Source organism: Rhodanobacter sp. FW106-PBR-R2A-1-15 (assembly GCF_058789735.1).
Genome location: NZ_JBYTEM010000013.1, coordinates 1 through 55726 on the forward strand (window position 1 = coordinate 1; position 55726 = coordinate 55726).

At 69.1% G+C, this 55726-nt stretch carries 55 protein-coding genes (1 of these 55 cut by a window edge); 26 read left to right on the top strand and 29 right to left on the bottom strand.

Features of this window, described 5'->3' with window-relative positions; genetic code table 11:
• Positions 1-300: 300 nt before the first annotated feature.
• Both recQ and AC3WTD_RS08605 read right to left on the bottom strand, forming a co-directional pair.
• On the bottom strand, positions 301-2130 hold the full coding sequence (gene recQ, locus AC3WTD_RS08600) for a DNA helicase RecQ (protein WP_037089610.1): 1830 nt from the start codon (positions 2128-2130) through the stop codon (positions 301-303).
• 385 nt (positions 2131-2515) lie between these two features.
• On the bottom strand, positions 2516-2857 hold the full coding sequence (locus tag AC3WTD_RS08605) for an MGMT family protein (RefSeq protein ID WP_027492591.1): 342 nt from the start codon (positions 2855-2857) through the stop codon (positions 2516-2518).
• Positions 2858-2923: 66 nt separating this feature from the next.
• On the opposite strand from AC3WTD_RS08605, the gene AC3WTD_RS08610 reads away from it, so the two are divergent.
• Positions 2924-3328 carry a hypothetical protein gene (locus AC3WTD_RS08610; protein WP_027492592.1) on the top strand — a complete coding sequence of 135 codons (405 nt, stop codon included), beginning with the start codon at positions 2924-2926 and terminating at the stop codon, positions 3326-3328.
• Between the two features lie 146 nt (positions 3329-3474).
• On the opposite strand, the gene AC3WTD_RS08615 is transcribed toward AC3WTD_RS08610, so the two are convergent.
• Together AC3WTD_RS08615 and AC3WTD_RS08620 are read right to left on the bottom strand one after the other, a co-directional pair.
• Positions 3475-4587 (bottom strand): inorganic phosphate transporter, encoded by a 1113-nt coding sequence (locus tag AC3WTD_RS08615; RefSeq protein ID WP_027492593.1) that lies wholly within the window; start codon positions 4585-4587, stop codon positions 3475-3477.
• Positions 4588-4674: 87 nt separating this feature from the next.
• Positions 4675-5304 carry a DUF47 domain-containing protein gene (locus tag AC3WTD_RS08620; protein WP_492613541.1) on the bottom strand — a complete coding sequence of 210 codons (630 nt, stop codon included), beginning with the start codon at positions 5302-5304 and terminating at the stop codon, positions 4675-4677.
• 135 nt (positions 5305-5439) lie between these two features.
• Here AC3WTD_RS08620 and AC3WTD_RS08625 point away from each other — a divergent pair, with 135 nt between their 5' ends.
• The gene (locus AC3WTD_RS08625) at positions 5440-6762 is read left to right on the top strand and encodes a hemolysin family protein (RefSeq protein ID WP_027492595.1); all 1323 of its coding nucleotides are present in this window, start codon (positions 5440-5442) and stop codon (positions 6760-6762) included.
• A 287-nt stretch (positions 6763-7049) separates the two neighbouring features.
• Here AC3WTD_RS08625 and AC3WTD_RS08630 read toward each other — a convergent pair whose 3' ends face one another.
• Positions 7050-7805 carry an RNA methyltransferase gene (locus AC3WTD_RS08630; RefSeq protein ID WP_492613542.1) on the bottom strand — a complete coding sequence of 252 codons (756 nt, stop codon included), beginning with the start codon at positions 7803-7805 and terminating at the stop codon, positions 7050-7052.
• A gap of 114 nt (positions 7806-7919) precedes the next feature.
• Here AC3WTD_RS08630 and AC3WTD_RS08635 point away from each other — a divergent pair, with 114 nt between their 5' ends.
• Positions 7920-8723 (top strand): inositol monophosphatase family protein, encoded by an 804-nt coding sequence (locus tag AC3WTD_RS08635; RefSeq protein ID WP_027492597.1) that lies wholly within the window; start codon positions 7920-7922, stop codon positions 8721-8723.
• A 51-nt stretch (positions 8724-8774) separates the two neighbouring features.
• On the opposite strand, the gene hda is transcribed toward AC3WTD_RS08635, so the two are convergent.
• The 3 genes from hda to AC3WTD_RS08650 are packed head-to-tail and all read right to left on the bottom strand — an operon-like array spanning position 8775 to position 11624.
• Positions 8775-9473, bottom strand: coding sequence for a DnaA regulatory inactivator Hda (gene hda / locus AC3WTD_RS08640; protein ID WP_492613543.1), 699 nt, complete (start codon positions 9471-9473; stop codon positions 8775-8777).
• Positions 9470-10639 (bottom strand): AI-2E family transporter, encoded by a 1170-nt coding sequence (locus tag AC3WTD_RS08645; protein WP_027492599.1) that lies wholly within the window; start codon positions 10637-10639, stop codon positions 9470-9472. Before AC3WTD_RS08645 ends, hda begins: the two co-directional genes overlap by 4 nt.
• 4 nt (positions 10640-10643) lie before the next feature.
• Positions 10644-11624, bottom strand: coding sequence for a DUF8605 domain-containing protein (locus AC3WTD_RS08650; protein ID WP_027492600.1), 981 nt, complete (start codon positions 11622-11624; stop codon positions 10644-10646).
• Between the two features lie 149 nt (positions 11625-11773).
• Here AC3WTD_RS08650 and purM point away from each other — a divergent pair, with 149 nt between their 5' ends.
• From purM to AC3WTD_RS08665, 3 genes are all read left to right on the top strand, one after another.
• A complete protein-coding gene (gene purM, locus AC3WTD_RS08655; RefSeq protein WP_492613544.1) occupies positions 11774-12802 on the top strand; it encodes a phosphoribosylformylglycinamidine cyclo-ligase in 1029 nt (342 codons plus the stop codon).
• An 8-nt stretch (positions 12803-12810) separates the two neighbouring features.
• Complete coding sequence (gene purN / locus AC3WTD_RS08660; RefSeq protein WP_492613545.1) at positions 12811-13500, top strand: phosphoribosylglycinamide formyltransferase; 690 nt, start codon at positions 12811-12813, stop codon at positions 13498-13500.
• Positions 13501-13601: 101 nt separating this feature from the next.
• Positions 13602-14309, top strand: coding sequence for a DUF3108 domain-containing protein (locus AC3WTD_RS08665; RefSeq protein ID WP_492613546.1), 708 nt, complete (start codon positions 13602-13604; stop codon positions 14307-14309).
• A gap of 107 nt (positions 14310-14416) precedes the next feature.
• Here the strand turns inward: AC3WTD_RS08665 and murA are convergent, their stop codons facing one another.
• On the bottom strand, positions 14417-15676 hold the full coding sequence (gene murA / locus AC3WTD_RS08670; RefSeq protein ID WP_027492604.1) for a UDP-N-acetylglucosamine 1-carboxyvinyltransferase: 1260 nt from the start codon (positions 15674-15676) through the stop codon (positions 14417-14419).
• 91 nt (positions 15677-15767) lie between these two features.
• The gene (locus AC3WTD_RS08675; RefSeq protein WP_027492605.1) at positions 15768-16010 is read right to left on the bottom strand and encodes a BolA family protein; all 243 of its coding nucleotides are present in this window, start codon (positions 16008-16010) and stop codon (positions 15768-15770) included.
• Positions 16011-16217: 207 nt separating this feature from the next.
• Between AC3WTD_RS08675 and AC3WTD_RS08680 the strand changes: the two genes are divergently transcribed.
• From AC3WTD_RS08680 to ptsP, 12 genes are all read left to right on the top strand, one after another.
• Entirely contained in the window at positions 16218-17228 is a 1011-nt protein-coding gene (locus AC3WTD_RS08680) for a KpsF/GutQ family sugar-phosphate isomerase (protein WP_027492606.1), read from the top strand.
• A gap of 75 nt (positions 17229-17303) precedes the next feature.
• Positions 17304-17852 (top strand): KdsC family phosphatase, encoded by a 549-nt coding sequence (locus AC3WTD_RS08685; protein ID WP_027492607.1) that lies wholly within the window; start codon positions 17304-17306, stop codon positions 17850-17852.
• On the top strand, positions 17849-18445 hold the full coding sequence (gene lptC, locus AC3WTD_RS08690) for an LPS export ABC transporter periplasmic protein LptC (RefSeq protein ID WP_027492608.1): 597 nt from the start codon (positions 17849-17851) through the stop codon (positions 18443-18445). Before AC3WTD_RS08685 ends, lptC begins: the two co-directional genes overlap by 4 nt.
• On the top strand, positions 18408-18986 hold the full coding sequence (gene lptA, locus AC3WTD_RS08695; protein WP_492613547.1) for a lipopolysaccharide transport periplasmic protein LptA: 579 nt from the start codon (positions 18408-18410) through the stop codon (positions 18984-18986). Before lptC ends, lptA begins: the two co-directional genes overlap by 38 nt.
• Before the next feature lie 3 nt (positions 18987-18989).
• Positions 18990-19709 (top strand): LPS export ABC transporter ATP-binding protein, encoded by a 720-nt coding sequence (lptB, locus tag AC3WTD_RS08700; RefSeq protein WP_027492610.1) that lies wholly within the window; start codon positions 18990-18992, stop codon positions 19707-19709.
• Positions 19710-19809: 100 nt separating this feature from the next.
• Positions 19810-21267, top strand: a complete 1458-nt coding sequence (locus AC3WTD_RS08705; protein WP_027492611.1) for an RNA polymerase factor sigma-54 — start codon at positions 19810-19812, stop codon at positions 21265-21267.
• A gap of 144 nt (positions 21268-21411) precedes the next feature.
• On the top strand, positions 21412-21735 hold the full coding sequence (hpf, locus tag AC3WTD_RS08710) for a ribosome hibernation-promoting factor, HPF/YfiA family (RefSeq protein WP_008433976.1): 324 nt from the start codon (positions 21412-21414) through the stop codon (positions 21733-21735).
• 148 nt (positions 21736-21883) lie between these two features.
• Positions 21884-22849, top strand: a complete 966-nt coding sequence (gene hprK / locus AC3WTD_RS08715) for an HPr(Ser) kinase/phosphatase (RefSeq protein WP_027492612.1) — start codon at positions 21884-21886, stop codon at positions 22847-22849.
• A gap of 4 nt (positions 22850-22853) precedes the next feature.
• On the top strand, positions 22854-23759 hold the full coding sequence (gene rapZ, locus AC3WTD_RS08720) for an RNase adapter RapZ (RefSeq protein WP_027492613.1): 906 nt from the start codon (positions 22854-22856) through the stop codon (positions 23757-23759).
• Between the two features lie 43 nt (positions 23760-23802).
• Entirely contained in the window at positions 23803-24195 is a 393-nt protein-coding gene (locus AC3WTD_RS08725; protein WP_008433969.1) for a PTS sugar transporter subunit IIA, read from the top strand.
• Complete coding sequence (locus AC3WTD_RS08730) at positions 24188-24457, top strand: HPr family phosphocarrier protein (RefSeq protein ID WP_008433967.1); 270 nt, start codon at positions 24188-24190, stop codon at positions 24455-24457. Before AC3WTD_RS08725 ends, AC3WTD_RS08730 begins: the two co-directional genes overlap by 8 nt.
• A 172-nt stretch (positions 24458-24629) precedes the next feature.
• Positions 24630-26372: a phosphoenolpyruvate--protein phosphotransferase gene (ptsP, locus tag AC3WTD_RS08735; RefSeq protein ID WP_027492614.1), complete on the top strand. Its 1743-nt coding sequence runs from the start codon at positions 24630-24632 to the stop codon at positions 26370-26372.
• Positions 26373-26559: 187 nt separating this feature from the next.
• On the opposite strand, the gene AC3WTD_RS08740 is transcribed toward ptsP, so the two are convergent.
• Both AC3WTD_RS08740 and AC3WTD_RS08745 read right to left on the bottom strand, forming a co-directional pair.
• Positions 26560-26910: a LysR substrate-binding domain-containing protein gene (locus AC3WTD_RS08740; protein ID WP_221174198.1), complete on the bottom strand. Its 351-nt coding sequence runs from the start codon at positions 26908-26910 to the stop codon at positions 26560-26562.
• Entirely contained in the window at positions 26844-27098 is a 255-nt protein-coding gene (locus AC3WTD_RS08745) for a helix-turn-helix domain-containing protein (protein WP_221174199.1), read from the bottom strand. Before AC3WTD_RS08745 ends, AC3WTD_RS08740 begins: the two co-directional genes overlap by 67 nt.
• A gap of 104 nt (positions 27099-27202) precedes the next feature.
• Between AC3WTD_RS08745 and AC3WTD_RS08750 the strand changes: the two genes are divergently transcribed.
• The 3 genes from AC3WTD_RS08750 (at position 27203) to AC3WTD_RS08760 (ending at position 30081) form a co-directional block, all read left to right on the top strand.
• The gene (locus tag AC3WTD_RS08750) at positions 27203-28036 is read left to right on the top strand and encodes a DODA-type extradiol aromatic ring-opening family dioxygenase (RefSeq protein WP_221174200.1); all 834 of its coding nucleotides are present in this window, start codon (positions 27203-27205) and stop codon (positions 28034-28036) included.
• 278 nt (positions 28037-28314) lie between these two features.
• The gene (locus AC3WTD_RS08755) at positions 28315-29109 is read left to right on the top strand and encodes an SDR family NAD(P)-dependent oxidoreductase (RefSeq protein ID WP_027492618.1); all 795 of its coding nucleotides are present in this window, start codon (positions 28315-28317) and stop codon (positions 29107-29109) included.
• Positions 29110-29139: 30 nt separating this feature from the next.
• The gene (locus AC3WTD_RS08760) at positions 29140-30081 is read left to right on the top strand and encodes an aldo/keto reductase (RefSeq protein ID WP_027492619.1); all 942 of its coding nucleotides are present in this window, start codon (positions 29140-29142) and stop codon (positions 30079-30081) included.
• A 33-nt stretch (positions 30082-30114) separates the two neighbouring features.
• On the opposite strand, the gene AC3WTD_RS08765 is transcribed toward AC3WTD_RS08760, so the two are convergent.
• Positions 30115-30990 carry a LysR substrate-binding domain-containing protein gene (locus tag AC3WTD_RS08765; RefSeq protein ID WP_235642380.1) on the bottom strand — a complete coding sequence of 292 codons (876 nt, stop codon included), beginning with the start codon at positions 30988-30990 and terminating at the stop codon, positions 30115-30117.
• A 228-nt stretch (positions 30991-31218) separates the two neighbouring features.
• Here AC3WTD_RS08765 and AC3WTD_RS08770 point away from each other — a divergent pair, with 228 nt between their 5' ends.
• Positions 31219-32244: a YeiH family protein gene (locus tag AC3WTD_RS08770; RefSeq protein WP_027492620.1), complete on the top strand. Its 1026-nt coding sequence runs from the start codon at positions 31219-31221 to the stop codon at positions 32242-32244.
• A gap of 60 nt (positions 32245-32304) precedes the next feature.
• Here the strand turns inward: AC3WTD_RS08770 and AC3WTD_RS08775 are convergent, their stop codons facing one another.
• The 7 genes from AC3WTD_RS08775 to AC3WTD_RS08805 all read right to left on the bottom strand — a co-directional run bounded on the left by AC3WTD_RS08775 (position 32305) and on the right by AC3WTD_RS08805 (position 37876).
• Complete coding sequence (locus AC3WTD_RS08775; RefSeq protein WP_235642381.1) at positions 32305-32898, bottom strand: hypothetical protein; 594 nt, start codon at positions 32896-32898, stop codon at positions 32305-32307.
• 121 nt (positions 32899-33019) lie between these two features.
• On the bottom strand, positions 33020-33712 hold the full coding sequence (gene tsaB / locus AC3WTD_RS08780; protein ID WP_027492621.1) for a tRNA (adenosine(37)-N6)-threonylcarbamoyltransferase complex dimerization subunit type 1 TsaB: 693 nt from the start codon (positions 33710-33712) through the stop codon (positions 33020-33022).
• Entirely contained in the window at positions 33709-35073 is a 1365-nt protein-coding gene (gene creD, locus AC3WTD_RS08785) for a cell envelope integrity protein CreD (RefSeq protein ID WP_027492622.1), read from the bottom strand. The genes tsaB and creD overlap by 4 nt, the downstream gene beginning before the upstream one ends.
• A gap of 161 nt (positions 35074-35234) precedes the next feature.
• Entirely contained in the window at positions 35235-35939 is a 705-nt protein-coding gene (locus tag AC3WTD_RS08790; RefSeq protein ID WP_027492623.1) for an alpha/beta hydrolase, read from the bottom strand.
• Positions 35936-36745 (bottom strand): dioxygenase family protein, encoded by an 810-nt coding sequence (locus AC3WTD_RS08795; RefSeq protein ID WP_027492624.1) that lies wholly within the window; start codon positions 36743-36745, stop codon positions 35936-35938. The genes AC3WTD_RS08790 and AC3WTD_RS08795 overlap by 4 nt, the downstream gene beginning before the upstream one ends.
• 63 nt (positions 36746-36808) lie before the next feature.
• Positions 36809-37198 carry a DoxX family protein gene (locus AC3WTD_RS08800; RefSeq protein ID WP_027492625.1) on the bottom strand — a complete coding sequence of 130 codons (390 nt, stop codon included), beginning with the start codon at positions 37196-37198 and terminating at the stop codon, positions 36809-36811.
• 45 nt (positions 37199-37243) lie between these two features.
• On the bottom strand, positions 37244-37876 hold the full coding sequence (locus AC3WTD_RS08805; RefSeq protein WP_027492626.1) for an NADPH-dependent F420 reductase: 633 nt from the start codon (positions 37874-37876) through the stop codon (positions 37244-37246).
• A gap of 123 nt (positions 37877-37999) precedes the next feature.
• On the opposite strand from AC3WTD_RS08805, the gene AC3WTD_RS08810 reads away from it, so the two are divergent.
• On the top strand, positions 38000-38917 hold the full coding sequence (locus tag AC3WTD_RS08810) for a LysR family transcriptional regulator (protein WP_027492627.1): 918 nt from the start codon (positions 38000-38002) through the stop codon (positions 38915-38917).
• A 554-nt stretch (positions 38918-39471) separates the two neighbouring features.
• On the opposite strand, the gene AC3WTD_RS08815 is transcribed toward AC3WTD_RS08810, so the two are convergent.
• Positions 39472-40233, bottom strand: coding sequence for a class I SAM-dependent methyltransferase (locus tag AC3WTD_RS08815; protein ID WP_027492628.1), 762 nt, complete (start codon positions 40231-40233; stop codon positions 39472-39474).
• 190 nt (positions 40234-40423) lie between these two features.
• On the bottom strand, positions 40424-40693 hold the full coding sequence (locus AC3WTD_RS08820; RefSeq protein ID WP_027492629.1) for a metal/formaldehyde-sensitive transcriptional repressor: 270 nt from the start codon (positions 40691-40693) through the stop codon (positions 40424-40426).
• Positions 40694-40749: 56 nt separating this feature from the next.
• Between AC3WTD_RS08820 and dmeF the strand changes: the two genes are divergently transcribed.
• Complete coding sequence (gene dmeF, locus AC3WTD_RS08825; protein ID WP_492613548.1) at positions 40750-41694, top strand: CDF family Co(II)/Ni(II) efflux transporter DmeF; 945 nt, start codon at positions 40750-40752, stop codon at positions 41692-41694.
• A 104-nt stretch (positions 41695-41798) separates the two neighbouring features.
• Here dmeF and yoaA read toward each other — a convergent pair whose 3' ends face one another.
• A complete protein-coding gene (yoaA, locus tag AC3WTD_RS08830; RefSeq protein ID WP_492613549.1) occupies positions 41799-43745 on the bottom strand; it encodes a DNA repair helicase YoaA in 1947 nt (648 codons plus the stop codon).
• A 160-nt stretch (positions 43746-43905) separates the two neighbouring features.
• On the opposite strand from yoaA, the gene AC3WTD_RS08835 reads away from it, so the two are divergent.
• Entirely contained in the window at positions 43906-44295 is a 390-nt protein-coding gene (locus tag AC3WTD_RS08835) for an MAPEG family protein (RefSeq protein WP_492613550.1), read from the top strand.
• Between the two features lie 36 nt (positions 44296-44331).
• Here the strand turns inward: AC3WTD_RS08835 and AC3WTD_RS08840 are convergent, their stop codons facing one another.
• The 5 genes from AC3WTD_RS08840 to AC3WTD_RS08860 all read right to left on the bottom strand — a co-directional run bounded on the left by AC3WTD_RS08840 (position 44332) and on the right by AC3WTD_RS08860 (position 52166).
• Entirely contained in the window at positions 44332-44856 is a 525-nt protein-coding gene (locus tag AC3WTD_RS08840; RefSeq protein WP_492613551.1) for a tetratricopeptide repeat protein, read from the bottom strand.
• Between the two features lie 2 nt (positions 44857-44858).
• Positions 44859-47207 (bottom strand): penicillin-binding protein 1B, encoded by a 2349-nt coding sequence (gene mrcB / locus AC3WTD_RS08845; RefSeq protein ID WP_492613552.1) that lies wholly within the window; start codon positions 47205-47207, stop codon positions 44859-44861.
• Between the two features lie 184 nt (positions 47208-47391).
• Positions 47392-48231, bottom strand: coding sequence for an SDR family oxidoreductase (locus tag AC3WTD_RS08850; RefSeq protein ID WP_492613553.1), 840 nt, complete (start codon positions 48229-48231; stop codon positions 47392-47394).
• Between the two features lie 7 nt (positions 48232-48238).
• Positions 48239-49945 (bottom strand): hypothetical protein, encoded by a 1707-nt coding sequence (locus AC3WTD_RS08855; protein WP_492613554.1) that lies wholly within the window; start codon positions 49943-49945, stop codon positions 48239-48241.
• Positions 49946-50030: 85 nt separating this feature from the next.
• Positions 50031-52166 carry a RelA/SpoT family protein gene (locus tag AC3WTD_RS08860; RefSeq protein ID WP_027491471.1) on the bottom strand — a complete coding sequence of 712 codons (2136 nt, stop codon included), beginning with the start codon at positions 52164-52166 and terminating at the stop codon, positions 50031-50033.
• Positions 52167-52307: 141 nt separating this feature from the next.
• Between AC3WTD_RS08860 and AC3WTD_RS08865 the strand changes: the two genes are divergently transcribed.
• Positions 52308-52787: a hypothetical protein gene (locus AC3WTD_RS08865; protein ID WP_492613555.1), complete on the top strand. Its 480-nt coding sequence runs from the start codon at positions 52308-52310 to the stop codon at positions 52785-52787.
• A gap of 305 nt (positions 52788-53092) precedes the next feature.
• Here AC3WTD_RS08865 and hrpA read toward each other — a convergent pair whose 3' ends face one another.
• Positions 53093-55726 carry the 3' portion of an ATP-dependent RNA helicase HrpA gene (gene hrpA, locus AC3WTD_RS08870; protein WP_492613556.1) on the bottom strand. 1449 nt of this gene lie beyond the right edge of the window, so 2634 of the gene's 4083 nt are visible here — the last part of the coding sequence; its start codon lies beyond the right edge, outside the window; its stop codon occupies positions 53093-53095.

A 55726-nucleotide genomic window follows, 5' to 3' on the forward strand; every position in this document is an offset into this window, starting at 1 on the left:
GGATTCGGGATTCGGGATTCGGGATTCGGGATTCGGGATTCGGGATTCGGGATTCGGGATTCGGGATTCGGGATTCGCAAGAGCCTGCTCGTACCTTCACTCCTGTCTCCGGTGCCCCCTGCCCATATCAAGCCCCGGCTTTTCCCTTCTCCCTCCGGGAGAAGGTGCCCGGAGGGCGGATGAGGGTGCGGGCGGAGCGTGGGGCCCACGCAACCGCACTCCAGCTCCTCCCTGAAGGGAGGGAGTCGAACGGCGCAGGGGTTCGCGAACTGGCGCCGGGAGAAGATACGCTGCTGGTGCTCAGGCGGGCGCGTTGATCACCGCCAGGAAGTCGCGGCCGTAGCGCTTGAGCTTGGCCTCGCCCACGCCGCTGACCCCGGCCAGCTCGTCCTCGTTGGCCGGCATGGCGCGCAGCATCGCCAGCAAGGTGGCGTCGTGGAACACCACGTACGGCGGCACGCCCTGCTGCTTCGCCAGTTGCGTGCGCAAGGTGCGCAGCGCGTCCCACAAGTCCTGTTCGTAGGCCTCGATGCCGAGGCTGCCGCCGCCTTTACCGGATGTGACCAGCGTGCTGTCACGGCGGCGCCGGCTGGCGCGCTCGGGACGGGCATCCTCGCGCAGCCTCACCTGGCGGCCGCCGCTGAGCACGCTGCGGCTGGCGGCGGTGAGGCGCAGCGTGCCGTAGCCTTCGGCGTCGGCCTCCAGCAGGCCGGCGGCGAGCAGCTGGCGGAATACCGAGCGCCACTGCTTCTCGTCGAGATCGGCGCCGATACCGAAGGTGCTGAGCCGGTGGTGGTCGAGGGCGAGCACGCGCTCGGTTTCCTCGCCGCGCAGCACGTCGATGACGTGGCCGGAGCCGAAGCGCTGGCCGGTGCGGTACACCGCCGACAGCGCCTTCTGCGCCGGCACCGTGGCGTTCCAGGTCTTCGGCGGCGCGACGCAGTTGTCGCAATGGCCGCAAGCGCCGGGGTGGCTTTCGCCGAACGCGCCCAGTAGCAGCTGGCGGCGGCAGTCGGTGGCCTCGGCATACGCCAGCAGCGATTCCAGCTTCTGCCGCTCGACCCGCTTGCGCTCGTCGTCCGATTCGGACTGCGCGATCATCTGGCTCATGGTGACCACGTCGGACAGGCCGTAGATCATCCACGCTTCGGCCGGCAGCCCGTCGCGGCCGGCGCGGCCGGTCTCCTGGTAGTAGCCCTCGATGCTGCGCGGCAGGTCCAGGTGCGCCACGAAGCGCACGTCGGGCTTGTCGATGCCCATGCCGAACGCGACGGTGGCCACCATCACCACGCCGTCCTCGCGCAGGAAGCGCTGCTGGTTCTTCGCGCGGGTGGCCGCGTCCAGCCCGGCGTGGTACGGCAGCGCCTCGACGCCCGCCTCGGCCAGCCATGCGGCGGTGTCGTCCACCTTGCGCCGGCTGAGGCAGTACACGATGCCGGACTCGCCGCGGTGACCCTGCAGGAATTCGGCGAGCTGACGCTTCGCGTTGTGGCGCAGGCCGACCCGGTAGCCGATGTTCGGCCGGTCGAAGCTGGAGACGAAGCGCCGCGCCTCCTGCAGCGCCAGCCGCTCGACGATCTCCTCGCGCGTGCGCGGATCGGCGGTGGCGGTGAGCGCGATGCGTGGCACCTGCGGGAAACGCTGGTGCAGCACCACCAGCTCGCGGTACTCGGGGCGGAAGTCGTGGCCCCACTGCGACACGCAGTGCGCCTCGTCGATCGCGAACAGCGCCACCTCGATGCTTTCCAGCAGGCCCAGGAAACGCGACGTGAGCAGCCGCTCGGGCGCGACGTAGAGCAGGTTCAGCTCGCCGGCCAGCAGCTGGCGCTCCACCTCGCGCTGCGCTGCCGCGCCCAGGCTGGAGTTGAGATAGGCGGCGGCCACGCCGGCTTCGCGCAAGGCATCCACCTGGTCCTGCATCAGCGCGATCAGCGGCGACACCACGATGCCGGTGCCCTGGCGCAGCAGCGCGGGAATCTGGTAGCACAGCGACTTGCCGCCGCCGGTGGGCATCAGCACCAGCGCGTCGCCGCCCTCGGCAAGATGCTCGACCACGGCCTGCTGCTGGCCGCGGAAACTGGGATAACCGAAAATGCTTTGCAGCAGCTCGAGGGCTGAGAGCCTGTTCATGATCTCCAAGTGCCCCGCGTTGCCATCGAGTGGCCGCCAGGTGGTAGTGCGTGGCGCCGCGCCTGACTGGCCGTCAGGTCAAGCCGCGCGCTGCCGCCTGGCGGCCACTCGATGGCAACCCGAAGGGCCGGGTCTGTTTGCGCGCATGCCGGCGTCATCACTCGGTCGTGGACGGACGTCCACTCCTCGCTCCTCAAAGCCGAGTCCATCCATGGACTCTCCCCGCGTGCCCTCGTTCTTCCTTGGCCTGCGCGCAAACAGCTCCCGGCGCGGGGTACTTGGAGATCATGAGCAGGCTCTATGGCTTTCATCGGCTGCATGGTAACAAACCGGCCCGGCCCGGCCGCCGGAAATAGCTGCGACGACTCGTCGGCAGCACCGCCGTTCAGGCGTCCGGCATGCCCCACAGCGCGTGGTCGAGGTCGCCATCCAGGCCGAAGCGCGACAGCGGCACGCGGCCGTTCTTCACCTCCACGCCTTCGGCGCGCAGCCGGCGCGACTGCTCGCGAAAACCGCGGCTGCCCGGCGCCATCGCAATGTGCCCGCTGGAACGCAGCACGCGGTACCACGGCAATTCCATGCCGTCGGGCACCTCGCCCAGCAGCCGGCCGACCAGCCGCGCCCGCCCGGGCAGTCCGGCACGGGCGGCGATGGCGCCGTAGCTGGCGACGCGGCCGCGCGGGATCGCGGCAATGGCGGCATAGATGCGGGCGGCGGCCTCATTCATGGTTCACGCGACGCAAGCGGGTATCCGTGGCAGAGTAGCTTCCGGTCCTTGTCGAAGGAAGCCGCCATGCGCCACTTCGAAGCCGTGCGTTCCCACCTCGGCAGCCTGCACGAGCTGCGCCAGAACGATCCTTACCTGATCAGCTTCGATCTGAAACTGGCGCCGAACCGCTACCAGGGCATCTACCTGGCGGAACTGGAAGACGAAGCGGGGCTGCGCTATCTGCGCGTATCCACCCCGATCGGTCCGCTCGCCGGCACCGACCCGGTGCGCTGCCTGCGCTTCAACTGGCAGCAGCGCACCGGCTTTCTGGCGGTGACCGACTTGGACGGCGCGCCCTACCTGCACCTGTGCGAAAACCGCCCCTACGAGTTCCTCGACCGCACCGAACTGCAGCGCGTGGTGCGCGAGCTGGGCGTGCTCGGCGACCAGTTGGAGCGGCTGATCAGTGCCGGCGACGACACTCTGTAGGAGCCCGCTCGCGGCGAGCCGGGATTCGGGATTCGGGATTCGGGATTCGGGATTCGGGATTCGGGATTCGGGATTCGGGATTCGGGATTCGGGATTCGGTAGAGCATCGCCCCGCGAGCGGGTTCCGCAGGCGGATGGATGATGCCTCAGGACGCCATGCGGAACACCACCACCAGCCCGTAGGCCAGCAGCGCGGTGACCGGCAGGGTCAGGATCCACGCCCACACCATGCGCTCGACCACCGACCAGCGGATCGAGTTGAAACGCTTGGCCGCGCCCACGCCCATGATCGAGGCGGACACGTTGTGCGTGGTCGACACCGGAATGCCGAATGCCGAGGCAACCAGGATGACCGCCGCCGAGCTGGTCTCGGCGGCGAAGCCGTTGATCGGGTGCAGCTTGACCATCTTGTGGCCCAGCGTCTTGATGATGCGCCAGCCGCCACCGGCGGTGCCAGCGGCCATGGTCAGCGCGGAGACTACCTTCACCCACACCGGGATCTCGAAGCCGCCGGCCGGGTCGCCCTCGATGCGCAGGAAGCCCAGCCACGCCGGCAGGTGGTCGAACTGGTGCGCCGCAGTGGCGCCAGCCAGCGCCAGCGCGATGATGCCCATGCTCTTCTGCGCGTCGTTCATGCCGTGCGCCACGCCCATCGCGCTGGCTGAAACGACCTGCGCCTTGCCGAAGAAGAAATTGACGAACGGGGTGCGCCCGAAGCGGCGCAGCCAGCCTTGCCGCCGCGCGAACCAGGCCAGCAGCGCATACAGCGCGCCCATCAGGACGAAGCCGATGATGAAACCTGCCAGCGGGGAGAGCACCATCGGGATGATCACCTTGGGCACCACGCCGTGGCCCTTCAGCACGCTGCCCTCGACCCAGACCACCGCGTCGAAATTGTTGCCGGAAGCCGCCAGTGCCGCGCCCACCAGCGCACCGATCAGCGCATGGCTCGAACTGGACGGCAGGCCCAGCCACCAGGTGATCAGGTTCCACACGATCGCCGCCAGCAGCGCGCAGACCAGCAGCTGCGAGCCCATCTCGATCACCCCGGCGTTGATCAGCCCGGAAGCGATGGTGGCCGCCACCGCAGTGCCCATGAACGCGCCGGCCAGGTTGGTGCCCGCCGCCAGCAGCACCGCCTGGCCGGGCGACAGCACCTTGGTCGCCACCACCGTGGCGATCGAGTTGGCGGTGTCGTGGAAACCATTGATGTAGGTGAAGACCAGCGCAATCACCACCACCGCGATGACGATACTCATGCGCGGCCCCCGATCGGGCGGAACGACGTGCGCAACGCCGGCAGCGCGGCCGGACGGGACGGAAGGCGCGAGGTCACGGGCGTAACCTCAGGAGTTCTTCAGCACGATCGAATAGACGATGTTGCCGACGTCGCGACACTTGTCGATAGCCTTCTCGATCAGCTCGAACAGGTCCTTCGCCAGCATCGCCCGCATCGCGTCGCCGCCTTCCGTGTACAGCGTGCGGTACGGTGCCAGCAGCATGCGGTCGCCTTCCGATTCCAGCGCCTGCAGGCGGTCCTGCAGCTTCTTCACCGGGTCGATGCGCAGGCCGCGGCGCAGTTCGCCGATCATCTCGGCAACCACCTCGCTGGAACGCTGCAGCACCAGCGTGCGCTGGGCGAAATCCACTCCGGCCAGGCGATCGGCCACTATCTCGTAGCGCTCGGCGAACTTCTCGATGGTCTTGGGGATCTTGTACAGCGCCGAATTCAGCGCCTCGATGTCCTCGCGATCGAGCGCGGTGACGAAGGTGTTCACCAGCTCCTCGCTGATCTGCGCAGCCAGCGCCTTCTCGCGCGCCCGGGTGGCGGTGAAGGCCGCCATCACCGGCCCCTGGTCGGGCCGGGTCAGCAGTTCGTGCAGGGCGCCGGCGCTTTCGCAGACGGTGGCGGCGCTTTGTTCGAGCAGGCCGTAGAACTTGTCGCCTTTGCCGAAAATCGTCTGCAGTGAAAACATCCGGGCCATGCCTGAAGGGGTTGGATGACAGTAATATTACAGGACGCTCGTGTTGCCCCGCATCAATGCCCTCGTGAACGGCGGCCCACGCAACCCTTACACTGTGCCCATGCAGCCTCCCCCGACATCGCCGCGATGCTGACCGAAATCGCGCTCGTCCTCGTGCTCACCCTTTGCAACGGCTTCTTCGCGCTGTCGGAGATGGCACTGGTGGCCTCGCGCAAGAGCCGCCTCAAGCAGATGGCGCGGACCAGCCGCAAGGCCGCCGCCGCGCTGCGGCACGCCGAGGCGCCGGAGCGTTTCCTGTCCACCATCCAGGTCGGCATCACCGTGGTGACGCTGATCACCGGCGCGGTCGCCGGCGACGCGCTCGGCGGCCAGATCTCCACCCTGCTGCTGCAAAGCGCGCCACTGGCGTGGCTGGCGCCGTACGCACGGGGCGTCGGCATCGTGCTGGGCTTCGTGCTGATCTCCTACATCCAGATCGTGGTCGGCGAACTGGTGCCCAAGCGGTTGGCGCTGTCGGCGCCGGAAAAACTGGCCTCGTACGCGGCGATCCCGATGCTGCTGCTGTCGCGGCTGACCGCGCCTTTCGTGCTGCTGCTGAATGCGTCGAGCAACCTGCTGCTGCGCCTGCTGCGGGCCACCCCGCAAGGCGGCGTGGTCACCGAGGAGGAGATCCGCCTGCTGGTGGCCGAGAGCGCCGAGCAGGGCGTGCTCGACGCCGACGAGCACAACATGGTCAACCGCGTGCTGCGCCTGGGCGACCGCACGGTGGACAGCGTGATGACCCCGCGCATGCGCATCGCCTGGCTGGACATCGCGGCGCCCCGCGAGGAAAACATCGAGGTGCTGCGCGCGACCCCTTATTCGTGCTACCCGGTGTATCGCGGCGACGAGAGTAAGGTAGTCGGCGTGGTCGAGGTCAAACGCCTGCTGCACAGCTTCGCCGAGGGCACGCCAGAGCTGTTCGGCCACCTGGCCAAACCGCTGTTCGTGCCGGCCACCGCACGCGCGCTGGACCTGCTGGAGGAGTTCCGCGACGCCGAGACGCCGCTGGCGCTGGTGGTCGACGAGTACGGCGACATCGAAGGCGTGGTCACCGTCAACGACCTGCTGGCGGCGGTGGTCGGCGCCAGCCAGATCGGCCACGCCGGCAGCGGCGAGGACAGCCCGATCAAGCGGCGTGCCGACGGCAGCTGGCTGGTCGACGGCAGCCTCTCCACCGACGACCTGCGCGAGCTGCTGCAGATCGATGAACTGCCCGGCGAGGACGAGCACGAATACCGCACCGCCGCCGGCATGGTGATGACCGCGCTCGGCCACGTTCCGCAGACCGGCGAGATGTTCGCCTGGCGCGGCATCCGCTTCGAGGTGGTCGACCTGGACGGCGCCCGCATCGACAAGCTGCTGGTGACGCCGGCGCCGTCGCTGGAACTGTCTGACGACGAGCAGTGACAAACATCCCTGACCGCACGGCCGGTCCCTCCCCCCTGCTCGCAGGGGGAGGTCAGGAGGGGGTGAAGCTCTTCGCACCGTCCTGGCAAAAAACACCCCACCCCAGCCCTCCCCTGCTGCGCAGGGGAGGGAGCAAAGCCGGCTACTTGCCGTTGGCCAGCCCTGCCATCCGCTGCGTATCGGCGAGGATGCCGTGCAGGTTCGTAGGGCGGGCACCGCCCGCCGCTCCTGCATTACCCACCGCATATTGAAAGGCCGGCGGGCAGTGCCCGCCCTACCGAAGCCGGCTACTTGCCGTTGGCCAGCCCCGCCATCCGCTGCGCATCGGCAAGAATGCCGTGCAGCACGCGCAGCTCGCGCGCGTCCGGCTGGGCGCGCTGGAACAGCTTGCGCAGCCGCAGCATGATGGTGGTGGGCTCGCGGCCCTTGTGGAAGTCGATGTCGTCCAGCGTCTGCGCCAGGTGGCGGTAGAACTGCTCCATCTGCGCCGCGTCGGCGGGCGGCTCGTCGTGCTCCGGCGGCGGCGGGGGTTCGTCGCCGAGCATCGCCATGCGCAGTTCATAGGCCATCACCTGCACCGCCTGCGCCAGGTTGAGCGAGCTGAAGTCGTCCACGCTGGGAATGCGCACCATCGCGTGGCAGCGCGCCAGCTCCTCGTTCTCCAGCCCGGTGCGCTCGTTGCCGAACACCAGCGCCACCTGTTCGCCGCGCATCACCGCCGCCAGCGCCTGCCGGGCCGCCTCGCGCGGCGAGAGTTCCGGCAGATTCACCCCGCGCCGGCGTGCCGACAGGCCCAGCGCCAGGCTGCTGCCAGCCAGGCCGTCGACGAGTTCGCCGTGGATGCCGGCGTGGACCAGCACGTCGTCCGCACCGGCGGCCAGCGCGTTCGCCTCCGGATCAGGGAAACGGTGCGGTGCGACCAGCTCCATCCGCGCGAAGCCCATCGTGCGGATCGCCCGCGCCGCGCTGCCGATGTTGCCGGGATGCGAGGTGCGCACCAGCACGTAGCGGATGCGGGCGGCAAGGTGGTGAAGGTCGGTCATGCACTGGGCGGATGGGTGGTTCGGGTCGACAAGGATAGTGGACGCGGGGCGGCCAGGACCTGCCTCTGCTAGAATCGCCGGCCGCAGCCCCGCTCTCTTCCAAAGTCGAAACCCATGGCCCGACCCCACGTCACGATCGCGGCGCGCGCCGCTCGTTCCGCAGGCAACGTGATCCTGCGCTACATGAACCGCATCGACGGCCTCAACGTCGTCGAGAAGCAGCAGATGGATTTCGTCTCCGAGGTCGACAAGCTGGCCGAGGCGGAGATCATCAAGGAACTGCGCCGCGCCTACCCCGACCACGCGATCCTCGCCGAGGAAAGCGGCGCGACCGGCAAGGGCCCGCTGACCTGGGTGATCGACCCGCTGGACGGCACCCACAACTACCTGCGCGGCATCCCGCATTTCTGCGTGTCGATCGCGCTGCTGGAAAAGGGCGTGCCGGTTCACGCGGTGGTGTTCGACCCGCTGCGCGACGAGCTGTACACCGCCAGCAAGGGCGACGGCGCCTACCTCAACGACCGCCGCATGCGCGTCGGCAAGCGCGAGAACCTGGGCGGCGCGATGATCGCCACCGGCTTCCCGTTCCGCCAGCGCGAACATCTCAACGCGCAGCTCGACATGACCCGCGCCATCCTCGGCCAGGCCGAGGACATCCGCCGCTCCGGCTCCGCCGCACTGGACCTCGCCTACGTCGCCGCCGGCCGCTACGACGGCTACTTCGAGATCGGCCTGAAGCCGTGGGACATGGCTGCCGGCGTGCTGCTGGTGCATGAAGCCGGCGGCCGCTATGGCGACTTCGCCGGCCGCGACGGCATCCCGGCCAGCGGCAACCTCATCGCCGGCAACCTCAACGTGGCCAAGGCGCTGACCGACGCCGTCGGCCAGCACGCCACACCGGGGCTGCTCAAGGCCTGAGCGGTTCGCCCGATCGAATCAGCGAAGGCGCCCGCGGGCGCCTTCATCGTTTCAGGATGCGGCCTCGCGCAAGAAACCGCGCAGGAACGGGATGGTGATGCGACGCTGCGCGGCCAGCGACGCGACATCCAGCCGGTCGAGCAGGTCGAGCAAGGCGCCAAGATCCCGCGGGTGGCGGGCGAACAGCCAGTCCAGCACGCCGTCGTCCAGCTCGATGCCACGCGCGGCGGCCTGCGCTTTCAGCACCGCGCGGCGCTCGGCGTCGTCCAGCGGCTTCAACGCGAACTGAGTGCAGGCGCCGAGACGCGAGCGCAGGTCGGGCAGTTCGATACCGAGCTGGGCCGCCGCCGCATCGGCGGCGAACAGCAACGCGCTGCCTTCGGCTTTTGCGCGGTTGTAGAGGTCGAACAGCGCGTGCTCCGCGTCGCGCTTGCCGGCGATGGCGCCGAGGTCGTCCAGCGCCAGCAGCTCGCCGCCGGCGACGCCGCGCAGGGCCGCCGGGTGATCAGCGACCGTGGCCAGCGGCAGGTACTGCACCTGTCGCCCCGCCGCGCTGGCGGCCTGGCAGGCGGCCATCAGCAGGTGACTGCGGCCGCTGCCGGCGGCGCCGTGCAGGTAAACCCACGGCGCAGCGGCTTGCAGCGCCAGTGCCTGCACCGCGGCCAGCGCGGCGGCGTTGGCGCCGGCGTGGAAATGCTCGAAGCGCTGGCGGCGCGGCCAGCGCAAAGCCAGCGGCAACTGCGGGATCATGACTCGGCCCGGTCGTCCTGCGGCGGCTCGACCGTGGCCTCGACCGCGCCGTCGCGATGCACGGCCAGCTCCACCTCGGCAATCACCGGATCGTCCGGCCCCGCCTCGTTGTACAGCTCGCTCAACCGGTAGCGTTCGAGCAAGTAACGCAGCAGCACCATGATCACCGACGCCGCCGGCAGCGCCAGCAGCACGCCGAGGAAGCCGAACAGGTAGCCGCCGGCCAGCACCGCGAACATCACCGCCACCGGGTGCAGGCCGATCTTGTCGCCGACCAGCTTGGGCACCAGCACGTAGCCTTCAAGCAGCTGGCCGACCGCGAACACGCCGCAGACCAGCAACACGTGGACCCAGTCGCCGTACTGCACCAGCGCCGCCACGATCGCCGCGACGAAACCGATGATGAAGCCCAGGTACGGCACGAAGCTGAGCAGGCCGGCGACCATGCCGATCAGCGGGCCCACGGTCAACCCGACCACGCTGAGGCCGGCGCCGTAGAACACGCCCAGCGCCAGCATCACCAGCAGCTGGCCGCGCACGAACGCGCCCAGGATCTGGTCCGACTCGCTGGCCAGGTAGGCGATGGTGGGCTGGATCGAGCGCGGCAACATGCCGTCGACCTTCGCCACCAGCCGGTCCCAGTCGCGCAGCAGGTAGAACGCCACCACCGGGATCAGCACCAGGTTGGTCAACCACATCGCGATGCCGAGGCCGCCGCGCGACACCTTGCCCAGCACCGCCGTGGCGACGCCGCCGATCGAGGCCATGTGCTCCTTGATCGCGGTCAGCAGGCGGTCGCTGTCGAAGGTGTGTGGATCCAGGTGCAATCGCGCCTGCAGCCACGGCCATACGGTGTTCTGCGCCCAGTCGCCGTAGCGCGGCAGGTTGCTGACCAGGTTCTCGATCTGGCGCGCGATCAGCGGGATCAGCAGCAGCAGCACGCCGACCACCACGACCATGATCACCACGAACACGATGGTGGCCGCCCACATCCGCTTCAGCCCCAGCCGTTCCAGCCGGTCGGCCAGCGGGTCGCCCAGGTAGGCCAGCATGGCGGCCACCGCGAACGGCATAAGCACCGGCGCCAGCAGCCAGACCAGCCAGGCGATGGCCGCCGTGATGGCGAGCAGCTGCCAGCGGCGCGAAAGGTCCTTGTCCTGATTCACCCTGTCACCTCAGCCAGCGCAGGTTGACGTCGGCGCCCGGATGCGCTTCGCTCTGCAGCAGCAGGTGGCCGCCGGCAGCGAGGTTCGCGGCCAGCGCGCTGATCGGCGCGGACGCCTTGACGTACAGCAGCACGCCGTCGTTCTGCGCGCCCAGGGTCTGCACCTGCTTCACCGCAGGGTCGTCCTGCAGGATCGCCACCAGATTGGCGTAATCCATCGCCGATTCCAGCCCGCCGACCCACAGCTTGCCCTCGCTGGGGCCCGCGCCGATGACATTGAACTGCTTGCCGAGGCGGTCGGCCAGGCCGTTGCCGGCGTCGCCCAGCAATGCGTCCGCATTCGCGCCCTGGCCGCTCCAGTGCTGCGCCTGGCCGCCGGAGATCAGTGTCCAGTCCGCGCCGCCATTGTGCAGCTTGCCGAGCAGCACCAGGCCGGTGTGGTACTGCCGGTTGACTGCCGCCAGCGCGGCCGGCTCGACGGCGGCGACCTTGGTCGGGTCGGGCTGGTTGCCATCGGGATAGGCCACGTTGGTGCCGCGCGCGCCGGCGGCGGCGGCCAGGCTGGCCAACGCCGTCTGGTCGAGCAGGTGGCCGTCGCTGCCTTGCACCAGCAACAGCACCGGCGGCTTGATACCAGCGCTCTGCACGCCCAGCTTCGCCACCAGCCGGCGCACCGTGCCCGGCTCGAACTCCACCTCCAGCACCAGCCCAGTCGCGGCACGCTGGTACTGGAACTTCTGCACCATCGAGGCCGCCTTGCCCAGCGCTTCGGCATAGCCGGCGTTGCTGCGCAGGTCCTGGCCGCCGGCGACCCGCGTCAGCACTTGGCCGAGCGCGGTGGCGAACGCCTGGTCGCGCTGCGCGTCGCTGGTGTCGGCCACCGGCACGACCACCGCATACGGCGAGCTGGCGACCTGCGCCCGCGCCGCGGGCAACGCGGCAAGCAGCAGCAACAGGGTGACGATCAACGGGCGGGGCAGGCGCATGGGTGGCATCTTCCGGGAAAGCTCGCCGGAAGTCTGCCCAATCGCGCCCCCTTCCGTCCATCGCGGCCGTCACCAAACCCGGCGCCAGCGGCCGGCAACGGCACCGCAAGCTGGTAAACTTGCACGTTTCGTCCACGCCGGTTCCCGCCATGTCTGACGCCCTCACCTACCGCGCCGCCGGCGTCGATATCGACGCCGGCAATGCGCTGGTCGAACGCATCAAGCCGCTGGTCAAGCGCACCTTCCGCCCCGAGGTGATGGGCGGGCTGGGCGGTTTCGGCGGCCTGTTCGACCTTTCCGGCCGCTACAAGGAGCCGGTGCTGGTGTCCGGCACCGACGGCGTGGGCACCAAGCTGAAGCTGGCGCAGACGCTGCACCGCCACGACACGATCGGCATCGACCTGGTCGGCATGTGCGTCAACGACGTGCTGGTGCAGGGCGCCGAGCCGCTGTTCTTCCTCGACTACTTCGCCACCGGCAAGCTGGACGTGGACACCGCCGCCGCCGTGGTCGGCGGCATCGCCACCGGCTGCGAACTGGCCAGCTGCGCGTTGATCGGCGGCGAGACCGCCGAGATGCCCGACATGTACCCGCCGGGCGAATACGACCTGGCCGGCTTCACCGTGGGCGCGGTGGAGAAATCGCGGATGCTCACCGGCGCGGCGATCGTGGCCGGCGACGTGGTGCTGGGCGTGGCCTCCAGCGGCCCGCATTCGAACGGCTATTCGCTGATCCGCAGGATCCTGGAGCGCGCCGGCAACCCGTTCGACCTCGACCTCGGCGGCGTGAAGCTGGTCGACGCGCTGATGGCGCCGACCACGATCTACGTGAAGCCGATGCTGGAGCTGCTGCGGGAAATCCCGGTACACGGCATGGCCCACATCACCGGCGGCGGCCTCAAGGAGAACATCATCCGGGTGGTGCCGGACGGCCTCGGCATTGCGCTGGACGCGTCCGCCATCGTGCTGCCGCCGGTGTTCGACTGGCTGATGCGCGAGGGCAAGGTGGCGCGCGAGGAGATGTGGCGCACGTTCAACTGCGGCATCGGCTTCACCGTGATCCTGCCGCGCGACGCGGTGGCGGGCGCCTCCGCGCTGCTGGCGAAGCACGGCCTGGCCAGCTCGGTGATCGGCGCGATCGTGCCCGCGGCCGGCGACGAGCGCGTGCAGATCGGCTGAACCGCTCCATGACCGTTGCCCCTGCCAAGGTTGCCGTGCTCGCCTCCGGGCGCGGCAGCAACCTCGCCGCGCTGCTCGATGCGCACGCACACGGCAAACTGCCGGTCGAGTTCGTGCTGGTCGGCAGCGACAAGGCCGCCGCGCCCGCACTGCGCCTGGCCGAAGCCACCGGCATCCAGACGCTGGCGCTCGACCCGCGCAGCTACCCGGACCGGCGCGCGTTCGACTTCGACCTGTTCACCCGCATCGCCGCCAGCGGTGCCGAGTGGCTGGTACTGGCCGGTTTCATGCGGGTGCTCGATGGCGAGGCGCTGCAGCCGTGGGTGGGCCGGATCATCAACATCCACCCCTCGCTGCTGCCGAAATACCGCGGCCTGCACACCCACCGCCGCGCGCTGGAAGCCGGCGATGCCGAACATGGCGCCAGCGTGCATTTCGTCACCGCCGAACTGGATGGCGGCCCGGTGATCGCGCAGGCCTGCGTGCCGATCGAAGCCGGCGACGACGAGGAACGCCTGGCCCAGCGCCTGCTGCCGCTGGAACACCGGCTGCTACCGGCGGTGCTGCGCCTGCTGACCGAAGGGCGGCTGCGTTGGGACGGCCTGGCGCCGCGCTTCGACGGCCAGCTGCTGCTGGCGCCGCTGCGGCTGGGCGACCACGGCCTGCAGCCTCAGGACAGGTCTGAACAACCGCCGTGATCCCGGTGAGGCGCTTTTCAACAGCCGGAGGCTGGTCAGGCGGAATGACGGGCAAGAGCGGCCTTAGAACCGGTTCAGCCCCGCATGGGCAGACTCGGCACATGACGATCCGATCCCTGCTCGCCTCCCTGCTCGGCCTCGGCCTGTTGCTTGGCGCCGGCGCCGCCACTGCCGCCGCGCCCCCGGCGTTCACCGCCACCTACAACGTGTCGCAGGGCGGTCAGCCGATGGGCCAGGCCACGGTGAGCCTGCACGCAGCCGGCAACGGCGAGTGGATCTACCGCAAGGACGTCAAGGGCACCGGCGGGCTGGCCGCGCTGCTCGCTGCCAGCGTCACGGAAAACTCGCGCTTCCGCTGGAAGGGCGACGTGCCGGAGGCGATCAGCTACGACTACCGAATGCAGACAGCGGTCAAGCAGAAACAGCGCCAGCTGGCGGTCGACTGGCCGAGGCAACAGGTCAGCGTCGACGAAGGCAAGGGCCCGCAAAGCTACCGGGCCGTCCCCGGCATGGTCGAACGCAACACCCTGGCGCTGGCGCTCGGCGTGGCCCTGCGCGACGGCAAGCAGCAGGTCGCGCTGCCGGTGGCGGTGCGCCAGGAAGTGCAGGTGCAGAACTTCAAGGTGACCGGCCGGGAAACCATCACGGTGCCCGCCGGTCGCTTCGACGCCCAGCGGGTCGACCGCACCGACGCCGACCGTGGCTTCAGCGCCTGGTACGCGCCCGATCGCTACCCGCTGCCGGTGAAGCTGTCGCAGCACGACGGCGGCGACATGGTGATGGAGCTGGTGCGCTACTCAGAGCCGTGATTAGGGATTAGGGACTGGGGATTGGGGATTCGCAAAAAGCGGGCTCTCGCGAGAATCCGCCTCCTTGCCGACCGAATCCCGAATCCCCAATCCCGAATCCCGGCTGCTCAGTTCGGCAGGCGACGGATCTTCGCGCCGAGCACGCCGAGTTTTTCCTCGATGTTCTCGTAGCCGCGGTCGATGTGGTAGACGCGGTCGACCACGGTGTCGCCCTTGGCCACCAGCCCGGCCAGCACCAGGCAGGCCGAGGCGCGCAGGTCGGTGGCCATGATCGGCGCACCGCTCATCTGCGCCACGCCATGCACCACCGCGGTGTTGCCTTCGAGGCGGATGTCGGCGCCGAGCCGCTGCAGCTCGTGGGCGTGCATGAAGCGGTTCTCGAACACCGTCTCGGTGACCACGCCGGTGCCTTCGGCGACGCAATTGAGTGCGGTGAACTGCGCCTGCATGTCGGTGGGGAACGCCGGGTACGGCGCGGTGCTGATGCTGACTGCCTTCGGCCGGCGCCCGCCCATGTCCAGCTCGATCCAGTCGTCGCCGGTGGAGATCTGCGCGCCGGATTCCTCCAGCTTGACCAGCACCGCGTCCAGCGTGTTGGCGCGCGCATGCCGCGCGCGCACCTTGCCGCCGGTCATCGCCGCGCCGACCAGGAAGGTGCCGGTCTCGATGCGATCCGGCAGCACTTCGTACTCGGCGCCGTGCAGGCGCTCGACGCCGTGGATCACCATGGTCGAGGTACCGGCGCCCTCGATCTGCGCGCCCATCGCGACCAGGCAGTGGGCCAGGTCGACCACCTCCGGTTCCTGCGCCGCGTTCTCGATCACCGTGGTGCCCCGCGCCAGGGTCGCCGCCATCATCACGTTCTCGGTGCCGGTGACGGTGACCATGTCCATCACGATGCGGGTGCCCTTCAGCCGGCTCGCCTTCGCCTTGATGTAGCCGTTTTCGACGGTGATCTCGGCACCCAGCGCCTGCAGGCCGCGGATGTGCTGGTCGACCGGGCGCGAGCCGATCGCGCAGCCGCCGGGCAGCGAGACCTCGGCCTGGCCGAAGCGAGCCACCAGCGGGCCCAGCACCAGGATCGAGGCGCGCATGGTGCGCACCAGGTCGTATGGCGCCACGCAGGTGCTGGTGGTGCGCGGATCGACGTGCATCTTCATGCGGTCGTCCAGCACCAGCTGCACGCCCATCTGGCCGAGCAGTTCGATGAAGGTGGTGACGTCGTGCAAGTGCGGCACGTTGCCGATGCTGACCGGTTCGTCGGCCAGCAGGCAGCCGGCGAGGATCGGCAGCACAGCATTCTTGGCACCGGAAATAGCGACCTCGCCATGGAGTGGCACGCCGCCGTTGATGAGGATTTTGGCCATTGGATGAACGGGATTCGGGATTGGGGATTCGGGATTCGGAACAGCAGGGGTGCGAGAGGGTGGCGGGATTTCGGCTTTCACGAATCCCGAATCACGAATCACGAATCCCGGCCTCCTGGGGTGTCAGCGTTTTCAGCGCCAGCGCGTGGATCGCGCCGCCCATCAGCTCGCCCAGCGTGGCGTAGACCAGCCGGTGCCGCGCCAGCGGCAGCTTGCCGGCGAACTGGCTGGCGATCACGGTGGCCTCGAAATGCACGCCGTCGGCACCGCTGACCTCCACCTGGGCGCCTGGCATGCCGTTTTCGATCATCGCCTGGATGCGGACTGGGTCCATCGGGAGGGGTTCCATGCAGGAGTCTGGGCAGCCGGCAGCGAATTCCCTTACCGCCGGAACCCATGCGCTGGCTTATGACGTTAAAATGCGGACGTGTCATGGTAATGGAAATCCGCGGGCGCAGAAATGACCGCGCTTGCAGCCGGCCCGAGCGGGGCCGCCAACCATGACCCACCGGGCACCTGTCCGCCCCTTCATCGAGCCTCCATGAACGCACGCATCGCCCCACCCGCCCCGATCGACCTGAATCCGGACGCCATCACCCGCAGCGCACGCACGGTGATCGCCACCGAGGCGTCCGCCGTCGAAGCGCTGGAGCCACGGATCGGGCCGGCCTTCGTCGAAGCCTGCCGGCTGATCCTGGGCTGCCGTGGCCGCGTGGTGGTCAGCGGCATGGGCAAGTCGGGCCATGTCGGGCGCAAGATCGCCGCCACCCTGGCCTCCACCGGCACGCCGGCGTTCTTCGTGCACCCGGGCGAGGCCAGCCATGGCGACCTGGGCATGATCCTGCCGCAGGACGTGGTGCTGGCGATCTCCTACTCCGGCGAGACCGACGAACTGCTGTTCATCCTGCCGGTGATCAAGCGCCAGGGTATCCCGCTGATCGCCATCACCGGCCGCGCCACCTCCTCGCTGGCCAGCCAGGCCGACGTGCACCTGGACGGCAGCATCTCCAGCGAAGCCTGCCCGCTGGGCCTGGCGCCGACCACCAGCACCACCGTGGCGCTGGTGCTGGGCGACGCGCTGGCGATCGCGCTGCTGGAGGCGCGTGGCTTCACCTCCGACGACTTCGCCCGCTCGCACCCGGCCGGCGCGCTGGGCCGGCGCCTGCTGCTGCACATCAGCGACGTGATGCACAGCGGGGACGAGGTGCCGCGGGTCTCCCCCGCCGCCAGCCTCACCGCCGCCCTGGTCGAGATGACCCGCAAGCACCTGGGCATGACCGCCGTGGTCGACGCCGAACAACGCTTGCTAGGGGTCTTTACCGACGGCGACCTGCGCCGCGCGCTGGACGACGACGGCGTGGACTTGCGCGGCGCCACCGTCGCCGAGCTGATGACCCGCGGCCCGAAGACGATCGGCGCGGACAAGCTGGCGGCGGAAGCGGCACAACTGATGGAGAAGTACCAGATCCACGCGCTACTGGTGGTCGACGACGAACAGCGCGTGGTCGGCGCGCTGAACATTCATGATCTGCTCCGTGCGCGTGTGGTCTGAGGTCTGATTCGTCTCGACGAATCAGACAAAATCAAACACGCCGCTCTTGATCCTGCACTCCCTGAAATCTTGCCCGTGCCCACCAACTACCTCACCAACCTCCCCGCCGACCTGCTCGCCCGCGCCGCGAAAATCCGCCTGGCCGTGTTCGACGTGGACGGCACGCTGACCGACGGGCGCCTGTGGTACGGCGAGGACGGCCGTGAGACCAAGGTGTTCTACGTGCACGACGGGCTCGGCCTGAAGCGGCTGCAGGCCAACGGCGTGCAGGTGGCGATCATCAGCGCGCGGATCAGCCACCCAGTGGCGCTGCGCGCCGAGGAACTGGCCATCACCCACGTCTACCAGGGCCAGGGCGACAAGCGCGCCTGCCTGCGTGAGCTGCTCGACGCGCTGCAACTGGCGCCCGAGCAAGCCGCCTTCACCGGCGACGACCTGCCCGACCTGCCGCCGATGCGTCTCGCCGGGCTGGCGGTGGCGGTGGCCAACGCGCACCCCTGGGTGGCCACGGCGGCGCACTGGCAGACCACTCGCGGCGGCGGCATGGGCGCGGCGCGCGAGGTGTGCGACCTGATCCTGCACGCGCAGGGCAAGGGCGCCGCCGAGCGGGAGCGTTGGCAATGAAGCTGCGCCGCTGGCTGCGTGACCGGCGCCTGCCGGCCGCGACCCTCGCCATCGCCCTGGCTGCGGGCGTGGTCCAGTTGCTGCTGTGGTGGTTCGGGCCGGCACCGCGGACCAGCGACTTCGTCGGCCCGCCGCGCTCCGGCTACACCCTCACCGACGCACGCATGACCGAGTACAACGCCGAAGGCCTGCCCAGCTTCTACCTGCAGTCGCCGCACCTGGAGCGACGCGAGGGCGACGACTCGCTGTACCTCAGCTCGCCCACCTTCCAGTTGCCGTCCAACCAGGCCGGCGTGCCCGACTGGCTGGGCCAGTCGCTGTACGGCTGGGTCAACAAGGACGGCACCCAGCTCAAGCTGCAGGGCCCGGTAGAAATGAACCGGACGGCGTTCGGCGACACGCCGGCAACCCACCTGCAGACCGCCGACGTCACCGCCTGGCCCAAGCAGAACCGCCTGGAAACCGCCGCCCCGGCGCAGATGGTGCAAGGCGGCACTAGAATCAGCGGCGTCGGCATGCGCGCCGACCTCAACGACAAACACCTGGAGCTGCTCGATGATGTCCATGCCACCTTCCCGCCGCGCCAGCGCTAGGTTCGCGCTTGCCATCGCGGCCCTGGGCCTGCTCGCGGCCCAGCCGGCGCTGGCCAGGAAAAGCGACCGCCAGCAGGAGATGCAGGTTGCCGCGAAGAACTTCGACGGCTTCCAGAAGCCGAACAGCGTGAGCACGCTGACCGGCAACGTGGTGATCACCCAGGGCACGCTGAAAGCCACCGGTGCGCAGGCCAAGGTGTACTTCGACGCCGACACCCAGATCAGCCGGGTGGTCATCACCGGCAGCCCGGCGCACCTCGAGCAGCTGGACGACAACGGCAACCTGATGCTGGGCGACGCCGCCACGCTCGACTACGACAACCTCAAGGGCATCGCGGTGCTCAGCGGCAACGCCTCGGTCACCCAGAAGGGCCGCGGCGATGCGCGCGGCGACCGGCTCACCTACAACACCGAAACCAGCCAGATGACTGGCGAGAGCGCCGGCGACGGCATGGTGCACATGACCTTCAAATCCAAGTCGCAGCCGGCCGCCGCGCCGGCTCCGGCCAGGAGCAGTTCCGCGCCGCAGGGGCAGCGGTAACCGATGCTGTCCGCCGAAGGTCTGCAGAAGAGTTTCAAGTCGCGCCAGGTCGTCAAGGACTTCGGCTTCTCGATCCGCGAAGGCGAGGTGGTCGGCCTGCTCGGCCCCAACGGCGCCGGCAAGACCACCTGCTTCTACATGGTGGTCGGCCTGATCGAAGCCGATGCCGGCACGATCAAGCTGGACAAGCTGGACATCACCGGCGCGCCGATGCATGAGCGCGCCCGGCTCGGCATCGGCTACCTGCCGCAGGAAGCGTCGGTGTTCCGCCGGCTCAGCGTGGCGGACAACATCATGGCGGTACTGGAGCTGCGCAACGGGCTCAGCGCGCCGCAGCGCGACAGCGAACTGGAAAACCTGCTGGACGAACTGAAGATCACCCACATCGCCGCGCAGAAGGGCATCAGCCTGTCCGGTGGCGAGCGGCGCCGGGTCGAGATCGCCCGCGCGCTGGCCGCCAACCCGCGCTACATGCTGCTGGACGAACCGTTCGCCGGGGTCGATCCGATCTCGGTCGGCGAGATCCAGCGCATCGTGCGGCACCTGAAGGAACGCGGCATCGGCGTGCTGATCACCGACCACAACGTACGCGAGACACTGGGTATCTGCGACCGCGCGTACATCCTGAACGAGGGCGAGGTACTCTCGCGCGGCACCCCGGCGCACATCCTCGCCGACGAGAAGGTGCGCGAGGTCTACCTGGGCCGCGAGTTCCGGCTCTGACCCATCCTGTCACGACCGGTTTCCGCCCGCGGCCGCTATGGCCGCACCCGCGGGCACGCGCTAGGATTGGGTCGACCCTCCCCTCCCCCGACTGGCTGGCATGAAACCCGCACTGCAGTTTCGCCTCCACCAGCAGCTGACCCTGACGCCGCAACTGCAGCAGGCGATACGCCTGTTGCAGCTGTCGCAGCTGGAGCTGGAAGCCGAATTGCGGCAGATTGCCGAGAGCAACCCGTTGCTGGAGTTCGCCGAGGAAGTCGAGGACGAGGAGGCGACCGAGGACGCCGTCGTCGAAAGCGACTACCCCAGCGTCGAAGCGGTCGCCGCCACCGCCGGCGACGACGGCGAGACCAGCGACTGGTCCGACGGCGGCGTGGCCGAAACGCCGATCGACTTCTCCAGCAACAGCGTCGGCAGCAACAGCGGCAGCGGCACGCGCGGCGATGAGGATTTCGAGCCGCAGAACGCCGCGCCGGAAACCCTGCAGCAGCACTTGCTGTGGCAGCTCAACCTGGCCTCGTTCACCCCGCGCCAGCACCTGATCGCCACCGTGCTGATCGACGCGCTGAACCCTGCCGGCTACCTGGCCGAGGGGCTGGAAGCCATCCTCGCCGCGTTGCCCGCCGCCTTCGACGCCAGCATCGCCGAGATCGAGGAGGTGCGCCGCTGCCTGCAGGGTTTCGACCCCGCCGGCGTGGCCAGCCTGGACCTGCGCGACTGCCTGCGCGTGCAACTGGAACAGTTCGACCCGGACACGCCGCAGCGCGACCTCGCGCTGCGCATCGTCGACACCGAGCTGGAACTGCTGGCGCGCAACGACATCACCCGGCTGGCGCGGCGCCTGCGCACCGACGAGAACGACGTGGCCGACGCGGCCGTGCTGATCCGCAGCCTCGACCCGCGCCCCGGCGCCGCCCTCGACGCCACCCCGGTGGAATACGTGGCGCCGGACGTCTACGCGCTGCGCGACGGCACCCGCTGGCGGGTCAGCCTGAATCCGGACGCGCAGCCGCGGCTGGGCCTGAACCAGCACTACTGCGGCCTGATCGCCCAGGCCCGCGGCGAGGACGCCAGCTGGATGCGCGGCCAGCTGCAGGAGGCGCGCTGGCTGATCAAGAGCCTGGAATCGCGCGCCGAAACCCTGCTGAAGGTCGCCGAGGCGATCGTGCGGCGGCAAAGCGCCTTCCTCGACTACGGCCCCGAGGCGATGCACCCGCTGGTGCTGCGCGAGGTGGCCGAGGAAGTGGGCATGCACGAGTCGACCATCTCGCGCGTCACCACGCGCAAGTACCTGCACACCCCGCGCGGCACCTTCGAGCTGAAGTATTTCTTTTCCAGTGGCGTGTCCACCGAGGACGGCGGCAGCGCCTCGGCCACCGCGATCCAGGCCATGCTGCGCAAGCTGATCGACGCCGAGGACGTGCGCAAGCCATTGTCCGACCTGGCGATCGCCGAAGAATTGCAGCGCAAGGGCATCCAGGTCGCCCGCCGCACCGTGGCCAAGTATCGGGAGGGACTGCGCATACCCACCTCCAGCGAACGCCAGCGCGCGGGCTGATTGTCGCAGGCCGCCCGCGGGAACTTGGTTATCGTCAAAGCGTTCCCATAGCAGAGACAGGATGATTGACGATGTGCGTCGCCCCGCGCGAGGCACGTCCACCCGCCGCGAAACGCGGCACTGCACCACCAGAGGAGGCGCCCCATGCAATTCCAACTCAGCGGTCAGCAGATCGAAGTCACCCCGGCCCTGCGCGACCACGCCACCGCCAAACTCGACCGCCTCACCCGCCTCGACGACAAGTTGAAGAGCCTGGCGATCGTGCTGTCCGTCGACAAGCTGCAGCACCGCGCCGACGGCACCCTGGGCGTCGTCGGCGCCACCCTGCACGCGGAGGCCACCGAGGCCGACATGTACGCCTCCATCGACGTGCTGTTCGACAAGCTGGTCGCCCAGCTGCGCAAGTACCGCGAGAAGGTCGCCGACAAGCACCAGCGCGAGACGCGCGACGAACGCCAGTACGGCTGACCGAAAGCGGTTCCCGCCAACCGCGGCCCGCCCGTTCCAGGGCGGGCCGTTTCTCCCTCTGCACGCGCGTATCTGCCCAAGCTGGCACAATGGCCGCGCACCGCCGCGGCCCACCGGCTACCGACACGCGGCGCAAAGGACCCAAGGCTTGGACCGGATCAGCGCGCGACAACTTTACGATGGCGTCCACCAGCGCATGGCCCTGCGCTGGGTGTCCGGCATGCGCGGGGAATCGCGCGCGCTCGAGCCGGGTGTGGCGCAAGCGCGGCGGCCGTCGCTGATCGGCTACCTCAATGTCATCTACCCGAACAAGATCCAGATCATCGGCTCGGAGGAGCTGAACTACCTCGACGGGCTGGACTCGCGCCAGCGCTGGGAAGTGATGCACAAGATCGCCGCCTACCAGCCGGTGGCGCTGATCGTGACCAAGGACCAGACCGTACCGGCCGACCTGCGCGAGGTCGCCGAGGAAACCAACACGCCGCTGTGGATCAGCCCCAAGCGCGGCCACGAACTGCTGACCTACCTGCAGTACCACCTGGCGCGCATGCTGGCGGCGAAGATCACCCTGCACGGCGTGTTCCTGGAAGTGTTCTCGATCGGCGTGCTGATCACCGGCGAGGCCGGTTCCGGCAAGAGCGAGCTGGCGCTGGAACTGATCAGCCGCGGCCACCGGCTGGTCGCCGACGACGCCACCGAGTTCACCCTGATCGCGCCGGACGTGATCGACGGCAGCTGCCCCGAACTGCTGCAGGACCTGCTGGAGGTGCGCGGGCTGGGCGTGCTCAACGTGCGCGAGATGTTCGGCCACATGTCGGTCAAGGCCTCCAAATACCTGCGCCTGGTGGTGCACCTGAAGCCGCTGCGCGACGGCGAGCTCAACCTCGACGCCGGCAGCGACGCGCTGACCCGCCTCACCGGCGACATCGGCCATCGCGAGGTGTTCGACGTGAAGGTGCCGATGATCACCATTCCGGTGGCCTCCGGCCGCAACCTGGCGGTACTGGTCGAGGCGGCGGTGCGCAGCCACGCCCTGAAGAGCAAGGGCATCGACCCGGCGCAGACCTTCATCGACCGCCAGGCGCACCAGCTGCGCCGACTGCCCCCATGGTGAAAGCATGAGCGACGAGACCCGCCCGCCCGGCCCGTTGGCCGACCCGCACGACATCCACCTGATCGTGCTGACCGGCATGTCCGGCGGCGGCAAGACGGTGGCGCTGCGCGCGCTGGAGGACCTGGAGTTCTACTGCGTCGACAACCTGCCGGTGGTGCTACTGCCGCAGCTGGTCGACGCCGCCATCCGCGGCGACCGCCGCAGCCGGCCGCGGCGCATCGCGGTGGGCGTGGACGTGCGCAACCGCAGCACCGATTTCGCGCACATGCCGACCGTGCTGTCGGAGCTGGCCGGCGCCGGCGTGCAGGTGCACCTGATCTTCCTGGATTGCCGCGACGAGGTGCTGATCAAGCGCTATTCGGAAACGCGCCGCCGCCACCCGCTGGCCACGCGCGGCGTGTCGCTGGCCGATGCGATCGCCGAGGAACGCCGCCTGCTGCGCCCGATGATGGCGATCGCCGAGAAGGTGATCGACTCCAGCGAGCTCAACGTGCACCAGCTGCGCCGGCTGGTGGCCACCGGCTACGCGCAGGCCACCGAGGGGCTGACCCTGATGTTCCAGTCGTTCGCGTTCAAGCGCGGGCTGCCGCTGGACGCGGATTTCGTGTTCGACGCGCGCTGCCTGCCGAACCCGCACTGGGAACCACGCCTGCGCCCGCTGTCGGGCAAGGACGCACCCGTGCGCGAATTCCTCGAAGCCGCGCCGCTGGTCAACGAATACTTCGCCGACACCGCGCGCTGGCTGGACGCCTGGTTGCCGCGCTTCGAGCAGGACGACCGCAGCTACGTGACCATCTCGATCGGCTGCACCGGTGGACGCCACCGCTCGGTCTACCTGGTCGAGAAGCTCGCCGCGCACTATCGCTCGCGCCGCGAGGGCGTGCTCACCTTCCACCGCGAACTGGAGTGATGGCCATGCCGTCCGCGACCACCCTCCGCACGGGCCGCCGGCCGTGAGCGTCGGCGTGCTGCTGATGACCCACGAGGCGGTCGGCCAGGCGCTGATCTCCGCCGCGCACCACGTGATGCCGCGGCTGCCGCTCAAGGTGGCGGCGGTGGAGGTGCCGCCCAGCGCGGACCCCGACGTGATGCGCACGCTCACCGCGCACCACGCGCGCGAGCTCGACTCTGGCGACGGCGTGCTGATCCTGGCCGACCTGTACGGCGCCACGCCGTGCAACATCGGCTTGTCGCTGGGCGCGCTGGGCGTACACCTGCACTGCGTCTCCGGGCTCAACCTGCCGATGCTGCTGCGCGTACTCAACTATGCGGAAAAACCGCTGGACGAACTGGCCGAAATCGCGGCCAGCGGTGGCCGCGGGGGAATCTTCATCGACCATGCTTGAAAAGGAGATCGTCATCACCAACCGGCTCGGCCTGCACGCCCGCGCCTCGGCCAAACTGGTACAACTGGTGCAGGGTTTCAAAGCCACCGTGCACCTGGTCAGCAAGGGCCGCGAAGTGAACGCACAAAGCATCATGGGCGTGATGATGCTGGCCGCCGGCCTCGGCAGCCCGCTCACCGTCCGCGCCGACGGCCCCGACGAGGAAGCCGCACTGGCCGCGGTGGTCGCGCTGTTCGAACGCAAGTTCGACGAAGGAGCCTGAAAGCGATGGGATTCGGGATACGGGATTCGGGATTCGAAAAAGCAAAAGCGCCGCTGCGGCGGGTCTTGCCGCGGCCCGCTTTGCCGAATCCCCAATTCCCAATCCCGAATCCCGGCTTCAAACCGAATCCCATATCCCGCATCCCGAATCCCGGCGCCCCAAGGGGGCGCTCGTGAGACACCTCCTCGCCGGCACCGTCGCCGCGCACGGCATGGCGCTCGGCCGTGCGCGGCTGGTGCAGCCCAGCCGCTATGCGGTGGATACCCGGCCGCTGGCCGAGGAGGAGGTCGAGGGCGAGCTGGCCAAGCTGCACCAGGCGCTGGACACCGCGCGGCAGGAATTGCGCGAGCTGCGCGGCAAGCTGCACGGCGCGCTGGCGCGCGAGGTCAACGAGTTCATCGACGCGCACAGCCTGCTGCTGGACGACGCCGAGCTGCTGCGCGGGCTGGACGATCTGGTGCGGATCGGCCACTACCGCCCCGGCGCCGCACTGAAGAAACAGCGCGACCGGTTGTCCGCGGTGTTCGAGGCGATGGACGACCCCTACCTGCGCAGCCGCAAGGAGGACGTCGAGCAGGTGATCAACCGGGTGATCTCCGCGCTGCAGCGACAGACCAGCCCGGAAGAACGCAAGCTGGCCGCACGGGTGGGCGAGATTCTGATCGCCGACAACATCGCGCCAGCCGACATGGCGCAGCTGGCCGGCAACGGCCTGCTCGGCGTGGTGGCCAGCTCCGGCAGCGCGTACTCGCACAGCGCGATCCTGGCGCGCAGCCTCGGCCTGCCGATGCTGGTAGGCACCCGCGACGCGCTGTCCAACATCCACGACGACGACCTGATCCTGCTCGACGCCGAGCGCGGCGAGGTGATCGTGCACCCGGCCGCGCAGGATCTCTCGCGCTACCGTGCCTGGCAGCGCGAGGCGGCCGCCGAAGGCCGGCGGCTGGCCAAGCTGGCCAACGCGCCCACGCGCACCCGCGACGGCGTGGAGATCACCCTGCTGGCCAACGCCGAGACGTCCGCCGACGTGGCGCTGGCGCGCGCCCGCGGCGCCGACGGCGTGGGTCTGTACCGCACCGAGTTCCTGTTCCTCAAGCACAAGGGCCTGCCGTCGGAAGACGAGCAGTTCATCGCCTACCGCGACCTGGTGATGGGCATGGGCGGCCTGCCGGTGACCATCCGCACGCTGGACCTGGGCGCCGACAAGGCCGACGCCGCCGGGCTCGCCCTGCGCGGCGAGGACAACCCGGCGCTCGGCGTGCGCGGCGTGCGCCTGTCGCTGCGCTACCCGGCGGTGTTCACCACTCAGATCCGCGCGATCCTGCGCGCCGCCTGCTATGGCCCGGTGCGCGTGCTGGTGCCGATGGTGACCCAGCCGGACGAGCTGATCGCGGTGCGCACGCTGTTCAATCTGGCGCGGCAGGACCTCAAGCGCGAGAACATCGACCTGCCGGAGAAGCTGCCGCTGGGCGCGATGATCGAGGTGCCGGCGGCGGCGATCAACGTGCGCGCGCTGCTGGAGCATGCCGACTTCCTCGCCATCGGCACCAACGACCTGGCGCAGTACGTACTCGCCGCCGACCGCGGCAACGACGCGCTGGAGAACATCTACAACCCGCTGCAGCCGGCGCTGCTGCGGCTGATCTCGCACGTGCTCACTTCCGGCCGCCGCGCCAAGAAGCCGGTCAGCCTGTGCGGCGAGATCGCCGGCGACGCGAACTTCACCGCGCTGTTGCTGCTGCTCGGCCTGAACGAATTCAGCATGCATCCGGCGCAGATCCTGCAGGTACGCGACCGCCTCGCCACGCTCGGCCACGCCCACCTGCGCCGCCACGCCGCGGCCTTGTTGCGCGCGCGCACCCACGAGCAGGTGGCCGCGACGTTGGGCGCGATCCTCGGGAACGCCGCGCCCTGACGCCTAAAACAGGGGGGCGGTGTGAGCTGGCCCGGGTTTGGCGGACACCTTGGAACGGGGGCAATCCACCCCGGGAGGGGTCAGATCAACGATTCACCGCGGAGTTCGCGCGCGGGGCGGTCGGTGCGAAGCAAGCGCCGGCGTGCCGGGCTCCGGCCCCGCGAACGCCGTGCGAGATGATCGATCATCACCCGCACCTTGGCCGGGGGCGGCGATCGGGTGGATACAGTACATGGATGCCGCCGAGATCCATCGGCGGCTTGTCCAGTTCCAGCACCACCAGTTCACCGCGCTGCAACGCGCCGCCGACGATGAACCGCGGCTGGTGGATGATGCCCTGCCCGTGCACGGCCGCCGCCAGCAGGGCATCGCCGTTGTTGGCAAGCAGGTTGCCGCCAACTGGCACGCGGTGCTCGCCGCCGCTGCCAAAGGCCCAATGTCGGCGGCACTGCATGGCCGAGAGCGTGTAGCTCAGGCAGTTGTGCTGGGTGAGTTCGACGATGCGCCGCGGCGGTCGGGGTAGTCCGGCGCGGCGCAAACCCGCATCGGGCTGTTGCCCAGCCGGCGCGTGGTTCGGCAGAACAGCTTCACGCCCAGCCGCGCCTCCAGCGCATTGACGTGCTTGGTGGCCATGGCCGGCGGCATGCCCAGGTGGCGGGCCGCCGCGGACAGGCTGCCCTCACTGGCCGCACGCACGAACACGTGCATGCTGGTAACCCGGTCCATATCACATCCAACCATGTGTACGAAGTATTGCTTGACATTACCCGATTCTCTATTTCGGGTAGGCAATCCATCATGGAGCGATGAATTCCACGAGGGCTGCAGCCATGAACAATCAACCACTCCCCGGCACCGCCACCAACCCGCGGATGCCGGTGCTTTTTGTCCCCCACGGGGCCGGCCCGTGCTTCTTCATGGACTGGAACCCGCCCGATACCTGGCAGCGCCTGGCCGCATGGCTCAAGGGTGTGGCCGGTACCCTGCCGGCGCGGCCGCGGGCCATCGTGCTGGTGTCGGGGCACTGGCTGGAAGCGGAGTTCAGCCTCAGCGGCCACGCGCGCCCGCCCTTGATCTACGATTACAGCGGTTTCCCGCCACACACCTATGAACTGACCTACCCGGCGCCCGGCGACCCCGGGCTGGCCACGCAGATTGCGCAACTGCTGGCGCGCGATGGCCTGGCCACGCGCATCGACGGCCACCGCGGCTTCGACCACGGCGTATTCATCCCACTCAAGCTGATGTTTCCGGCCGCCGACATTCCGGTCGTGCAGTTGTCGCTGCGCCGCGACCTCGACCCGGCTGCGCACATCGCCGCCGGCCGTGCCCTGGCCGCGCTGCGTGACCAGGGCGTGCTGGTGGTCGCCAGCGGCATGAGTTTCCACAACATGCGCGGCTACGGCGACCCGCGCTTCACGCCGATCTCGGCCGAGTTCGACGACTGGCTGACGACGGCGGTGGAAAGCGCCCCGGATCGCCGCGATGCGCTGCTGACCCACTGGATGCAAGCTCCCAACGCGCGCATGTGCCACCCGTCCGGCGCCGAGGAGCACCTGCTTCCGCTGATGGTCGCCGCCGGTGCCGCCGGCGACTCCGCAGGCCGCCAGGCGTACTCGGAAAAGATCATGGACACCACGATTTCCGCCTTCCGCTTCGGCTGAGAGGTTGTGATTTCTCAACCTCGAAGTCCGGCCACGGCGATGGCATGGCGAGGGCATGGATGCCCGAGTTGAGGCAACGCAGGGAGCGGTTACCCGATGCCCGAGTTGAGGCAACGCAGGAGCAGTTGCCCGATGGCCGGACGCGGAGCGGTCACGCAAGTGACTGATCCGCGTGAGTGCGTCCGGGCATGTACCGGACGCACGATAGAAGAAAACCACAGGAAGTGGTTTTCTTCACAGGTTCTGATCGCCGGGCAGGCAACGAACGGGAGAACCCCATGAACATCGATCTGTCGGGCAAGACCACCATCGTCACCGGCTCGACCGGCGGCATCGGCCTGGCCATCGCCACCGGGTTGGCCAGCGCCGGCGCCAGCGTCACCATCGTCGGCCGCACGCGCGAACGAGTGGACGCTGCGGTCGCCAGGGTACGCAAGGCCAGCGGCCGCGACGACGCCAACGGCGTGGTCGCCGATGTCGGCACCGCGGAAGGTTGCAAGGCATTGATCGCGGTGCGACCGGACACGGACATCCTGGTCAACAACCTCGGCGTCTACGGCACCCGCGAGTTCTTCGACATCGACGATGCGCGGTGGGACGAGTACTGGCAGGTCAACGTCATGAGCGGCGTGCGCCTGGGCCGCCACTACGCCCGAGGCATGCGCGAACGCGGTTGGGGGCGGATCCAGTTCGTGTCCAGCGAGTCGGCACTCAACATTCCCACCGAGATGGTCCATTACGGCGCCAACAAGTCCGCCGTGCAGGGCCTCTCGCGCGGCCTGGCGAAGGTGCTTGCCGGCACCGGCGTCACCGTCAACACCATCCTGCCGGGGCCGACGCGTACCGAGGGCGGCGTGGCGATGATGACCGAGCTGGCGGCCAGGCGCGGCGTGACGCCGCTGGAGATGGAGGGCCTGTTCCTGGCCGAGAATCGCCCGTCCAACCTGCTCGGCCGCTTCGCAACGCCGGAAGAGGTCGCCAACCTCAGCGTCTACGTCGCATCCCCGCAGGCCAGCGCCACCACCGGCTCCGCGCTGCGCGCCGACGGCGGCACCGTCGAAACCATCGCCTGACCATCCGCGCAAATCGAGAGGACACCCACCATGGACAAACGCAAACTCGGCCGTTCCGGCCTGCAGATCGCACCGCTGGTCTTCGGCGGCAACGTGTTCGGCTGGACCGCCGACGAAACCCGCTCGTTCGAACTGCTCGACCGCTTCACCAGTCGCGGCTTCAACGCCATCGACACCGCCGACGTCTACTCGTCGTGGGCCCCTGGTCTGTCCGGCGGCGAATCGGAAACCGTGATCGGCAACTGGCTCGCACGCCGCGGGCGCCGCGACGACGTGGTGCTGATGACCAAGGTCGGCATGTGGGATCGGCACAAGGGCCTGTCGGCCGATAGCATCGCCGCCGCCGTGGACGACTCGCTCGAGCGCCTGCGCACCGACTACATCGACGTCTACTTCGCCCACGTCGATGACAAGGAGGTGCTGCTGGAGGAAACCCTTGGCGCGTTTGCCAAACTCGTCAAAGCCGGCAAGGTGCGTGCCCTCGGCGCCTCCAACCATGAAGCCGCGCGCCTGCGCGAGGCGCTGGCGGTATCGACGGGGCAAGGGCTGCCGCGCTACGAAGTCATCCAGCCGCGCTACAACCTGTACGACCGCGCCGATGTCGAGTCCGGACTGGTGGACATCGCCGCCGAGTACGACCTGGGCCTGGTCAGCTACTTCTCGCTGGCCAGCGGCTTCCTGACCGGGAAGTACAAAAGCGTCGGCGACCTGAAGGGCAAGGCGCGCGCCGGCTTCCTGGAAGGCTACTTCGACAGGCGCGGCCTGGCGCTGCTGGATGTTCTGCGCAAGGTCGCCGACGACGTCTCCGCCACCCCGGCACAGGTCGCGCTGGCCTGGCTGATGGCGCAGCCGCAAGTCACGGCACCCATCGCCAGCGCCACCAGCCCGGCGCAGCTCGACGAACTGATGGGCGCAGCCGAACTGACGTTGCCGGACAGCGCGATCGACATTCTCGATTCCAGCGGTCAATGACCAGGGAAAAGCGCACCGGCAACGACACGGTCGTTACAGCTTCGCCAGAAACGCATCCAGCAGCGCACCGCGGTACTTCTGCCTGTGCAGCAGCAACGAGAGCTTGCGGCGCAGGTCGAGGAACGGCGTCTTCAGCGCCTTCAACCTCCCGGTCGCCAGCGCATCGGTGACCGCCACGGCAGGCAGGCAGGCGATGCCGAGGCCGGCCACCACCGCCTGCTTGATTGCCTCGATCTGGTCGAGTTCCAGCACCGTTTCGCCGGGCGGCAGTTGTGACAGCACCCGCTCGCTGGTGGCGCGGGTGGCCGAGCCCGGTTCGCGCAGCACCCAGCGTGCGCCGGCGAAATCCGCCGGCTTCAGGCCACGCCTACGCGCCAGCGGATGCTCCGGCGGCGCGCACACTACCAGCCGGTCGTCGCGCCACGGCCGCACTTCCAGCAGCGGATGTGCCACCGGACCCTCGACGCAACCGACGTCCAGCGTGTGCTCGAGCATGGCGGCGGCGATCGTCTCGGTGTTCGCCACGCGCAGGCGGATCGCCACCTGCGGATACGCGTGCACGAAACCGCCGAGCAGTTCACCGACCAGGTAATTGCCCACCGTGTTGCTGGCGCCGATGCGCAGCTCGCCGGTGAGCGCCGCGCCCTCCTCGCGCCCGCGGCGGCCAAGCTCGGCATGGCGCTCCAGCAGCTCCTGTGCCAACGGCAGCAGCTCGCGGCCGCGGGCATTCAGGTGCAGGCGGCCGCGTTCGCGGTCGAACAGCGGCGCATCCAGCTGCCGCTCCATTTCCGCCAGCGCCATGCTGGCCGCGGGCTGGGTCAGGTGCAGGCGTTCGGCGGCGGCGCGCACGCTCCCCGCCAGCGCGATCTGCACGAACACCTCGAGCTGGCGCGGGCTGATGTTGATCATCACCCAATCTTATACTTCATATCAGCTTTTCCAAGTTTTACTGATAGGCGTGGACGAGGAGAATGGCGCGCCAACGACCCGACAATTTCGTACTTGCCCGTCATTCCTGCGCAAGCAGGAAGCGCTTCACAACAGCTAAGCTGGTCATCCAGCGACTTCTCGGCCAAAAGTCGGGAAAGCACTGGGCCGGCCTTCGCCGCGGTGACGCCAACCCAAGGCATTCGGGCCATGAACACACCGCTCGCCGCCGCCCTCGCCCGCCCGACCCTGCGCAGCCGCGCCGCCGGCCTGCTGCTGGCCGTCGCAATCGCACTCGTCGCCTGGTGGCTGGGCCGGCGGCTGCCGCTGGTCGGCGGCCCGGTGATCGGTATCCTGCTCGGCATCGCGGTGCGCAACGTGCTCTCACCCGGCGCACGCTTCACGCCCGGCATCGCCTTCGCCGGCAAGCAGGTGCTGCAGTGGTCGATCATCGCGCTGGGCTTCGGCCTCAGCCTTGACCAGGTGGCGAAAACCGGCCTCGAATCGCTGTCGGTGACCCTGGTGACGCTGACCGTGGCCTTCGTCAGCGCGTGGGCGCTGGGCCGCTGGCTGGGCGTGCATGACAAACTGAAGGTGCTGATCGGCGTGGGCACTGCGATCTGTGGCGGCTCGGCGATCGCCGCGGTGACGCCGATCATCGAGGCCGACGACCACGACACCGCGTTCGCGATCTCCACCATCTTCCTGTTCAACGTGATCGCCGTGCTGGTGTTCCCGCCGCTCGGCCACCTGATGCAGCTGTCCGACCTCGGCTTCGGCCTGTGGGCCGGCACCGCGATCAACGACACCTCGTCGGTGGTCGCCGCCGGCTACAGCTACAGCCACGCGGCCGGCGACTACGCCACCATCGTCAAGCTGACCCGCGCCACGCTGATCATCCCGATCTGCCTGGTGCTGGCCTTCGCGGTGGCCGCGCGCGAAAAGAAAAAGAGTGCCGCCGACTTCAGCCTGCGCCGGATCTTCCCGTGGTTCATCCTGTGGTTTCTGGTGGCCTCGGCACTGCGCACCGTCGGTCTGATCCCCGCCGCGACCCTGCCCGCGCTGCACGTCGTGGCCGAGTTCCTGATCATCGTGGCGCTCACCGCCATAGGCCTGTCCGCCAACCTGCGCAAGATGATCGCCAGCGGCGCACGGCCGATTCTGCTGGGGCTGGGCGTGTGGATTGCAGTGGCGGTGAGCAGCTTGATGGTGCAGTTAGTGATCGGCCGGCTGTGAGATCTCGCTATCCAACAGCTCTCATTTACCGACTACGAAACATGCGCCTTCGGATGCCCGTCACTTTTGTCCATCGAACTTGATTCGCACCAGCTTTGTCCCTAGCAATCCCACGGACTCTTTGACGGTTGCAACTTCGCCAACGCGCCGCTCTCCAAAAGACTCGCAAAGCGTGACCGTCTGTGAAGTAAGTACATCGACATAACTAATAACTTGTTTGCATCCTCTGCTATAGCCCACCTCTTCGATTGTGACATCAAATGTTTTCGAGGTGCTTGGTATAAATGCAATCGCCGTGCGCAACATGCCGCGGACAAAAAAACCAAAAATCAGAGTTACAAGGCAAGCCATCAGGATCATCGAAACGAAGGCTTGTATAGGATCGACTTGCACGATTGTTCCGTCTTTCGATCGATATTTGTAATCCTTCGCTCGGAAATTGAGCCAACAACGCCATCCACCAAAGATACCTGCCGCGATGCCCAATGGATAAACAACAAATTTCTCGACATTCGGATAAAGACTTATATCAGTCTGCCATGTGAGAAAAATCAAACATACGGGGCCACCGACCACCATAAGCAGCAACAAGAAGATGCCCGTACGAAAATTGCTAAAACTCTCTTTTCCGGGTTCCTGAATATTAGGTGGCATCAAAATTTCCAATGAGACTGACGGCGATGTTCCCTTGACTGCAATCATTATGACGTGTTGATACGACACCAACCGCCCTTACGAAAACATCCAACTCCCCTGCGCGGCAGGGGCCAACAGCTCAAGCCTTCCCCTGCTCCACCAGCGTCAACGCCACCTTGTCGCGCAGGTAAACCGGCAGGGCCTGTTCGGGCGGCAGTGCGCGGCCGGCCTTGAATTCGCGGACAGCGAGTTCGGCCACGTGCACGGCCTGCGGATAGCGCAGGCCGTCGGCGGAACGCAGGGGGCCGGTGAGGCGCTGCGACAACGCGGTGGCGTAGGTGGCCCAGCCACTGCCGACGACCTGCCAGGCGCGGGCTTCGGGCAACACCAGTGTCTCCGCCGTGCAGATGCGCTCGTCGTCCAGCGCGAGCAGGCCGTCCGCGCCATCGCGGCGGTAGCAGGCGGCGTAGATCTCGCCCATGCGAGCGTCGATCACGGCCAGGATCGCGGTGCCCTCTTCTTCCGGCGCTTCCAGCGCCAGCGCGGCCAGCGAGGAGACGGTGACCACCGGCAGGTCCAGCGCCAGCGCCATGCCCTGCGCCAGCGACACCGCAAGGCGCACGCCGGTGAACGCGCCGGGGCCGCGGCCTACCGCGATGGCGTCGAGCGCGCGGCGGCCGATGCCGGCCTCGGCCAGCAGCTCGTCGGCCATCGGCAGCACCAGTTCGGTGTGCCGGCGCGGCGCGATCTCGCTGCGGGCGATCAGCTCGTCGCCGTGGATCAGGGCGACGGAGCAGGCTTCGGTGGCGGTTTCGATCGCGAGCAGGTTCATGATTTGTCCATGATAGCGGCTGGCGGCTCGGCCGAGGTCGACCCCGCTGTCGTCGGCATGCTCGCGTACCAGTCGATGCGGCGGGTCAGATACATCATCAGGCCCACCATCGCCAGCAGCACCAGCGCGCCGATCAACAGCGCGTACTGCTCGGCCGCGATCAGCCCGTACAGCATCGCGTAGATCAGCCCCAGCACGCCGCCCAGCAACAGGCCGGCGCGCCGCGCACGCAACACCGCCATCGCGTAGCCGCCCACCAGCACGGCCACCGCGACGGCCGCCAACGCATATGCCGGGCCGAAACCGATCTGCTCGGACAACGCCAGCAGCACCACGTAGAACGTGGCCAACGCCGCGCCGACCAGCAGGTATTGCACCGGGTGCACGCGCAGCCGCTTGAGCACCTCGAACAGGAAGAACGCTACGAAGGTCATCGCGATGAACAGCAGCCCGTATTTCCCCGCTCGCACGTTGCGCTGGTACACGTCGACCGGCTGGTACAGCTGCACGCCAAAGGTCGAGGCCTGCAGCGCCTGCTTCATGCCGTCATCATCGCTCCAGTGCTGGCCGTAGCTGCGGTTGAGGTCGAGCAGATGCCAGTGCGCGCTGAAGCCGTGGCCGTTGATGCTGCGCTCCAGCGGCAGCGCCGCGCCGACGAAGCTGGGATCGCGCCACGGCGCGCGCATCGTCACGTCGGTGCTGCGCCCCAGCGGCAGCAGTTGCAGCGCCTCGGTGCCGGCCAGCTTCAGGCCGACCTGCACGTCGATCGGCTGCTCGCCCAGCGTATCCAGGTCGATCGGCACCACCACGTTCGGCCAGCTGCCGAGTCGATCGGCCGACGATTCGAAGCGTGCCGGCTGACCGTTGATGCGCAGCTCGGTGACCTCCTGCAGGCCACGCAGATCAGCGATCGGCAGCCGCAGCTCGGCCTTGCCGCCCTGCCACGTCGCATTGCTGGCGCGGCGATACTGGGCGATGTCCTGCGTGCGGAACTGCGCACCGAGCTTCACCGTGGCGACGAACACCGGCGCCGCGTAGATGCCATAGCTGCGCGTGTCCACCGCCATCGCCACGTCCAGCTTCAACGTGTCGGCCAGCACGCTCTCGTTACCCGCCTGCCAGCGCGCCGCCGTCGCCAGCCCTTCCGGCGCCACCTGGCGCAGTGTCGGCACCACCAGCACGGGGCCGCCCAACACCTGCCGGCCGCCCCAACCCTGCGCAATCTGCGCGATCGCTCCCTCGCGCAACTGCTGGCGCTCGCTGACCAGGCCGCGCACCTGCATCAACGGTATCGTCATCAGCAACGCCAGCACGCCGATGCCCAGCACCTTGGCGGTCACGCTCTGTGTCCACTTGCCCATGTTCGCAGCCCTCCCTTGGATCCGGAGTGCCGATCACAGCAGCGCCCGCGGCACGGCAGCGGGCAAACGCGGGCGAAACGCAGGCAGTCGGGCGACCATGGCCTGTCCGCGCATCGTGTGTGTCGCCATGCGGGATGGCGGGCGTTCCCGCCCGCCCCGACTTATCGCCCTGCGCCGGGCCGGTTCCAGCGCTGGTCGCCGCGGGCCAGCCAGGCGAGAAAATCGGTGCGCATCGCCGCGCCCAGTTCGTGCCCGGTCGGGTAGAGCTTCGTCTCGTGCGCGACACCGAGGCGAGCGAGCCAGTCGCCGGCCCGCTGCGCCCAGCTCACCGGCAGCTTGTCGTCGTACGTACCATGCGCAACGTAGCCACGCAGCGTGGCCAGGCGCGGCGTATCGGCAAGCTGCGGTTCGAGTTCCGGCAGGATCCGGCCGGCCAGCACGGCGAACCCGGCCACGCGCTCGGGCGCGGTCAACGCCACGCTGGCGCTGAGGATGCCGCCCTGGCTGAAGCCGGCAACGACGGTATGCGCCGCGTCGATGCCGTGCGCCTGCTGCAGTTGTCCGATGAAGTCGATCAGCGCGCGGCGGCTGGCGTCGGCCTCGCTTGCGACGATCTGCGGCCCCTGGCCGGTGAAGGCGACGCGGAACCAGCCGAACGCCTGCGGCCCCAGCGCGATCGGGCCGCGCGGCAGCACCACCAGCGTGTCGCTGCCGGCGTCGGCGCCGAGTGCGGCCAGGTTGCTCTCGTTGCCGCCAACGCCGTGCAGCAGTACCAGCAGCGACGCCGGCTTCTGCGGCGGCGGTTGCAGCGTGCGGAACGCCAGCGCGAAGGCGGGATCGACCGACAGCGATGACAAGGTCTTCATGCGGCAGGCTCCAGTGAGGCGGCAGCCGCGTCCGGCAGGCCGAACGCGAACGAATCCATCGACAGCACGCCGTAGGTCATGCCGCCTTCGACCAGCCGCGCCGCATCCGTGCCGGCGCTTGCGCCCATGGCCACCAACAGTGGCAGGTAGTGTTCCTCGGTCGGATGCGCACGCTCGGCATGCGGCGCGCGGCGGCGGTAGTCGACCAGCGCCTCGACGTCGCGCGCGGCCACCGCATCGCGAACCCAGTCGACGAACTCCTGCGCGTACTCCGGGTTGCGGATGGCCTGGCGGAATTCGTACAGGTTGTGGGTCAGGCTGCCCGAACCGACCACCAGCACGCCGCGCTCGCGCAGCGGCGCCAGCGCCTGGCCCAGCCGCAATGCGCCGGCGGCATCGATGCTCTGCGGCAGCGACACCTGGAACACCGGCACGTCGGCGCCCGGGAACAGGTAGCGCAGCGGCACCCAGGCGCCGTGGTCGAGGCCACGGCGTTCGTCGAGCGCGACGTCGAAGCCCGCCTGCGCGAGCAGCTGCGCGGCGTCCTGCGCCAACGTCGGCGCACCCGGCGCGGGGTACCGCAGTTGATACAGCGGCGGCGGGAAGCCACCGAAGTCGTGGATCGTCTCCGGCGCATTGCTGGAGCCGACGCGCACGCCCCGCGTCTGCCAGTGCGGCGACACCACCAGCACGGCGCTGACGCCACGCAGCGACTGGCCGACGGCGCGCAGGTTCGGGCCGAGCACGCCCGGTTCCAGCGCGAACATCGGCGAGCCATGGGAGATGAAGATCGAGGGAGCGGTCATGACGATTCCTGAAAAGGGCAGCGGGCGCTGCTGCGCCCGCTGCGTTGAACGGCAGGTTGGAAGTCAGGCGGTGCGGCGCTTGTTCCACAGATGGTCGAGGCTGAGCGTACCGGCACCCTGGGCGGCGAGCATCAGGAAGCCGCCGGCCATCGCCACGTTCTTCCAGAAGTTGATCGCCTGCGCGGCGTCGCCGAGGTGGGCGTGGAACAGTGCCGCACTGGCCAGCGAGAACGCGGCGAGCGCCAGCGCGATCCAGCGCGTGAAGGCACCGGTGAGGATGGCCAGGCCGCCGCCGAGTTCCAGCGCGATCACCAGCGGCAGCAGGCTGCCCGGCAAACCGGCGGATGCCATGTATTGTTGGGTGCCGGCGTAAGCGGCGATCTTGCCCCAGCCGGAAATGATGAAGATGAGCGAGAGGCCGACGCGGCCGAACAATGTCAGTGAAGCGTTCATGTGGACTCCTTGCAAAGTGGGGAAGAATGGTCGACGCGAGGCGCGTCAGGCCTTGCTGATCCAGGTCGGCGCGATCGACGTGCCAAGGCCGGCGCCGTAGCCGAGGTAGATGTTCAGTGCGGCCAGCGGTTCGAGGTAGCGCGCGTTCTTCAGCGGGCCGGCGTCGACCGCCGTGAAGCCGAGGCTTTCGATCAGCGCCTTCGCGGTCTGCTTCGCCCGCTCGCTGTCGCCGGCGAAGAACGCCGGGGCGATCTGGCCATCGGCAAACCGCGGGCCGTCGGCCAGCACCTGGGCGAACAGCGTGTTGAACGCCTTGACCACCTCGGCTTCGGGCACGGCCTTGGCGATCTCCTCGGCGGCCGAGGTGTCGTAGCCGAGGGTGAGGCCCATGTAGTCGGCGGTCAGCGGATTGGTGATGTCGATGACCACCTTGCCCGCCAGCGAACCCAGCGAGCGCAGCGCCGGCACCGCGTCGGCATAACCGGTGGCAACGATAACGACGTCCGAACCGGCCAGCGCCTCGGCGGGGGCCGCGGCCACGGCGCCGGGGTTGGCGGCAGCCAGCGCCTGCGCCTTGACGAGGTCGCGGGCGGTGATGCGCACGGCGTGGCCGGCGCGGGTGAGTTGCCTAGCAAGGGCCGAGCCCATGTTGCCGGTGCCGATCAGGGTGATGTTCATGGAAGTCTCCGTGGGGCGCCCGGAGCATCCGGGCATGGGGAGTACTCTATTGATCAATTATGCGTTGATAAATTAGCCTTTGATTGACTTATTGTTTCGTAAATAGAGACAAAGGATACCGTCGTGGACAAATTCCAGGAGATGGCCAGCTTCGTCGCCGTGGTCGAGGCCGGCAGCTTCGTCGGCGCCGCGGAGGCGACCGGGCTGTCCAAGGCGGCCGTGTCGCGCCACGTCGCCGAGCTCGAACAGCGCCTGGGCGCCCGCCTGCTGCAGCGAACCACGCGGCGGCTGTCGCTGACCGACGATGGCCAGCTGTTCTTCGCCCGCGCGAAAGAAATGCTCGCCGCGATCGACGAGGCGGAATCGGAAATCAGCTCGCGCAGCGGCGAGCCCAGCGGGCGGCTGCGCATCAATGCGCCACTCAGCTTCGGCGTGCTGCAGCTGGCCCCGCTGTGGCCGCGCTTCGCGCAGCTGTACCCGAAAGTGTCGCTGGACATCGAACTGAGCGATCGCGTCGTCGACCTGGTCGAGGAGGGTTACGACCTGGCGGTGCGCATCACCAATCTGCCCAGCTCGCAGCTGGTCAGCCGGCAACTCGCCTCGACGCGCATGATCGCCTGCGCGTCACCGTCCTACCTGGCGCAGCACGGCACACCGCAGCAGCCACAGGAACTGGCGCAGCACGAAGTCATCTCCTACAGCTACTTCGCCGCCAGGGACGAATGGACCTTCACCGCACCCGACGGCAGCCCCGCCGTCGTGCGCACCCGCACCCGCATCCATGCCAACAACGGCGACACCTGCCGCGCCGCCGCGCTGGAGCACCAGGGCATCATCCTGCAGCCGGATTTCATCGTCGCCGACGACCTGCGCCGCGGCGACCTGGTCGAACTGATGCCGACGTACCACGCGATGACGCTCGGCATCCATGCGGTGTATCCCTCACGCAAGCACCTGCCGATCAAGACGCGGCGGTTGGTGGATTTTCTGGTGGAGGCGTTGGCGGTGCCGGGGTGGACTATCGGCCACGCGCTCGATTGACCACGGAGCATGGTGGGATCTGGCCCACCGTTCGCCCTGACGCAGGCCCGGAAGGGCCGAAAGTCGAAGCGCGATCGCTGGCGGGTGCTTCGACTTCGCTTGCCATCGCAAGCCACGCCAGGTGCGAACGGCTTGCCTGGCTGAACGTGGTCAAGACGCTGGATCCCGGTTTCCGCTCACTGCCATCCGGAATACTTTTAGAGGCCCGCGGCTCCAGGATTTCGAACACCCTTCCAATCGTCATTCCGGCGAAGGCCGGAATCGCACCTCAGCGATGCAGCAAAGCATCGTGTTGGGCGATGCCCTTTTTGCTTCGCCGTCCGCGCGTGCGATGGGCCTGGTTACAAGTGCGATTCCGGCCTTCGCCGGAATGACGGTGAGGGACGAGCCGGTCGGTTCGATGAAGCCGACCAGCGTGCGGGGGCAAAGACTGGCGGCATGCCCGCAAAGCCGGGCCAGTCGGGCCCCAATGGCGGCACCGCCCGGCGAACGGTCACGACCTGCCGGGCCTGACCGCTCGGCCCGACGCCAGCGGGGGATGTCATGGCCCGGACTCATACGATTCCGGTGCGCATGTTGATGGGCCAGGTCACCGGCCGTTTCGTTGCCGGGTCCCCCCAGCGTGCGGCCAGATTCGTCACGAAACACTCGATCACCCGGCCGTGGCCTTGCTTCACGGCATGTTTCACGGCCGACCAGGTCGAGATGTAGCCCATGAGCTCGGCGAGCGACCACGCTTTCCGAATCGCCATTGCGGGCGGCGGGAACTCCGCGAAAGGAAAATCGAGGTCCGCGTAGCCACGGTCGACCATCTGCCGTTCCGGTGGCCAGAACGGACCGATTTCGTCCCGATAAAAGTGCAGGAAGTGCTCGTCCAGTGCTTCGTCCAGCTTCGGCACGCCATAACTGATGAGCGCCAGCAAGGCACCCTCCCGGGCGATGCGCCTGACTTCGGCATAGAACGCGGGAAGGTCGAACCAGTGCGCGGCCTGCGCGGCCGCCACCAGACTCGCGCTGCGGTCCGGCACCGGCAGGTGTTCGGCGGGCGCCTGGGCATACCGCACGCGTTCGGTGACGGGCGCATGCACGATCTGGTCGGCGCTGGGGTCAAGGCCGAGCACGCTGTCGAAATACGCGCCCAGCTGTGCCGCCAACTGGCCGGAGCCGCAGCCGACATCGACAGCGAAGCGGGTGTCGGGCGAGGCACTCGCCAGAAAGGCGGCCAGCGCGGGCGGGTATTCCGGGCGGAACCTCGCATAGTTCTGTCCGCCAGCCCGGAACCAGTTGCCGGGGTGGTCGCCTCGTTCAACGGACATGCGTCGTCTTCCGGGTTGGTGCCTGGGCTTCCAGCAGGCGATCCGCGATAACAAGGGGCGGTTTCAAGGTCCACTTCCCGCCTGACTATAGTGAACCCTACCTGCTCCTTCTCTTTAAGCACGCATGGAGAGAGTGACTCGGCCGCCGAAGGCGATCGACCACTCTTCACTTTGAGCACCTTGGCCTCCGCTACTTGAGGTAGCTCCTCAGCACGCCGAGCACCGGCAGCAGCTCGTCCTGCTGCTTCGCGTTGCCGGTGTCGGCCACGTGCGAACGCAGGTGGCCTTCCATCACCTGCAGGATCAGGCCGTTGACCGCGCCGCGCACGGCGGCCAGCTGCTGCAGCACCGCGCCGCATTCCTCGTTGCCGTCGATGGCGCGTTCGAGCGAAGCCAGCTGGCCGCCGATGCGGCGTACCCGGGCGACCAGTTTCTTGCGGTTTTCCTGCACGTGGGACATGGCAACGGCCTGCCGGTCATATACTATGGGGGAGTATATAACCACGGAACTCCGCCATGCCCGCCCCCGACGTCTCAGCCTTCATCCACAGCCACCAGTTCAACCACGTCGACGCGAAGGCGGAGCGCAATACCCGGCGCGTGGTGTTCATCACGGCGGCGATGATGGTGGTGGAGATCGCCGGCGGCTACTGGCTGAACTCGATGGCCCTGCTGGCCGACGGCTGGCACATGAGCTCGCACGCCCTGGCGATGGGCCTTTCGGTGATGGCCTATGTGTTCGCCCGGCGCTACGCACAGGACGGCCGCTTCGCGTTCGGCACGTGGAAGATCGAGATCCTCGGCGGCTACAGCAGCGCCCTGCTGCTGGCGGTGGTCGCCGCACTGATGATGGTGCAGTCGCTGGAACGGCTGTTCGTGCCTGCGGCGATCCGCTACGACGATGCCATCCTGATCGCGGTGCTCGGCCTGGGTGTCAACCTGCTGTGCGCGTGGCTGCTGAAGGGCGAACACCATCACGGGCATGCGCATGGACACGACCATGGGCACGACCACGCCCACGGACACAACGGTCGCCATCACGACATGAACCTGCGCGCGGCCTACCTGCACGTCGTCGCGGATGCGGCGACCTCGGTGCTCGCCATCGTCGCGCTGGTCGGCGGCAAGCTCTACGGCGCCGCGTGGCTGGACCCGGCGATGGGCATCGTCGGTTCGGTGCTGGTGGCGCGCTGGGCCTGGGGGCTGTTGCGCGAATCCGGCAGGATCCTGCTGGATGCCGAAATGGATCAGCCGGTGGTCGAGGAGATCCGCGACGTGGTGCGGGAAAAGTTCGCCACGGCGGCCATCAGCGATCTGCACGTGTGGCGCGTCGGCCGCGACAGCTACGCCTGCATTCTTGGACTGGTGGCCAGCACGGCCATCAGCGCCGAGGATGTGCGCCGGCAGCTGGCCATCCACGAGGAACTGGTGCACGTGACGGTCGAGGTCGCGGCAGCCTGAGCCAGTTGCGCGCGAGCCAAGGCCTGTCGCAGCTCGACGCTTTTGCTTCGGCGAATCCCGAATCCCGAATCCCGGCCCTCAAGGCACCGCCCGCCAGCGGGCTCCTACGGGTTTTCCCCCGCATCGTCGAAGAAGGCTTGCACGTCCGCCAAGTCGCGCGTGCGCGGCATCGGCGGGACGCTGGCGAGGAACAGCTTGCCGTAGCCCTTGGTGGTGAGCCGCGGGTCGCACAGCACCAGCACGCCGCGGTCGTGCATGCTGCGGATCAGCCGGCCGGCGCCCTGCTTCAGTGCGATCACCGCGCTGGGCACCTGCCAGCCCATGAAGGGATTGATGCCGGACTGTTCCAGCGCGGCGAGGCGCGCCATCAGCACCGGATCGTCGGGTGCGGCGAACGGCAGCTTGTCGATCACCACCACGCTGAGCGCCTCGCCGACCACGTCGACGCCTTCCCAGAAACTTGCCGCGCCAAGCAGCACGCCATGGCCACTGGCGCGGAACTCTTCCAGCAGCCGCGGCCGTGGCGCGCTGCCCTGCACGAACAGCGGCCACGGTACCTTGTCCTGCAGCAGCTCGGCGGCGCGGCGTAGCGCGCGGTGCGAGGTGAACAGCAGGAACGCGCGGCCGCTGGAGGCATGCAGCACCGGCAGCACCGTTTCGACCACCTTGTCGGTGTAGTCGCGCGCATTCGGGTCGGGCAAGCCCGACGGCAGGTAGCACAATGCCTGGCGTGCGTAGTCGAACGGACTGTCCAGGCTCAGCGTCTGCGGCTCGTCCAAGCCGAGCTGGCGCGCGAAATGGTCGAAGTTGCCGGCCACCGACAGCGTGGCCGAGGTGTGCACCCACGCCGCCTGGGTGCGTTCGCGCAGGCCGCGCATCGGCGCGGCGAGATCCAGCGGCGTGGCATACAGCGCGAAGCCGCGTGGAAAGGTTTCGTACCAGCGTACGTCCTGGTCGCCGTGCGTTTCGACGATGCGCTGCAGCCGTTCGGCGAACAGCCCGGCGCGCTCGTGCAGGTTGGCGAAGCCGCGCGAGCGCTCGGCCTGCGAGGCCAGCAGTTCGGCCAGCGTGGCCAGCAGCTCGCCCAGCTCGTGCAGAGCCGCGCGTACCTCGGTGCGATCCTCCAGCAGGGCGAACGCGCCGCGCGCGGGCAGCGGCTCCATCGCCAGGCGCAGCTTGCGCAACGCATCCTGCAAGGCCTCGACCGGTTCCAGCAGCAGGCCGATCGCACCAGTGACGCCGCTGCATTCGGCCAGCGTGTCCTGCGCCATGTCGGTGAGCTGGCGCGCACTGAGACTCTGCGAGAAGAACTGCCCGGCCAGTTCGGGGATCTGGTGCGCCTCGTCGAGGATGAAGGCCGCCGCGCCCGGAAGGATCTCGCCGAAGCCTTCCTGCTTCAGCGCCAGGTCGGCGAACAGCAGGTGATGGTTGACCACGACCACGTCGGCCTCCATCGCCCCGCGACGCGCCTTGAACACGTGGCAGTCGTCGTAGAACGGGCACTCCACGCCGAGGCAGTTTTCCGCGGTGGAGGTGACCCGCGGCCACAGCGGCGATTCCTCCGGCACCTCGGCCAGCTCCATGCGGTCGCCGCGGCGGGTACGCGCGGACCAGGCGCGGATCGTCGCCAGCTGCGCCGCCTGCGTGCGCTCCAGGCTGCCGCCATCGCGCACGGTCTGGTCGAGCCGGTACAGGCACAGGTAGTTCGCGCGGCCTTTCAGCAGCGCCGTCTTCAAGCGTGCGCCCAGCACCGAGCGCACCTTCGGCAGGTCGCGGAAATACAGCTGATCCTGCAGCGCCTTGGTGCCGGTGGAGATGATCACGCGCTCGCCCGAGAGCAGCGCCGGCACCAGGTAGGCGTAGGTCTTGCCGGTGCCGGTGCCGGCCTCGGCGATCAGCGTGTCGCGCCCGGCGATGGCCTGCTGCACCGCCCGCGCCATCGCCTGTTGCGCCAGCCGCGGCGCGAAATCCGGCAGCTCGCGCGCGAACGGCCCCTCGGCACCGAGCAGGGCGCCGACGTCGTCGGACTCGGTGTCTTCGAGGGCGTCCATCCGCCAAGTATGGCGGAGCGGCCGCGCGGGACAAAACGGCGGCGGGAACCTCCGCCGTCGCCGGCGCATCAACCCGACAACCAGGCAGTTGCGGCGGCCACTGGCGGCCGCCGCGTGCATGCCCCACCATGGCGCACCACTACCGCAGGGGAGTAGCGCGATGACGACCGAACTGTGCATGCTGATGTGGAGCGTGGTGCTGGGTCTGCTGCAGGTCGCGCTTGCCGCCACCTGCACGGTCGCCCAGCGCGGACTGGGCTGGGCCGCGAGTCCCCGCGACGAAGTGAGGCCGCCGCTCAGCGGCGTGGGCGGCCGCCTGCAGCGTGCCAGCGCGAATTTTCTCGAGACCTTTCCGTTCTTCGTCGCCGTGGTGCTCGCTGCGCAGCTGCTGCAGCGCCACGACCACTTCACCGAACTCGGCGCCCAGCTCTACTTCTGGGCGCGCGTGGCCTACGTGCCGGCCTACGCCGCCGGCATCCCGTACCTGCGCACGCTGATCTGGGCGGCGAGCATCGCGGGCATCGTGCTGGTGCTGGTGGCGCTGTTCTGACGCCCGCCGACTGCGCGGGGTCCGCGCACGACAAACTCAATAGCGCGGGATGCCCGGCTTGTGGCACTGCGCCACCCACTTGCGCGCGGTGTCGGCGCCGGCCGCGTCGCGCGCCTGCAGGCGCATCTCCACGATGGTCTGCCAGTTGCGTGCGCACAGCGGGCCCAGCCTGGGGCCGAGCGACCACGACTTGTGGGCGAGCCTCTCGGCAGCGGAGAAGTCCTTCAGCCGCACCGCCACTTCCGCACGCTCCTGCAGCAGGTCGGGCGACTCCGGGTTGAGCTTCAGCGCCTGGTCCAGCGTGGCTGCGGCGTCGACGTACTTGCCGGCCTGCTCGTCGCGTCGGGCGGTGTCCTGCAGCGAGCTGATGCCCGGATCGCGCAACGGGTTCACGTCGATGACCGACTTCTCGCGGTCGCCGGCGGCGCGGATCGCGGCCACCTGGTCATGGGCCGGCGCCGACGGGCGCGTTTCCAGCGGCGGCGTGGTGGCGAACATGCCGCAGCCGGCCAGCAGGCCGGCGACCAACAACAGGGAAGAAGCTTTGCCCAGGTATTGCATGATCAATTTCCGTTCGGTAAGTCGGGTGCGGTGGAGGCGGCGCCGGCGGCAGCGGGCGGCGGGCCGTTGCTGCCGCCGAACAGGCTCTGGATGCCCTGCCAGAAACAGCCTTCGGCGTCGGCCGACACGGTGCCGGCGATCACCGGCACCTGCTGCGCGCCCGCGCACTGCGGTTCGGTGCGCCGGCCGCTGGACGGGTTGATCCAGGCCATCTCCAGCCCTTCGCCGGGCGCGGCCGACAAGGGCCGGGTCGGCAGCCTGGCGAACAGCTCACGCCAGGCGCGCAGGCCGCCGCTGGCGCCGAACAGGGTGGTCGGCTTGTTGTCGTCGCGACCCATCCAGAACACCGCCAGATGCTCGCCGGTGAAACCGGCGAACCAGCTGTCGCGCATGTCGTTGCTGGTGCCGGTCTTGCCGGCGGCGTGCAGCGAGGCCAGCGCGGAGTTGCCGAGCGCGCTGGCGGTGCCGTACTCGGCCACCTGCTGCATCGCCCAGGTGGTCAGCCGCACCGCGTCCCGGTACTCGCCGGGGCCACCCTGCACCTGATAGCGCTTGATCGTGCGGCCGTTGCCGTCGAGCACGCCGCGCACCGCCACCAGCGGCAGCGCATGGCCGTCGGCGGCGAGGTACTGGTACAGCTGGGTCAGCTGCAGCGGCGCCAGGTCCTGCGCGCCGATCAGCAGCGACGGACTGGGGTTGATGTCGCCGATGCCGAACGATTTCAGGAACGCCTGGATGCGCGGCAACCCGACCTGCAGCCCGAGGTGGATGGTGGCCAGGTTCCACGAGTGCGCCAGCGCATCGACCATGATCAGCGGGTCGTGGCTGCGGTGGTCGTCGTTCTGCGGCGTCCAGTAGCTGCCGTCGGGCTGGCGCATGCTGACCGGGCCATCGTCCATCAGGCTGGCCAGGTTCCAGCGCTGCGGCTGGGTCAGCGCCACCAGGTAGACGAACGGCTTGATGGTCGAGCCGATCGGCCGGCGCGCGTCGAGTGCGCGGTTGAAGCCCTGCTCACCCGGCGTCCTGCTGCCGACCACGGCCAGCACGCTGCCGGTCTGCGCGCTGGTCACCACCGCCGCCGCCTGCACCCCGTCGCCGCGCTTGCCCAGACCCTTCAGGCTGTCGGTGATCGCCCGCTCGGCGTACAGCTGGGCGGCCGGATCCAGCGTGGTGAAGATCGACAGCTTGCCCTCACGCAGCGCCTGCTCGTCGAAGTCGGCGGTGATCTGCTTGCGCACCAGGTCCATGAAGGCGGGGAAGCGGTTGTGCGGCAGCTGGCCGTTCTTGACGATGTCCAGCGGCGCGGCCTGCGCGGTATTGAGCTGCCCGGCGCCGATCAGGTTGGTATCGAAGAATTCCTGCAGCACCAGGTTGCGCCGGGCCAGCGCGCGTTGCGGCGAGCGGCGCGGGTCGTAGTAGCTCGGCCCCTTCACCATGCCCACCAGCAACGCGATCTCCTGCGGCCGCAGGTCTTCCAGCCGGCGCCCGAAGTAGAACTCCGACGCCGCCGCGAAACCGTGCACCGCCTGGCCGCCCTGCTGGCCGAGGAAGACGTCGTTGACGTAGGCCTCGAGGATGCGTCCCTTGCTGTAGTGCGCCTCCAGCAGCAGCGCCATCAGCGCCTCGTTGATCTTGCGCGTGAAGTTCTGCTCGCGGCTGAGGAACAGGTTGCGCACCAGCTGCTGGGTCAGCGTGGAGCCGCCCTGCACGGTGTGCCCGGCGCGCAGGTTGGCGAACGCGGCGCGCGCGATCGCGCTGACGTCGATGCCGATATGGTGGTTGAAGTCGCGGTCCTCGACCGCCTGCAGGCCGCTGACCAGCAGCGGCGGCACGTCGGCCAGGCGCACGAAGCGGCGCTCTTCCTGGCTGGCGCCGTACAGCGTGGCGATGCGCGCCGGGTCCAGGTGGGCCAGCTCGATCGGCTTGCCGCTGGCCGCGTCCTGCACCGACTGCACCACGCCCTGACCCAGCGTGACGCGGATGCGCTTGGGCAGCTCGCCGCCGTCCGGCCCGGCGTAGCCGCGCGAGGCGATGGTGTAGCGCGCACCCTGCTTCACCCAGCTGCCGGCAACCTGACCCTTGCCGTCGTTGCTGTAGCCGGCGAAGGTCAGCTCCAGTTCCAGCGCTGCGCTGGTCATCGGCGTGTCGGCCGCCAGCGGCAGCGGCCGCGCGTAGACCCGGGTGGGCACCGCGAACACCAGCTCGTTGAAACGGTCCTGCACCCGCTTGTTCAGCACCAGCGTGTACGGCAGCACGAAGCCGAACAGCAGGCCCATGCCGATCCAGAACGGGATGCGCAACCACGGCCAGCTGCGGCGTGCCAACGCGCGAGTACGGGTCAAGAAGGCCAACGCGGGGAAATCCGGCTATCGAATGGTTGGATCATAGGGCCTGCTACCCGGCGGGCATATGAACGCGGCGGGCGGTTTTATGGCCGAATACGGGCAACAAGGCATCGGGGAACCGGTAGGAGCGCACCCTGTGCACGATGCTCTTCGTCACGTGGCGAAAGAGCATCGCGCACAGGGTGCGCTCCTACACGGGGGGTACCCACATCGCGGCGTCTGGGCGGAACGGGCGCGGACGGATGCCGAGCAGGTGTTGCAATTCGCCGTTGTCGGCGACCAGGTCGCTGTCCAGCCGGCTCAACGGACCGCGCAGCGGCGGCAGCGCGCGCTGGCCCAGCCGCAGCAGCCAGGCCGGCAGCGGCAAGGGCACGGTGGCTCCCGGCAGGCTGCCACGCACCCGCGCAAACATCTCGCCGGCACGCAGCCGCTCGCCGCCGCCGATCGGCAGGATCCGCCCGGCCGCCGCCGGGCATTCCAGCGCGGCCAGCACCGCCTGCGCGATGTCGTCGGCATGTACCGGCTGGCGCAAGCCGCGTCCGGACGGCAGCGGAAACAGCCGCAGTCGCATCGCGCGGCGGGCGATCGGGCTGAGGCTCTTGTCCAGGCCGGCGCCGTAGACCAGGGTGGGCCGCAGCACGGTCCAGGCACAGCCGTGCCGCTCGCAGGCAGCGGCCAGCGCGGCCTCGCCGTCGCGCAGCTGGCGCGCGAGGGCGCGTTCGGCCGGCACGCTGGAATCGCGTTTGCTTTCGGCGCTCATCGAACTGGTGGCGATCACCCGCGCCGCATCGGCCATGCTGGCCTGCGCCAGCCAGTCAGCCAGTCCCTGCAGCGGGCCGAAACTGATGATCGCCGACAGCGGCGGCACCACCGGCACACAGTCCGGCAGCGTGCCCTGCAGCCAGGTCACTCCGGCCTGCGTGGACCGCGGCTGCCGGCTCAGCGCGAGCACCGCCTCGCCGCTGGCGAGCAGGCGCGGCAACAGGAAGTGGCCGATCTGGCTGCTGGCGCCGAACACCAGTACCGTCATGCGGCGCTCACCCGCCACGCCGCAGGCGGACGTCCAGGTCGAGCACGCGCGGGTTGGCCGGGGCCAGCTTGCGCGCGCGCTGCAGTGACTGGTCGGCACCGCTGCGGTCGCCATGCGCCAGTTGCTGCTCGGCCTGGTCGAGCCAGGCGCCGGCCAGCCGGTTGCCCAGTGCGCCCTGCGCGGCGTTGCCCGGCGCCAGTTCGGCGAAGCTCGCCAGCAGGTCGCCGGCCTTGCCCAGGTCGCCGGCGGCAAGCGCCTGGTTGAATTGGCCCTCGACCCGCCCGGGCAGGGCCTGCAGGCCGTGCAGCGCCGCCGCGTCGTTGCCGTCGATCGCCAGCGCGCTGCGGTACAGGTCGTAGGCACTGTCGCCTGGCGGCATCAGGATGTTGCCGTTGCTCGCCGCCAGCTGTGCGCGCTGCACCAGCAGCGCCACTGCTTCGTGCTGCTGCGGCGACACGGCCGGCGCGGCCAGCGGGGCCACCGGCGTCGACGCCTGGTCCGCTGCCGCGGGACGCGCCGGCGGCGGTGTCGGCGCGGATGCCTTGTCCAGCCGTGCCCGCGCCGCGGCAAGGTCGGCCGAGCGCGGCGCCAGTTCGGCCGCCTGCTCGAGCAGCTTCGCCGCCTGCGCGGTGTCGCCGCCGTCGAGCGCGGCACTGGCCTGCACGGTCAGCGCCTGCGCCACCCGGCCGAGGCCGTCGCGCGCCTGGGCGTTGTCCGGATCGAGCTTCAGCGCGGCCTGGAACCGGGCCAGCGCGGTGTCCTCGCCGCTGCCGACGATGCGGCCGGCGCGCAGCGCCTCCTGGCCGGCAGCGAGCGCCGACTCCAGCGCGCTGCTGTCCTGCTTGCGGGTCTGCGCCTGCAGCGCGCGCAGCGCCGGCAGCGCGCCGTTGTTCGGCTGCAGCGTGGCCAGTTGTTCGATGCGCGCGTCGGCCGTGGCGCCGTCCTTCGCGTCCAGTGCCGCGCGCGCCTGCACCGCCAGCGCGTTGCCGACCTGGTCGAGCCCGTGCGCGGCCACCGCGTTGCCGGGGTCGGCGCGCAGCACGCGCTGGTACAGCGCACCGGCCCCCTCGGGGCCATCCAGCTTGCCGGCGGCCAGCGCCTGTTGCGCCTGGTCGACCAGATCCCCCGTGTGCACCTGCGCGGCGCGGGCAGCGGCGATCGCACGGTCGAGCCGGTCGATGTCGCTGCCGCCGCCGAGCAGTTCGCGGGCCACCGTCGCCTGCTGCGTGGCCTGGGCCAGCTGGCCCGCCTGCAGCGCAGCGTCGGCCTGCGCCAGCATGGCCTGACCGACCTGACGCAGGCCGTCGCGGGCGCGGTCGTTGTCCGGCTCCAGCGCCGCCGCGGCCTGGAACAGCTCGCGCGCGCTGCTGCCGTTCTGGCCGTCCAGACGGCCGTCCTGCAGGGCCTGCTGGGCCTGCGCCAGCACCGTGTTGAAGTCGGTGCGCGGCAGCATGCCGCGCAGGCGGTTCTGATTCATCCACAGCATGCCGACCGCCGCCAGCGCCAGCAGCAGCAACCACATCCCCCAGCCGCGGCGATGCCGCCGGCGCCGCCGCGGGCCACCCTCCCAGCGCGGCTGGCGCGGTTCGACCGAAACCGGCGGCAGCGGTTCCTCGGCCGGCGCTGGCGGCACATCCAGTCGACCGAGGTCGCCCAGGGTGGGCTCGGTACGCGTCGGTGGATGTGCGTCGTGGTGGTCGCGGCGTCCGCTCATGGTTCGTGGCCGTGCAGGCTGACGCTGCAGCTTAACATCCGGCCACCGGCGCCGTTCCGTCCCCCGGCCGGCATTGCGCGGTCATTCAGCCGGTGCCGACCCGGCGCACGTCGAGCACGTTGGGCAGCGCCAACAGCTTGCCGAGCAGGGTGGACAGCTGCTCGAAGTCGCGCACGCGCAGGGTGAAGCGCATCTCCACCTCGCCGGTGTGCACGAACAGCCGGCTGGACGAAGCGATGATGTGCGTACCGGCGTTGCTGACCACGCTGGTGACGTCCTTCTGCAAGCCCTTGCGGTCGTAGCCGCGCAGCTCGATGTCGACCTCGTAGGCCTGCGCCGCGGCGTTGCCCCAGCTCACCTCGATCACCCGGTCCGGATCGCGCGCGGCGAGCCGCGCCAGGCTGCTGCAGTCGGTGCGATGCACGGAGACGCCGCGGCCCTTGGTGACGAAGCCGCGCACCGGGTCGCCGGGCAGCGGCTGGCAGCAGCGCGCCAGCGTGGTCAGCAGGTTGCCGATGCCTTCGATGCGCAGCGCGCTGTGATCGAGCGTGGCGTGGCGCGAGGCCACCGGCGTACCCGACTGGGTGACGGCCGCCGGTTCGGACGGCTGCGCCGCCTCCTGCAGCACGCGGGCGATCTGCCCCGACGTGACCTCGCCCAGCGCCAGCGCCACCAGCAGCTCGTCGTGGTTCTTCAGATGGAAGTGCGCCGGCAACTTCGTCACGTCGGCGCTGGCCAGCGCCAGGCGTTTCAGCTCGCGCTCGAACATGCCGCGGCCCACCGCGAGGTTGGCGTCGTGCGCGATCTTGCGGAACCACGCGCGCACCTTGTCCTTCGCCCGCGCGGTGTTGAGGTAGCCGTGGTGCGGCGACAGCCAGTCGCGGCTGGGCTCGGCCAGCTTGCCGGTGAGGATCTCCACGCGGTCGCCGCTCTGCGGCTGGAAGGTCAGCGGCACGATGCGGCCGTTGACCTTGGCGCCGCGGCAGCGGTGGCCCACCTCGGTGTGCACCAGGTAGGCGAAATCCAGCACGGTGGCGCCGCGCGCCAGGTCGAACACCTCGCCCTTCGGGGTCAGCAGGTAGACGCGGTCTTCCAGCAGTTCGGTCTGCAGCTCGGCGGCCAGCGCGCTGTCGTCCTCGCCGCGCGGCTCCAGCAGCTTGCGCATCCAGGCGATCTTCGCCTCGAACTCGGCGTCGGCGCTGCCGCCTTCCTTGTAGCGCCAGTGCGCGGCCACGCCCAGTTCGTTGGCGCGGTGCATGGCGTGAGTGCGGATCTGCACTTCCAGCGTCTTGCCCTCCGGCCCGATCACCGCGGTGTGCAGCGACTGGTAGCCGTTGGCCTTGGGCCGCGCGATGTAGTCGTCGAACTCGCCCGGCAGGTGCGGCCACAGCGCGTGCACCACGCCCAGCGCGGCGTAGCAGTCGGTGATGCTGTCGACCAGCACGCGCACCGCGCGGATGTCGTAGAGGTCGGAGAAGTCCAGCGACTTGCGCTGCATCTTCTTCCAGATCGAATAGATGTGCTTGGGCCGCCCGGCCAGCTCGGCCTGGATGCCGGCCGCCGCCAGCGCGCGCTGCAGTTGGTCCAGCGAATCGTGGATGAACGCCTCGCGGTCGGCGCGGCGCTCGTCGAGCAGGTTGGCGATGCGCCGGTAGGTGCCCGGCTGCAGGTAGCGGAACGCCAGATCCTCCAGCTCCCACTTCAGCTGCCAGATGCCGAGCCGGTTCGCCAGCGGCGCGTGGATGTCGCGGGTGAGCCGTGCCAGCGCCTGCCGCTCGTCCTCCGGCAACGCCGGCGCCGCACGCATGCGTGCCAGCTGCCGCGCCAGCAGCACGAACACCACGCGCAGGTCGCGCACGATCGCCAGCAGCAGCCGGCGCAGACCCTCGGCCGCGCCCTGCGGCGGCCGCTGCGCGTGCAGCGCCCACACCTGCTCGGCCGCCTGCTGGCCGTCGACCAGCCGCTGCAGTTCGGCCGGCAACGCCGCGCGACGCTGCGCCCACAGCGCAGGGTCGACCCGGGCCAGCTCGAACCACAGCGCCGCCGCCTGGGTCTGCGCGTCGCAACCGAGCATGCCGAGCAGTTCCAGCACGTCGGCGCATTCGACCTGGTTCACCGCGCGGGTGGTGCAGGCCTCCAGCGGCTCGGCCAGTGCCGGCAACACGGCGCCGGCATGCTCGCGCCAGCGGGACAAACTGGAGGGTTCGACGATCGGGGCCATGGAAGATCAGCTCGGGTATTGCCGCCTCATGGTAGCCGCAGCCGCGCCGACCGTCGTGGGGCAAATCGCCCTGCTCCCCTTGGCGCGGGGCCGTCCTACCGCGCAGAATCGGCGTTTCCCTTCTGCCCCGAGGATGCGCCCATGTCGATTCGTCCCCGCCACCCGCGCTTGCCGCTGCTGCTGGCGCTGTCGCTGGCTTGCCTGTCTGCGCAGGCGCAACAGGCTGATGGCCTGCAACAGCGCATGAGCGCCACCGAATTCAAGGCCGCCGGCCTGGACAAGCTGTCAGCGCAGGAATTGCAGAATCTCGACGAATGGCTACGCCAGAACGGCAAGACCACCACCAAGATGGTCGACACCAGCGGCCAGCCGGTGTTCTACGAACCAAAGCAGAAGCGCAGCAAGTTCAACGCCCACCTGGTCGGACACTTCAGCGGCTGGCACGGCCACGACGAATTCACCCTGGACAATGGCCAGGCGTGGAAGCAGATCGGCTCGGACGCACCCGTCTGCATGAGCGCCGACAACCCGGCGGTCAAGATCAAGCCGTCGCTGTTCGACAGCTGGCTGATGTACGTGAATGGCTGCAACGGCAGCGTGCACGTGCGGCGGACGCGCTGAGAGGTTGTGATTTTTTCAACCTCTCAGACCAGCCACGGCGAGGGCGTGGCGAGGGCATGGATGCCCGAGTTGAGGCAACGCAGGAGCAGTTGCCCGATGCCCGAGTTGAGGCAACGCAGGGAGCGGTTGCCCGATGGCTGGACATGAAACAGTCACGCAAGTGAGTGTTTCATGTGAGCGAGTCCGGGCGCGTACCGGACTCGCGACTGAAGAAAACCACAGGAAGTGGTTTTCTTCACAAGCTCTGAGCAACTGACCCGACGCCGGCGCCAGCCTGCTCCTGCGGCGCAGGGGCGCCGTATCGCTCAGCCCAGCGCCGCCAGCGCCTTGGCCAGGCGTTTGGCCGAGACCGGCTCGGCGGTCTTCAGTTCCTGCGCGAACAGCGAGACGCGCCATTCCTCGATCAGCCAGCGCAACTCGTCCAGACCCGCCGGGTCGGCGCCGGCGGCGCGGTGCTGCAGGTACGCGCGCCAATACGGCAGCACCTGCAGCAGGCGCTGCTGGTCCTTCGCCGGGTCCTGGCGCAGACGCTCGCCGCGCAGGCGCATCGCCTTCAGGTAGCGCGGGTAGTGCGCCAGCCGTGCCGGCGGCAGCTCGCGCAGGAAACCCGGCACCAGCAGCGCGTCGAACTGTTCGCGCAGATCGTCGTGGCTGGCGCGCGCGAAACCCAGCAGCGGCGGCTGCAGCCAGGGCTTGAGATCAGCCTGCGCCTCGATGATCGGTTCGGCCAGCTTCAGCCGCTCGACGCCGGCGCCGAACAGCTCGCGCGCGCACTGCGTGCGCAACGACTCGAACGCGCCGGCGGTGCGCACGTCCAGCTCATGGCGCTGCAGCAGGTCGGCGAAGCCGCCTTCGAGCAGGTCTTCGCGCAAGCCCTCCACGCCGCCCAATGGAGCGTACTTCAAGGCCAGCGCATGGCCGATCGGCAGCCGGCGGCGCGCCTGCTTCGCCTCGCTGGCCAGCGCATTGCGCAGCAGCCGCACCACGCCTTGCCGATGCGCCACGCGCGCTTCGTCGCTGCGCTCGAACACGCGCAGCGCCACCGTCTCGCCCAGGTCGACCAGCGCCGGGAACGCGGTGAGTCCGCCCTCGGAACGCAGCTGCGCTGGGATCTCCTCGAAATCCCAGCTGGCCACGTCTTCGCGGGTCAGCTCGAGATCGGTCTTGCGCGAGAACGCCTCGCGCGCCGGCCCTTCCCATTGCCCGCGCAGGGCCGCCAGGTCGCGACCGCTGGCCAGCGTCCTGCCACGCTCGTCATGCAGGCGGTAGCGCATCAGCAGGTGCGGCGGCAGTTCGACGGCGGTGAAGTCGCCGGCGGCAAGCTCGACGCCGGTGGCGCGTTGCAGGAATGCAGCCAGCGCCTTCACCAGCGATTCGTCGCGCGGCGCCTCGGCCTCGACGAACGCACGCGCGAAGTCCGGCGCAGGCACGAAGTTGCGCCGCAGCGCCTTGGGCAGGCCGCGGATCAGCTCGGCCACCTTGTCGGCCAGCAGGCCCGGCACCAGCCATTCGCAGCGTGCCAGCCGCAGCGCGTTCAACATCGCCAGCGGCAGCTGCAGGGTGACGCCGTCGGCCTCGTCGCCAGGAACGAAACGGTATTCGAGCCGGTAGCGTTGCGCGCCGATCTCCAGCGCGGCAGGGAAGGCCCTCGCGTCTAGCCCGGCGCCGCCGGCCATCACGTCGTCCAGCGACCAGCGCAGCGCCGCCTGCTCGGCCGGGCGTGCCTTGCGGTACCACACGTCCAGCGCGCGACTGCTGGCGATCTCCTCGGGCAGCTTGCCCTCGAAGAATGCGACCAGCTCGTCCTCGTGGCGAATCAGCCCCTCGCGCCGCTGCTTCGCCTCGATGCCCTGCGCCTCCTCCAGCACGCGCTGGTTCGCGCGCACGAAATCCACCTTCGTGTCGATGTCGCCGCGCACCAGCGCCTCGCGCAGGAAGATCGCATGGGCCAGCGCGGGATCCTGCCGCTGGAAGGTGACCGGCCGCTTCTCCACCAGCACCAGGCCAAACAGGCTGACCTGCTCGTACGCCACCACGCAGCCGCGCTTCTTCGACCAGTGCGGGTCGCGGCAATGTGTGCGCAGCAGGTGCGCGGCCTGCTGCTCGATCCACAGCGGCTCGACGCGTGCATTCATCATGCCCCACACGCGCCCGCCCACGTCGAGGATCTGCGCGCAGAAGACCCAGTTCGGCGGCGCCTTCGCCAGCGCCGAGCCGGGGAACAGCTGGAACTTGCGCTCGCGCGTGCTCTGGTAGACGCCCTTTTCGTCCTTGCGGCCGACCTGGGTGGGTAATCCAGAGAGCAAAGATCGATGGACGGATTCATGGAGATGCTCCGCCGCGTCGCTGACCTCACTCCCTCCCCTGCTCGCCCCAAAGGGACTTCCTTCGGTCGCAGGGGAGGGCTGGGGTGGGGTCCGCTTTTGACTTTGTACAGCAACGTCAAGAGCTCTACCCCCTCCCGGCCTCCCCCTGCCAGCAGGGGGAGGAGCGGAGCGTGCGGCCGGCGGCTGCCCATCCAGCTTCCAGCCTAGCTCCCCCACCACCAGCAGCAACTGCCGGTGCAGCTCGCGCCATTCGCGCGTGCGCATGAAGCTGAGGAAGTGCCGCCCGCACCAGTCGCGCAGTTTCGACTGGGTCAGCTCCTCGTGCGCGTCGTGGTAGGCGCGCCACAGGTTCAGCACGCCGGCAAAGTCGGACTTCGGATCGGCGAACGCGGCGTGTGCGGCGTCGGCCTGCTGGCGTGCATCGGCGGGGCGCTCGCGCGGGTCCTGGATGCTGAGGAAGGCGACGATGACGAGCAGCTCGCGCAGGGCATGCAGCTGCTCGCCCTCGACCAGCATGCGCGCCAGCTGCACGTCGATCGGTAACTTCGCCAGGGTACGGCCGATCGCGGTGAGCTTGCGCGCCTCGTCGATCGCGGAAATTTCGGTCAGCCG

Coding starts and splice junctions, on each gene's coding strand:
- AC3WTD_RS08605 (WP_027492591.1), bottom strand. CDS start 2,857: ATGAATGAGGCCGCCGCCCGCATCTATGCCGCCATTGCCGCGATCCCG.
- AC3WTD_RS08680 (WP_027492606.1), top strand. CDS start 16,218: ATGAACGCACGCATCGCCCCACCCGCCCCGATCGACCTGAATCCGGAC.
- AC3WTD_RS08635 (WP_027492597.1), top strand. CDS start 7,920: ATGGCCCGACCCCACGTCACGATCGCGGCGCGCGCCGCTCGTTCCGCA.
- AC3WTD_RS08675 (WP_027492605.1), bottom strand. CDS start 16,010: ATGGACCCAGTCCGCATCCAGGCGATGATCGAAAACGGCATGCCAGGC.
- AC3WTD_RS08760 (WP_027492619.1), top strand. CDS start 29,140: ATGGACAAACGCAAACTCGGCCGTTCCGGCCTGCAGATCGCACCGCTG.
- recQ (WP_037089610.1), bottom strand. CDS start 2,130: ATGAACAGGCTCTCAGCCCTCGAGCTGCTGCAAAGCATTTTCGGTTAT.
- lptB (WP_027492610.1), top strand. CDS start 18,990: ATGCTGTCCGCCGAAGGTCTGCAGAAGAGTTTCAAGTCGCGCCAGGTC.
- purN (WP_492613545.1), top strand. CDS start 12,811: ATGACCGTTGCCCCTGCCAAGGTTGCCGTGCTCGCCTCCGGGCGCGGC.
- rapZ (WP_027492613.1), top strand. CDS start 22,854: ATGAGCGACGAGACCCGCCCGCCCGGCCCGTTGGCCGACCCGCACGAC.
- murA (WP_027492604.1), bottom strand. CDS start 15,676: ATGGCCAAAATCCTCATCAACGGCGGCGTGCCACTCCATGGCGAGGTC.
- creD (WP_027492622.1), bottom strand. CDS start 35,073: ATGGGCAAGTGGACACAGAGCGTGACCGCCAAGGTGCTGGGCATCGGC.
- AC3WTD_RS08820 (WP_027492629.1), bottom strand. CDS start 40,693: ATGTCCCACGTGCAGGAAAACCGCAAGAAACTGGTCGCCCGGGTACGC.
- AC3WTD_RS08615 (WP_027492593.1), bottom strand. CDS start 4,587: ATGAGTATCGTCATCGCGGTGGTGGTGATTGCGCTGGTCTTCACCTAC.
- AC3WTD_RS08755 (WP_027492618.1), top strand. CDS start 28,315: ATGAACATCGATCTGTCGGGCAAGACCACCATCGTCACCGGCTCGACC.
- AC3WTD_RS08775 (WP_235642381.1), bottom strand. CDS start 32,898: ATGCCACCTAATATTCAGGAACCCGGAAAAGAGAGTTTTAGCAATTTT.
- AC3WTD_RS08805 (WP_027492626.1), bottom strand. CDS start 37,876: ATGAACATCACCCTGATCGGCACCGGCAACATGGGCTCGGCCCTTGCT.
- tsaB (WP_027492621.1), bottom strand. CDS start 33,712: ATGAACCTGCTCGCGATCGAAACCGCCACCGAAGCCTGCTCCGTCGCC.
- AC3WTD_RS08745 (WP_221174199.1), bottom strand. CDS start 27,098: ATGGACCGGGTTACCAGCATGCACGTGTTCGTGCGTGCGGCCAGTGAG.
- AC3WTD_RS08765 (WP_235642380.1), bottom strand. CDS start 30,990: ATGATCAACATCAGCCCGCGCCAGCTCGAGGTGTTCGTGCAGATCGCG.
- AC3WTD_RS08650 (WP_027492600.1), bottom strand. CDS start 11,624: ATGCGCCTGCCCCGCCCGTTGATCGTCACCCTGTTGCTGCTGCTTGCC.
- AC3WTD_RS08840 (WP_492613551.1), bottom strand. CDS start 44,856: ATGCAATACCTGGGCAAAGCTTCTTCCCTGTTGTTGGTCGCCGGCCTG.
- AC3WTD_RS08835 (WP_492613550.1), top strand. CDS start 43,906: ATGACGACCGAACTGTGCATGCTGATGTGGAGCGTGGTGCTGGGTCTG.
- AC3WTD_RS08665 (WP_492613546.1), top strand. CDS start 13,602: ATGACGATCCGATCCCTGCTCGCCTCCCTGCTCGGCCTCGGCCTGTTG.
- AC3WTD_RS08730 (WP_008433967.1), top strand. CDS start 24,188: ATGCTTGAAAAGGAGATCGTCATCACCAACCGGCTCGGCCTGCACGCC.
- AC3WTD_RS08630 (WP_492613542.1), bottom strand. CDS start 7,805: ATGACCGACCTTCACCACCTTGCCGCCCGCATCCGCTACGTGCTGGTG.
- AC3WTD_RS08865 (WP_492613555.1), top strand. CDS start 52,308: ATGTCGATTCGTCCCCGCCACCCGCGCTTGCCGCTGCTGCTGGCGCTG.
- AC3WTD_RS08795 (WP_027492624.1), bottom strand. CDS start 36,745: ATGACCGCTCCCTCGATCTTCATCTCCCATGGCTCGCCGATGTTCGCG.
- AC3WTD_RS08790 (WP_027492623.1), bottom strand. CDS start 35,939: ATGAAGACCTTGTCATCGCTGTCGGTCGATCCCGCCTTCGCGCTGGCG.
- yoaA (WP_492613549.1), bottom strand. CDS start 43,745: ATGGACGCCCTCGAAGACACCGAGTCCGACGACGTCGGCGCCCTGCTC.
- AC3WTD_RS08620 (WP_492613541.1), bottom strand. CDS start 5,304: ATGTTTTCACTGCAGACGATTTTCGGCAAAGGCGACAAGTTCTACGGC.
- AC3WTD_RS08815 (WP_027492628.1), bottom strand. CDS start 40,233: ATGTCCGTTGAACGAGGCGACCACCCCGGCAACTGGTTCCGGGCTGGC.
- dmeF (WP_492613548.1), top strand. CDS start 40,750: ATGCCCGCCCCCGACGTCTCAGCCTTCATCCACAGCCACCAGTTCAAC.
- lptC (WP_027492608.1), top strand. CDS start 17,849: ATGAAGCTGCGCCGCTGGCTGCGTGACCGGCGCCTGCCGGCCGCGACC.
- AC3WTD_RS08750 (WP_221174200.1), top strand. CDS start 27,203: ATGAACAATCAACCACTCCCCGGCACCGCCACCAACCCGCGGATGCCG.
- AC3WTD_RS08800 (WP_027492625.1), bottom strand. CDS start 37,198: ATGAACGCTTCACTGACATTGTTCGGCCGCGTCGGCCTCTCGCTCATC.
- AC3WTD_RS08860 (WP_027491471.1), bottom strand. CDS start 52,166: ATGGCCCCGATCGTCGAACCCTCCAGTTTGTCCCGCTGGCGCGAGCAT.
- AC3WTD_RS08850 (WP_492613553.1), bottom strand. CDS start 48,231: ATGACGGTACTGGTGTTCGGCGCCAGCAGCCAGATCGGCCACTTCCTG.
- hpf (WP_008433976.1), top strand. CDS start 21,412: ATGCAATTCCAACTCAGCGGTCAGCAGATCGAAGTCACCCCGGCCCTG.
- purM (WP_492613544.1), top strand. CDS start 11,774: ATGTCTGACGCCCTCACCTACCGCGCCGCCGGCGTCGATATCGACGCC.
- lptA (WP_492613547.1), top strand. CDS start 18,408: ATGATGTCCATGCCACCTTCCCGCCGCGCCAGCGCTAGGTTCGCGCTT.
- AC3WTD_RS08705 (WP_027492611.1), top strand. CDS start 19,810: ATGAAACCCGCACTGCAGTTTCGCCTCCACCAGCAGCTGACCCTGACG.
- hda (WP_492613543.1), bottom strand. CDS start 9,473: ATGATCCCGCAGTTGCCGCTGGCTTTGCGCTGGCCGCGCCGCCAGCGC.
- AC3WTD_RS08855 (WP_492613554.1), bottom strand. CDS start 49,945: ATGAGCGGACGCCGCGACCACCACGACGCACATCCACCGACGCGTACC.
- AC3WTD_RS08770 (WP_027492620.1), top strand. CDS start 31,219: ATGAACACACCGCTCGCCGCCGCCCTCGCCCGCCCGACCCTGCGCAGC.
- AC3WTD_RS08610 (WP_027492592.1), top strand. CDS start 2,924: ATGCGCCACTTCGAAGCCGTGCGTTCCCACCTCGGCAGCCTGCACGAG.
- AC3WTD_RS08625 (WP_027492595.1), top strand. CDS start 5,440: ATGCTGACCGAAATCGCGCTCGTCCTCGTGCTCACCCTTTGCAACGGC.